The sequence below is a fragment of the Clostridium ihumii AP5 genome, from assembly GCF_000612845.1.
Taxonomy (GTDB): Bacteria; Bacillota; Clostridia; order Clostridiales; family Clostridiaceae; genus Clostridium_J; species Clostridium_J ihumii.
Window position 1 is genome coordinate 1 of record NZ_CCAT010000044.1, and the last position, 57,671, is coordinate 57,671.

The 57,671-nt window shown below is 30.5% G+C and carries 71 protein-coding genes (1 of these 71 running past the window's edge); 69 read left to right on the top strand and 2 right to left on the bottom strand.

The annotated features are described in order from the left end of the window. The first annotated feature begins 443 nt into the window (after positions 1 to 443). The 59 genes from rpsJ to BN346_RS07575 all read left to right on the top strand — a co-directional run bounded on the left by rpsJ (position 444) and on the right by BN346_RS07575 (position 43,020). Positions 444 to 752, top strand: coding sequence for a 30S ribosomal protein S10 (rpsJ, locus tag BN346_RS07285; RefSeq protein WP_040327509.1), 309 nt, complete (start codon positions 444 to 446; stop codon positions 750 to 752). A 106-nt stretch (positions 753 to 858) separates the two neighbouring features. Then, positions 859 to 1,485, top strand: coding sequence for a 50S ribosomal protein L3 (rplC, locus tag BN346_RS07290; RefSeq protein WP_040327510.1), 627 nt, complete (start codon positions 859 to 861; stop codon positions 1,483 to 1,485). Between the two features lie 17 nt (positions 1,486 to 1,502). Further along, on the top strand, positions 1,503 to 2,123 hold the full coding sequence (gene rplD / locus BN346_RS07295; RefSeq protein ID WP_040327511.1) for a 50S ribosomal protein L4: 621 nt from the start codon (positions 1,503 to 1,505) through the stop codon (positions 2,121 to 2,123). Beyond that, the gene (gene rplW / locus BN346_RS07300) at positions 2,123 to 2,419 is read left to right on the top strand and encodes a 50S ribosomal protein L23 (RefSeq protein ID WP_040327512.1); all 297 of its coding nucleotides are present in this window, start codon (positions 2,123 to 2,125) and stop codon (positions 2,417 to 2,419) included. The genes rplD and rplW overlap by 1 nt, the downstream gene beginning before the upstream one ends. Before the next feature lie 56 nt (positions 2,420 to 2,475). Continuing rightward, complete coding sequence (rplB, locus tag BN346_RS07305) at positions 2,476 to 3,309, top strand: 50S ribosomal protein L2 (protein WP_040327513.1); 834 nt, start codon at positions 2,476 to 2,478, stop codon at positions 3,307 to 3,309. Positions 3,310 to 3,374: 65 nt separating this feature from the next. Then, positions 3,375 to 3,656, top strand: a complete 282-nt coding sequence (gene rpsS, locus BN346_RS07310; RefSeq protein ID WP_040327514.1) for a 30S ribosomal protein S19 — start codon at positions 3,375 to 3,377, stop codon at positions 3,654 to 3,656. A gap of 22 nt (positions 3,657 to 3,678) precedes the next feature. Continuing rightward, positions 3,679 to 4,014 (top strand): 50S ribosomal protein L22, encoded by a 336-nt coding sequence (rplV, locus tag BN346_RS07315; RefSeq protein ID WP_040327515.1) that lies wholly within the window; start codon positions 3,679 to 3,681, stop codon positions 4,012 to 4,014. Positions 4,015 to 4,030: 16 nt separating this feature from the next. After that, on the top strand, positions 4,031 to 4,696 hold the full coding sequence (rpsC, locus tag BN346_RS07320) for a 30S ribosomal protein S3 (RefSeq protein WP_040327516.1): 666 nt from the start codon (positions 4,031 to 4,033) through the stop codon (positions 4,694 to 4,696). A 26-nt stretch (positions 4,697 to 4,722) separates the two neighbouring features. Continuing rightward, complete coding sequence (gene rplP / locus BN346_RS07325) at positions 4,723 to 5,166, top strand: 50S ribosomal protein L16 (RefSeq protein ID WP_040327517.1); 444 nt, start codon at positions 4,723 to 4,725, stop codon at positions 5,164 to 5,166. After that, positions 5,156 to 5,368 carry a 50S ribosomal protein L29 gene (gene rpmC / locus BN346_RS07330; RefSeq protein ID WP_040327518.1) on the top strand — a complete coding sequence of 71 codons (213 nt, stop codon included), beginning with the start codon at positions 5,156 to 5,158 and terminating at the stop codon, positions 5,366 to 5,368. The genes rplP and rpmC overlap by 11 nt, the downstream gene beginning before the upstream one ends. 29 nt (positions 5,369 to 5,397) lie before the next feature. After that, positions 5,398 to 5,652: a 30S ribosomal protein S17 gene (gene rpsQ / locus BN346_RS07335; protein WP_040327519.1), complete on the top strand. Its 255-nt coding sequence runs from the start codon at positions 5,398 to 5,400 to the stop codon at positions 5,650 to 5,652. Between the two features lie 23 nt (positions 5,653 to 5,675). Next, positions 5,676 to 6,044 (top strand): 50S ribosomal protein L14, encoded by a 369-nt coding sequence (rplN, locus tag BN346_RS07340; RefSeq protein ID WP_040327520.1) that lies wholly within the window; start codon positions 5,676 to 5,678, stop codon positions 6,042 to 6,044. Between the two features lie 17 nt (positions 6,045 to 6,061). Next, entirely contained in the window at positions 6,062 to 6,376 is a 315-nt protein-coding gene (gene rplX / locus BN346_RS07345) for a 50S ribosomal protein L24 (RefSeq protein ID WP_040327521.1), read from the top strand. A gap of 23 nt (positions 6,377 to 6,399) precedes the next feature. Continuing rightward, positions 6,400 to 6,942 (top strand): 50S ribosomal protein L5, encoded by a 543-nt coding sequence (gene rplE, locus BN346_RS07350; RefSeq protein WP_040327522.1) that lies wholly within the window; start codon positions 6,400 to 6,402, stop codon positions 6,940 to 6,942. A gap of 15 nt (positions 6,943 to 6,957) precedes the next feature. Beyond that, complete coding sequence (locus tag BN346_RS07355) at positions 6,958 to 7,143, top strand: type Z 30S ribosomal protein S14 (RefSeq protein WP_040327523.1); 186 nt, start codon at positions 6,958 to 6,960, stop codon at positions 7,141 to 7,143. Positions 7,144 to 7,175: 32 nt separating this feature from the next. Next, positions 7,176 to 7,574, top strand: a complete 399-nt coding sequence (gene rpsH, locus BN346_RS07360) for a 30S ribosomal protein S8 (protein ID WP_040327524.1) — start codon at positions 7,176 to 7,178, stop codon at positions 7,572 to 7,574. 22 nt (positions 7,575 to 7,596) lie between these two features. Beyond that, positions 7,597 to 8,136, top strand: coding sequence for a 50S ribosomal protein L6 (gene rplF, locus BN346_RS07365; protein WP_040327525.1), 540 nt, complete (start codon positions 7,597 to 7,599; stop codon positions 8,134 to 8,136). A gap of 25 nt (positions 8,137 to 8,161) precedes the next feature. Then, on the top strand, positions 8,162 to 8,524 hold the full coding sequence (gene rplR / locus BN346_RS07370) for a 50S ribosomal protein L18 (RefSeq protein ID WP_040327526.1): 363 nt from the start codon (positions 8,162 to 8,164) through the stop codon (positions 8,522 to 8,524). A gap of 24 nt (positions 8,525 to 8,548) precedes the next feature. Beyond that, on the top strand, positions 8,549 to 9,046 hold the full coding sequence (gene rpsE, locus BN346_RS07375) for a 30S ribosomal protein S5 (RefSeq protein ID WP_040327527.1): 498 nt from the start codon (positions 8,549 to 8,551) through the stop codon (positions 9,044 to 9,046). An 11-nt stretch (positions 9,047 to 9,057) separates the two neighbouring features. Further along, complete coding sequence (gene rpmD, locus BN346_RS07380) at positions 9,058 to 9,237, top strand: 50S ribosomal protein L30 (protein WP_040327528.1); 180 nt, start codon at positions 9,058 to 9,060, stop codon at positions 9,235 to 9,237. A 19-nt stretch (positions 9,238 to 9,256) separates the two neighbouring features. Then, positions 9,257 to 9,700, top strand: coding sequence for a 50S ribosomal protein L15 (gene rplO / locus BN346_RS07385; protein ID WP_040327529.1), 444 nt, complete (start codon positions 9,257 to 9,259; stop codon positions 9,698 to 9,700). Further along, the gene (gene secY / locus BN346_RS07390; protein ID WP_040327530.1) at positions 9,701 to 10,972 is read left to right on the top strand and encodes a preprotein translocase subunit SecY; all 1,272 of its coding nucleotides are present in this window, start codon (positions 9,701 to 9,703) and stop codon (positions 10,970 to 10,972) included. 30 nt (positions 10,973 to 11,002) lie between these two features. Beyond that, the gene (locus tag BN346_RS07395; protein ID WP_040327531.1) at positions 11,003 to 11,665 is read left to right on the top strand and encodes an adenylate kinase; all 663 of its coding nucleotides are present in this window, start codon (positions 11,003 to 11,005) and stop codon (positions 11,663 to 11,665) included. After that, a complete protein-coding gene (gene map / locus BN346_RS07400; RefSeq protein ID WP_040327532.1) occupies positions 11,652 to 12,398 on the top strand; it encodes a type I methionyl aminopeptidase in 747 nt (248 codons plus the stop codon). Before BN346_RS07395 ends, map begins: the two co-directional genes overlap by 14 nt. A gap of 13 nt (positions 12,399 to 12,411) precedes the next feature. Continuing rightward, on the top strand, positions 12,412 to 12,681 hold the full coding sequence (locus BN346_RS07405; protein WP_040327534.1) for a KOW domain-containing protein: 270 nt from the start codon (positions 12,412 to 12,414) through the stop codon (positions 12,679 to 12,681). Positions 12,682 to 12,688: 7 nt separating this feature from the next. Then, the gene (gene infA / locus BN346_RS07410) at positions 12,689 to 12,907 is read left to right on the top strand and encodes a translation initiation factor IF-1 (RefSeq protein WP_040327535.1); all 219 of its coding nucleotides are present in this window, start codon (positions 12,689 to 12,691) and stop codon (positions 12,905 to 12,907) included. A gap of 15 nt (positions 12,908 to 12,922) precedes the next feature. Continuing rightward, positions 12,923 to 13,036, top strand: coding sequence for a 50S ribosomal protein L36 (rpmJ, locus tag BN346_RS07415; RefSeq protein WP_003373491.1), 114 nt, complete (start codon positions 12,923 to 12,925; stop codon positions 13,034 to 13,036). Positions 13,037 to 13,077: 41 nt separating this feature from the next. Then, positions 13,078 to 13,443, top strand: coding sequence for a 30S ribosomal protein S13 (rpsM, locus tag BN346_RS07420; RefSeq protein ID WP_040327541.1), 366 nt, complete (start codon positions 13,078 to 13,080; stop codon positions 13,441 to 13,443). Between the two features lie 15 nt (positions 13,444 to 13,458). Beyond that, positions 13,459 to 13,854 carry a 30S ribosomal protein S11 gene (rpsK, locus tag BN346_RS07425; protein WP_040327543.1) on the top strand — a complete coding sequence of 132 codons (396 nt, stop codon included), beginning with the start codon at positions 13,459 to 13,461 and terminating at the stop codon, positions 13,852 to 13,854. 19 nt (positions 13,855 to 13,873) lie between these two features. Next, the gene (rpsD, locus tag BN346_RS07430) at positions 13,874 to 14,494 is read left to right on the top strand and encodes a 30S ribosomal protein S4 (protein ID WP_040327545.1); all 621 of its coding nucleotides are present in this window, start codon (positions 13,874 to 13,876) and stop codon (positions 14,492 to 14,494) included. A gap of 71 nt (positions 14,495 to 14,565) precedes the next feature. Next, positions 14,566 to 15,513, top strand: a complete 948-nt coding sequence (locus tag BN346_RS07435) for a DNA-directed RNA polymerase subunit alpha (protein WP_040327546.1) — start codon at positions 14,566 to 14,568, stop codon at positions 15,511 to 15,513. Between the two features lie 12 nt (positions 15,514 to 15,525). Continuing rightward, the gene (rplQ, locus tag BN346_RS07440; protein WP_040327548.1) at positions 15,526 to 15,867 is read left to right on the top strand and encodes a 50S ribosomal protein L17; all 342 of its coding nucleotides are present in this window, start codon (positions 15,526 to 15,528) and stop codon (positions 15,865 to 15,867) included. Positions 15,868 to 16,132: 265 nt separating this feature from the next. Continuing rightward, positions 16,133 to 17,026, top strand: coding sequence for an energy-coupling factor transporter ATPase (locus BN346_RS07445; RefSeq protein ID WP_051540150.1), 894 nt, complete (start codon positions 16,133 to 16,135; stop codon positions 17,024 to 17,026). Then, on the top strand, positions 17,011 to 17,862 hold the full coding sequence (locus tag BN346_RS07450) for an energy-coupling factor transporter ATPase (protein WP_040327550.1): 852 nt from the start codon (positions 17,011 to 17,013) through the stop codon (positions 17,860 to 17,862). Before BN346_RS07445 ends, BN346_RS07450 begins: the two co-directional genes overlap by 16 nt. A gap of 36 nt (positions 17,863 to 17,898) precedes the next feature. After that, positions 17,899 to 18,702 carry an energy-coupling factor transporter transmembrane component T family protein gene (locus BN346_RS07455; RefSeq protein ID WP_040327552.1) on the top strand — a complete coding sequence of 268 codons (804 nt, stop codon included), beginning with the start codon at positions 17,899 to 17,901 and terminating at the stop codon, positions 18,700 to 18,702. Between the two features lie 13 nt (positions 18,703 to 18,715). After that, entirely contained in the window at positions 18,716 to 19,450 is a 735-nt protein-coding gene (gene truA / locus BN346_RS07460; RefSeq protein WP_040327554.1) for a tRNA pseudouridine(38-40) synthase TruA, read from the top strand. 188 nt (positions 19,451 to 19,638) lie between these two features. Further along, complete coding sequence (rplM, locus tag BN346_RS07465; protein WP_040327555.1) at positions 19,639 to 20,076, top strand: 50S ribosomal protein L13; 438 nt, start codon at positions 19,639 to 19,641, stop codon at positions 20,074 to 20,076. A 26-nt stretch (positions 20,077 to 20,102) separates the two neighbouring features. Beyond that, positions 20,103 to 20,495, top strand: coding sequence for a 30S ribosomal protein S9 (gene rpsI / locus BN346_RS07470; protein WP_040327556.1), 393 nt, complete (start codon positions 20,103 to 20,105; stop codon positions 20,493 to 20,495). 525 nt (positions 20,496 to 21,020) lie between these two features. Further along, on the top strand, positions 21,021 to 22,649 hold the full coding sequence (locus tag BN346_RS07475; RefSeq protein ID WP_040327557.1) for a Na/Pi cotransporter family protein: 1,629 nt from the start codon (positions 21,021 to 21,023) through the stop codon (positions 22,647 to 22,649). 138 nt (positions 22,650 to 22,787) lie between these two features. Beyond that, the gene (cwlD, locus tag BN346_RS07480; protein WP_040327559.1) at positions 22,788 to 23,507 is read left to right on the top strand and encodes an N-acetylmuramoyl-L-alanine amidase CwlD; all 720 of its coding nucleotides are present in this window, start codon (positions 22,788 to 22,790) and stop codon (positions 23,505 to 23,507) included. Positions 23,508 to 23,776: 269 nt separating this feature from the next. Next, the gene (locus BN346_RS07485; protein WP_040327560.1) at positions 23,777 to 24,757 is read left to right on the top strand and encodes a GntR family transcriptional regulator; all 981 of its coding nucleotides are present in this window, start codon (positions 23,777 to 23,779) and stop codon (positions 24,755 to 24,757) included. A gap of 25 nt (positions 24,758 to 24,782) precedes the next feature. Beyond that, positions 24,783 to 25,196 (top strand): methylaspartate mutase subunit S, encoded by a 414-nt coding sequence (gene glmS, locus BN346_RS07490; protein WP_040327561.1) that lies wholly within the window; start codon positions 24,783 to 24,785, stop codon positions 25,194 to 25,196. Positions 25,197 to 25,214: 18 nt separating this feature from the next. After that, a complete protein-coding gene (glmL, locus tag BN346_RS07495; protein WP_040327563.1) occupies positions 25,215 to 26,609 on the top strand; it encodes a methylaspartate mutase accessory protein GlmL in 1,395 nt (464 codons plus the stop codon). A 20-nt stretch (positions 26,610 to 26,629) separates the two neighbouring features. Then, positions 26,630 to 28,081: a methylaspartate mutase subunit E gene (locus tag BN346_RS07500; protein ID WP_040327565.1), complete on the top strand. Its 1,452-nt coding sequence runs from the start codon at positions 26,630 to 26,632 to the stop codon at positions 28,079 to 28,081. A 140-nt stretch (positions 28,082 to 28,221) separates the two neighbouring features. After that, entirely contained in the window at positions 28,222 to 29,466 is a 1,245-nt protein-coding gene (locus BN346_RS07505; RefSeq protein WP_040327566.1) for a methylaspartate ammonia-lyase, read from the top strand. Positions 29,467 to 29,579: 113 nt separating this feature from the next. Beyond that, positions 29,580 to 30,422: a fumarate hydratase gene (locus tag BN346_RS07510; RefSeq protein ID WP_040327568.1), complete on the top strand. Its 843-nt coding sequence runs from the start codon at positions 29,580 to 29,582 to the stop codon at positions 30,420 to 30,422. A gap of 15 nt (positions 30,423 to 30,437) precedes the next feature. Then, on the top strand, positions 30,438 to 30,995 hold the full coding sequence (locus BN346_RS07515) for a Fe-S-containing hydro-lyase (RefSeq protein ID WP_040327569.1): 558 nt from the start codon (positions 30,438 to 30,440) through the stop codon (positions 30,993 to 30,995). Positions 30,996 to 31,010: 15 nt separating this feature from the next. Then, entirely contained in the window at positions 31,011 to 31,274 is a 264-nt protein-coding gene (gene citD, locus BN346_RS07520; protein ID WP_040327571.1) for a citrate lyase acyl carrier protein, read from the top strand. 14 nt (positions 31,275 to 31,288) lie between these two features. Beyond that, positions 31,289 to 32,161: an HpcH/HpaI aldolase/citrate lyase family protein gene (locus BN346_RS07525; protein ID WP_040327573.1), complete on the top strand. Its 873-nt coding sequence runs from the start codon at positions 31,289 to 31,291 to the stop codon at positions 32,159 to 32,161. A 47-nt stretch (positions 32,162 to 32,208) separates the two neighbouring features. Beyond that, entirely contained in the window at positions 32,209 to 33,747 is a 1,539-nt protein-coding gene (gene citF / locus BN346_RS07530) for a citrate lyase subunit alpha (RefSeq protein WP_040327574.1), read from the top strand. A gap of 219 nt (positions 33,748 to 33,966) precedes the next feature. After that, positions 33,967 to 34,824, top strand: a complete 858-nt coding sequence (locus BN346_RS07535) for a MerR family transcriptional regulator (RefSeq protein ID WP_040327576.1) — start codon at positions 33,967 to 33,969, stop codon at positions 34,822 to 34,824. Positions 34,825 to 35,034: 210 nt separating this feature from the next. Next, positions 35,035 to 36,189, top strand: coding sequence for a trans-sulfuration enzyme family protein (locus tag BN346_RS07540; protein ID WP_040327578.1), 1,155 nt, complete (start codon positions 35,035 to 35,037; stop codon positions 36,187 to 36,189). 33 nt (positions 36,190 to 36,222) lie between these two features. Beyond that, on the top strand, positions 36,223 to 37,461 hold the full coding sequence (locus tag BN346_RS07545) for an MFS transporter (protein ID WP_040327580.1): 1,239 nt from the start codon (positions 36,223 to 36,225) through the stop codon (positions 37,459 to 37,461). Positions 37,462 to 37,618: 157 nt separating this feature from the next. Beyond that, positions 37,619 to 39,025 (top strand): sodium:solute symporter family protein, encoded by a 1,407-nt coding sequence (locus BN346_RS07550; protein ID WP_040327583.1) that lies wholly within the window; start codon positions 37,619 to 37,621, stop codon positions 39,023 to 39,025. Position 39,026: 1 nt separating this feature from the next. Further along, a complete protein-coding gene (locus BN346_RS07555; RefSeq protein ID WP_040327584.1) occupies positions 39,027 to 39,257 on the top strand; it encodes a hypothetical protein in 231 nt (76 codons plus the stop codon). Between the two features lie 29 nt (positions 39,258 to 39,286). Next, a complete protein-coding gene (locus tag BN346_RS07560; protein WP_242838403.1) occupies positions 39,287 to 39,799 on the top strand; it encodes a hypothetical protein in 513 nt (170 codons plus the stop codon). A 311-nt stretch (positions 39,800 to 40,110) separates the two neighbouring features. Continuing rightward, complete coding sequence (locus BN346_RS07565; RefSeq protein ID WP_040327586.1) at positions 40,111 to 40,797, top strand: anthrax toxin lethal factor-related metalloendopeptidase; 687 nt, start codon at positions 40,111 to 40,113, stop codon at positions 40,795 to 40,797. Positions 40,798 to 41,102: 305 nt separating this feature from the next. Beyond that, positions 41,103 to 42,224, top strand: coding sequence for a rod shape-determining protein RodA (rodA, locus tag BN346_RS07570; protein ID WP_040327588.1), 1,122 nt, complete (start codon positions 41,103 to 41,105; stop codon positions 42,222 to 42,224). A gap of 91 nt (positions 42,225 to 42,315) precedes the next feature. Further along, on the top strand, positions 42,316 to 43,020 hold the full coding sequence (locus BN346_RS07575; RefSeq protein WP_040327591.1) for a DUF5714 domain-containing protein: 705 nt from the start codon (positions 42,316 to 42,318) through the stop codon (positions 43,018 to 43,020). A gap of 50 nt (positions 43,021 to 43,070) precedes the next feature. Here BN346_RS07575 and BN346_RS07580 read toward each other — a convergent pair whose 3' ends face one another. Next, positions 43,071 to 44,291 carry an AI-2E family transporter gene (locus BN346_RS07580; protein WP_051540152.1) on the bottom strand — a complete coding sequence of 407 codons (1,221 nt, stop codon included), beginning with the start codon at positions 44,289 to 44,291 and terminating at the stop codon, positions 43,071 to 43,073. A 194-nt stretch (positions 44,292 to 44,485) separates the two neighbouring features. On the opposite strand from BN346_RS07580, the gene BN346_RS07585 reads away from it, so the two are divergent. The 8 genes from BN346_RS07585 (at position 44,486) to BN346_RS07620 (ending at position 54,478) form a co-directional block, all read left to right on the top strand. Then, positions 44,486 to 45,772, top strand: a complete 1,287-nt coding sequence (locus tag BN346_RS07585) for an MFS transporter (RefSeq protein WP_242838404.1) — start codon at positions 44,486 to 44,488, stop codon at positions 45,770 to 45,772. A 575-nt stretch (positions 45,773 to 46,347) separates the two neighbouring features. Continuing rightward, positions 46,348 to 47,430 carry an ABC transporter ATP-binding protein gene (locus tag BN346_RS07590; protein ID WP_040327593.1) on the top strand — a complete coding sequence of 361 codons (1,083 nt, stop codon included), beginning with the start codon at positions 46,348 to 46,350 and terminating at the stop codon, positions 47,428 to 47,430. Then, the gene (locus BN346_RS07595) at positions 47,430 to 48,308 is read left to right on the top strand and encodes an ABC transporter permease (RefSeq protein WP_051540153.1); all 879 of its coding nucleotides are present in this window, start codon (positions 47,430 to 47,432) and stop codon (positions 48,306 to 48,308) included. The genes BN346_RS07590 and BN346_RS07595 overlap by 1 nt, the downstream gene beginning before the upstream one ends. Beyond that, on the top strand, positions 48,308 to 50,152 hold the full coding sequence (locus BN346_RS07600; protein WP_101541688.1) for an extracellular solute-binding protein: 1,845 nt from the start codon (positions 48,308 to 48,310) through the stop codon (positions 50,150 to 50,152). The genes BN346_RS07595 and BN346_RS07600 overlap by 1 nt, the downstream gene beginning before the upstream one ends. Before the next feature lie 448 nt (positions 50,153 to 50,600). After that, positions 50,601 to 51,581: an Rpn family recombination-promoting nuclease/putative transposase gene (locus tag BN346_RS07605; protein ID WP_051540154.1), complete on the top strand. Its 981-nt coding sequence runs from the start codon at positions 50,601 to 50,603 to the stop codon at positions 51,579 to 51,581. Between the two features lie 203 nt (positions 51,582 to 51,784). Further along, the gene (locus BN346_RS07610; protein ID WP_040327596.1) at positions 51,785 to 52,765 is read left to right on the top strand and encodes an NAD(P)/FAD-dependent oxidoreductase; all 981 of its coding nucleotides are present in this window, start codon (positions 51,785 to 51,787) and stop codon (positions 52,763 to 52,765) included. Continuing rightward, positions 52,755 to 53,732 (top strand): tRNA epoxyqueuosine(34) reductase QueG, encoded by a 978-nt coding sequence (gene queG / locus BN346_RS07615; protein WP_040327598.1) that lies wholly within the window; start codon positions 52,755 to 52,757, stop codon positions 53,730 to 53,732. The genes BN346_RS07610 and queG overlap by 11 nt, the downstream gene beginning before the upstream one ends. Before the next feature lie 38 nt (positions 53,733 to 53,770). Then, positions 53,771 to 54,478: a lysophospholipid acyltransferase family protein gene (locus tag BN346_RS07620; RefSeq protein WP_040327599.1), complete on the top strand. Its 708-nt coding sequence runs from the start codon at positions 53,771 to 53,773 to the stop codon at positions 54,476 to 54,478. Between the two features lie 47 nt (positions 54,479 to 54,525). Here BN346_RS07620 and BN346_RS07625 read toward each other — a convergent pair whose 3' ends face one another. Next, entirely contained in the window at positions 54,526 to 55,161 is a 636-nt protein-coding gene (locus tag BN346_RS07625; protein WP_040327600.1) for a 4Fe-4S binding protein, read from the bottom strand. Positions 55,162 to 55,561: 400 nt separating this feature from the next. On the opposite strand from BN346_RS07625, the gene BN346_RS07630 reads away from it, so the two are divergent. Both BN346_RS07630 and BN346_RS07635 read left to right on the top strand, forming a co-directional pair. Further along, entirely contained in the window at positions 55,562 to 56,755 is a 1,194-nt protein-coding gene (locus BN346_RS07630) for a glycine C-acetyltransferase (RefSeq protein ID WP_040327601.1), read from the top strand. A 140-nt stretch (positions 56,756 to 56,895) separates the two neighbouring features. Further along, positions 56,896 to 57,671: the 5' portion of an L-threonine 3-dehydrogenase gene (locus BN346_RS07635; RefSeq protein WP_040327602.1), read on the top strand. Its footprint extends 175 nt past the window's final position; the window shows 776 of its 951 coding nt (coding positions 1–776); its start codon is at positions 56,896 to 56,898; its stop codon lies off the right edge, out of view.

Here is a 57,671-nt window from a genome sequence, read left to right on the forward strand (position 1 = left end):
CAGGAGTTGTTACTTCTATAGTAGAGTAATATAACACCAATAATTTCAAGTCAAAAAAAATTGACTTAAGAGTGTATACATGATAATATAATACCTAGGTTTTAAGGAGAAGGGGACGCCCTTCTCCTTAATTAATAAAAAAAATAATTATTAGTATACTAAAAATTAGTAATAAAAACTATTAAATAAAATTTAAAAAAATACTTGTAAATGCAACTTAAATACGATATAATGTAGAAGTTGCAAAGTGGTAACAGCGATGAGGTAAGAGGTTGCCGGACTTCCGGGGAATTCTTCACCGAGCATGCCTGATCATGAATTGGGCGACGGAGTTTTACTGTTCGAGGCATTGTCTAAAAGACGGTGCAACACCCGGTACAGTTTACAGAACATCCGCTGTTGCGCGTAAGAAGTATAGCGTGCGATGAAAAGGAGGGAAAACAATGTCAAAACAAAAAATAAGAATCAGATTAAAAGCATTTGATCACACAATATTAGATCAATCAGCTGAGAGAATAGTTGAAACTGCTAAATCTACAGGAGCTAAAGTAGCTGGTCCAGTACCACTACCAACTGAAAAAGATGTAATAACAGTATTAAGAGCAGTTCACAAATACAAAGATTCTAGAGAACAGTTCGAAATAAGAACACACAAAAGATTAATCGATATATTAAGCCCATCACCAAAAACTGTTGATGCCTTAATGAGATTAGATTTACCAGCAGGTGTAGACATAGAAATAAAACTATAGTAAAAACGTACATATTGTGAAACACTTTATTTGTACGGGTAATAGATAACTATTACTAACTATTATGATCACTATGTGGTCCGCTAATAAGTAGGAGGTGTATTAAATGAAAAAAGCTATAATGGGTAGAAAATTAGGAATGACTCAAATATTTGATGAAAATAGAAAAGTAGTTCCAGTAACAGTTGTAGAAGCTGGTCCATGCGTAGTAATTCAAAAGAAAACAGTAGAAACTGACGGATATGAAGCAGTTAAGGTTGCTTTTGGAGATATAAGAGAAAAATTAGTTAACAAGCCAACAAAAGGTCAATTTGACAAAGCTGGAGTTGCTGTTAAAAGACATATAAAAGAATTTAAATTAGAAGATTCTAACTTAGAAGTTGGAGCTGAAATAAAAGCTGACGTTTTTGCAGCAGGAGACAAAATAGATGTTTCTGGAGTATCTAAAGGAAAAGGATTCCAAGGCGTAATCAAAAGATGGAACTTCCACAGAGGACCAATGAGCCACGGTTCTAAATTCCACAGAGCAGTAGGTTCAATGGGAGCATCATCAGATCCTTCAAGAACATTCAAAAACAAAAAAATGCCTGGACATATGGGTAGTGTTAACACAACAGTATTAAACTTAGAAGTAGTAAGAGTAATACCTGAGAAAAACATAATCTTAATAAAAGGCGGAATACCAGGACCAAACAAAGGTCTTGTAGTAATAAGAGACGCTGTTAAAGCTTAAGGAAAGGAGGATGCAGAATGCCTACAATAAAAGTTTTTAATAAAGAAGGAAAAGAAGTTGGAGATATCCAATTAAATGAAAGTGTATTTGCTGCTGAAATAAGCGCAGAATCAATGCACCAAGTAGTATTAGCTCAATTAGCTAATAAAAGACAAGGAACTCAAAGCGCTAAAACTAGAGCAGAAGTTAGAGGCGGAGGAATCAAACCTTGGAGACAAAAAGGAACTGGTAGAGCAAGACAAGGTTCAATAAGAGCTCCACAATGGATACATGGTGGTATCGTATTTGCACCAAAACCAAGATCTTACAGAGTATCAATTCCAAAAAGCATGAGAAGAACAGCTATGAAATCAGCTTTATCTTCAAAAGTTGCTGAAAATGAAATGATAGTATTAGAAAGTTTAGCATTTGATGCACCAAAAACTAAAGAGATGATCAAAGTTTTAAATGCATTTGAAGCTAAAAAGACTTTAATAGTAGTAGCTGATACTGAAAACAATGTTTACAAATCAGCTAGAAATATACCAGGGGTAGCTGTGTTACCAGTAAACAACATAAATGTTTATGACATATTAAAATATGAAACATTCATGGTAACTAAAGATGCTGTATCTAAGATTGAGGAGGTGTATGCATAATGAAAATGACTAGCCATGATATAATCAGAAAACCTGTTATAACTGAAAAAAGTATGGCAGCAATGGCTGACAGAAAATACACTTTCATCGTTGACATACACGCTAACAAATTCCAAATCAAAAAAGCTATAGAAGAAGTTTTTGCAGGAGTAAAAGTTGACAATGTAGCTACAATAAGAAACTTAGGAAAAACTAAGAGAGTTGGAGTACATGTTGGTAAGAGAGCTGACTTCAAAAAAGCAATAGTTACACTAGCAGAAGATAGTAAGACTATAGAATTCTTTGAAGGAATGTAATTAAAAGCATTTATTGGTATGATACCAGATAAGCGATAAAAAAGGAGGGAAACCTAATGGCAGTTAAGAAATTTAACCCTACCACTCCTTCAAGAAGAAATATGACAATGTCAACATTTGAAGAAATAACTACAAATGTGCCAGAAAAGTCACTTCTTGTAAGCAAAAAGAAAAACGGTGGTAGAAATGCACAAGGTAAAATAACTGTTCGTCACCACGGTGGTGGAGCAAAACAAAAATACAGATTAATCGACTTTAAAAGAAATAAAGATAATATCCCAGCTAAGGTTTTATCAATTGAGTACGATCCAAACAGAACAGCTTATATAGCATTAGTTGTATATGCAGATGGAGAGAAGAGATACATAATCGCTCCAGTTGGATTAAAAGTTGGAGATACAATAGTATCTGGACCAGAAGCGGATATCAAAGTTGGTAACACTTTACCTATAGCTAACATACCAGTTGGTACAGTAATTCACAACATAGAATTACAAATAGGAAAAGGAGCACAATTAGTAAGATCAGCAGGTTCTTCAGCTCAATTAATGGCTAAAGAAGGCGAATATGCTCAAGTAAGACTTCCAAGTGGAGAAGTTAGATACGTAAGAGTTAACTGCAGAGCTACAATTGGAACAGTTTCTAACTTAACTAACGAAATAGTTAAGATAGGTAAAGCTGGTAGAAAAAGACACATGGGAATCAGACCAACAGTAAGAGGATCTGTAATGAACCCTAACGATCACCCACACGGTGGTGGAGAAGGTAAATGTCCAGTAGGACACGCAAATCCAATGACACCATGGGGTAAACCAGCTCTTGGATATAAAACAAGAAAAACTAAAAAATACTCTGATAAGTTTATTGTTAAGAGAAGAAACGGTAAGTAATAGGGAGAGAATATTTTATTCTCTTCTAAGTTACGAGTATGTTATATGAAGGGAGGACTTTATAAATGGGCAGATCTATTAAAAAAGGACCTTATATAAAAGAGTCATTATTAAAGAAAATTGAAGAAATGAACCAAAACGGAGAAAAGAAAGTTGTTAAAACTTGGTCAAGAAGTTCAACAATCTTCCCTCAAATGATAGGCCACACTATCGCGGTTCATGACGGAAGAAAACATGTTCCAGTATATGTTCAAGAAGATATGGTGGGACACAAATTAGGAGAATTCGCTTTAACTAGAACTTTCAAAGGTCATATTGATAAAACAAAATCAAGTAAAGTAAGATAGTTCGAGAAAGGAGGACACAGAAATGGAAGCTAAAGCTATAGCTAAATATGTAAGAATGTCTCCAATGAAAATTGGAATAGTTCTTGATTTAATAAGAGGAAAAAATGTAAATGAAGCTTTTGCTATATTACAATATACTCCAAAAGATGCTGCTGAAGTTGTATACAAAGTTTTAAAATCAGCAGTAGCAAACGCAGAAAACAATTTAAGTTTAGATAGAAATAGACTATATGTTGCTAATGCTCACACTGGTCAAGGTCCAACTTTAAAAAGATTCAGACCACATGCACAAGGAAGAGCATTTAGAATAAACAAGAAAACTAGCCATATAACTCTAGTAGTTAAAGAAAGAGAATAAGAAGGAGGGATATATAGTGGGACAAAAAGTACATCCACACGGCTTAAGAGTTGGTGTAATCAAAGATTGGAACGCTAAATGGTTCGCTGAAGGAACTAAGTTTGCTGACAATTTAGTTGAAGATAATCAAATAAGAGAATATCTTAAGAAAAAACTTTTTACTGCTGGAATTTCTAAAATAGAAATTGAAAGAGCTGCAAAAAGAGTTAAAATAAATATACATACTGCTAAACCAGGTATGGTTATAGGAAAAGGCGGTCAAGGTATAGAAGAATTAAAAAAAGGACTTAAAAACCTTGTTGTAACAAACAATGTGTTAATCAACATCGTTGAAGTTAAGTCACCAGAATGTAACGCTCAATTAATGGCTGAAAACGTAGCTGCTCAACTAGAAAAGAGAATATCTTTCAGAAGAGCTATGAAACAAACAATTCAAAGAGCTATGAAATTAAATGTTAAGGGAGTTAAAACAGCTTGTTCTGGAAGACTAGGTGGAGCTGATATCGCTAGAACAGAGCAATATCATGAAGGAACAATTCCACTACAAACTTTAAGAGCTGATATCGATTATGGATTTGCTGAAGCAGATACAACATACGGAAAAATCGGAGTTAAAGTTTGGGTTTATAAAGGAGAAGTTCTTCCAACAAAAAAAGTAGAGAAGGAAGAAGTTAACGCTTAATAACGTTCAGGAAGGAGGAATATGACATGTTAATGCCTAAAAGAGTTAAACATCGTAAGGTTCAACGTGGTAGAATGAAGGGAAAAGCTACAAGAGGTAACTTCATTGCTTACGGAGATTATGCTTTACAAGCAACTGAATGTGGTTGGATAACAAGCAATCAAATTGAGTCTGCCAGAATAGCTATCAATAGATACGTAAGAAGAGGAGGAAAGGTTTGGATAAAAATCTTCCCTGACAAACCTGTAACTGAGAAACCTGCTGAAACACGTATGGGTTCTGGTAAAGGATCACCAGAGTACTGGGTAGCAGTAGTAAAACCAGGCAGAGTGTTATTTGAAATAGCTGGAGTTTCTGAAGAGGCTGCAAGAGAAGCAATGAGACTTGCATCACACAAATTACCAGTAAAAACTAAATTTGTAACAAGAAAAGATTTTGAGGAAATGGGTGGTGAAATCAATGAAGGCTAATGAATTAAAAGAGTTGAGACAAAGTACTCCTCAAGATTTACAAGTAAAATTAAATGATTTAAAATCTGAATTATTTAACCTTAGATTTCAGTTAGCTACAGGTCAGTTAGAAAACCCAATGAGAATAAAACAGGTTAAAAAATCTATAGCCCAAATTAAAACCATCCTTAGAGAAGAAGAATTAAGGGCGATCGAACAGTAAAACTGAAAGACTGAAAGGAGGTTTATCTTGTGGAAAGAGGATTAAGAAAAACTAGAATAGGAAAAGTTGTTTCTGATAAAATGGATAAGACTATAGTTGTTGCAGTTGAAACAAAAGTAAGACATCCATTATACGGAAAAACAGTTAATAGAACTACTAAATTTAAAGTTCATGATGAAAATAATGACGCAAGAATTAACGATACAGTACAAATAATGGAAACAAGACCATTATCTAAAGATAAAAGATGGAGACTTGTTCAAATTACTGAGAGAGCTAAATAGTTGACTGAAAGGAGGTATTTTTCATGATACAACAACAAACATTATTAAAAGTAGCAGATAACTCTGGTGCTAAAGAGATAATGTGTATAAGAGTACTAGGTGGATCCAAGAGAAAATGGGGAAACATCGGAGATATAATTGTTGCTAGCGTTAAAAGTGCAACACCAGGTGGAGTTGTTAAAAAAGGTGACGTAGTAAAGGCAGTTATTGTTAGATCAGTTAAAGGTTTAAGAAGAGCAGACGGTTCATATATCAGATTTGATGAAAATGCAGCTGTTATAATAAAAGAAGATAAAAATCCAAGAGGAACTCGTATCTTCGGACCTGTTGCTAGGGAGCTAAGAGATAAAGAATTTAACAAAATTTTATCACTAGCACCTGAAGTTCTATAAGATAGGAGGTAGCTGTAATGAAGGTTCACGTTAGAAAGAAAGACACTGTAATGGTTATTTCTGGTAAAGATAAAGGAAAAACTGGAGAGGTTTTAGCGGTTTATCCTAAAACTGGAAAAGTTGTAGTTAAAGACGTTAACGTTGTAACTAAGCACCAAAAACCAAATAGACAAAACATGCAAGGTGGAATAGTTCACGTTGAAGGAGCTATAAATAGTTCAAAAGTTATGCTATACTGCAACAAATGTAAATCTGTTACTAGAATAAGCAATAAAATATTAGAAGATGGCACTAAAGTAAGAGAGTGCAAAAAGTGCGGAGAAACATTTTAGTTTTTGAAAGGAGGGTTTAACTAATGGTTGCAAGACTACAAGAGAAATATAATAATGAAGTAGTTCAAGCTATGATGGAGAAGTTCGGATACAAAAACATCATGGAAGTACCAAAGCTTGAAAAAATAGTAGTAAACATGGGAGTTGGCGAAGCTAAAGACAATTCTAAAGTTTTAGAATCTGCAGTTTCAGATATGGAATTAGTAACTGGACAAAAAGCAGTTTTAACTAGAGCTAAGAACTCAGTTGCTAACTTTAAAATAAGAGAGAACATGCCTATAGGATGCAAAGTTACATTAAGAAGAGAAAAAATGTATGAGTTTGCTGATAAATTAATCAATATTGCTTTACCTAGAGTTAGAGACTTCAGAGGAGTTCCTTCAAAATCTTTTGATGGAAGAGGTAACTATGCTTTAGGAGTAAAAGAGCAATTAATATTCCCTGAAGTAGAATATGATAAAATTGATAAAGTAAGAGGTATGGATATAATATTCGTTACTAGTGCAAAGACAGACGAGGAAGCAAGAGAATTATTAAGATTCCTTGGAATGCCATTTGCTCAATAATAAGGAGGGAATAAGATGGCACGTAAAGCTTTAATAGAAAAATGGAAACAAGAGCCTAAATATTCAACTAGAGCTTATACTAGATGCAGACTATGTGGAAGACCACACTCTGTATTAAAGAAATTTGGTATATGCCGTATCTGTTTCAGAGAACTTGCATATAAAGGAGAAATTCCTGGATGTAAGAAGGCAAGTTGGTAATATAACACAGTATATGAAAGGAGGCAAATTACATGGTTATGACTGACCCTATCGCAGATTTGCTAACACGTATTAGAAATGCAAATGTTGTTAGACATGAAATATTAGAAGTTCCTTCTTCAAACATAAAGAAGGCAATCGCAAACATAATGCTTCAAGAAGGATATCTTAAAAATATAGAAGAATATCAAGATGGTTCTGTAAAAATGTTAAGACTTACAATGAAATATGGTCAAAACAAAGAAAGAGTAATAACAGGACTTAAGAGAATATCTAAACCTGGTTTAAGAGTTTATTCTAAACAAGAGGATATTCCAAAGGTATTAAATGGATTAGGTGTAGCAATAATATCTACATCAAAAGGAATATTAACAGACAAAGAAGCAAGAAAACAAGGATTAGGTGGAGAAGTAATCTGCTATATCTGGTAGTTTAAGAACAGGAGGTGCAAGTATGTCAAGAGTAGGAAGACTTCCAATAGCTATACCTGCTGGTGTAACAGTTACTGTATCACCAGAGAACGTTGTTGTTGTTAAAGGACCTAAGGGAGAATTAACAAAAGCAGTGTGTAAAGATATGAACATAGCTATCGAAGAAAATTCAATCGTTGTTACAAGACCAAGCGATGTAAAAGAACATAGAGCTCTTCATGGATTAACAAGAGCATTAATAAATAATATGGTAGTAGGAGTAACAGAAGGTTACACTAAAACTCTACAATTAGTTGGTGTTGGATACAGAGCAACATTAAAAGGAAACAAATTAAATCTTAACCTTGGATTCTCACATCCAGTTGAAGTTGAAGCATTAGAAGGAGTAACTTTTGAAACTCCAGATGCTAATACAATCAACGTTAAAGGTATTGATAAAGAAAAAGTTGGAGCAGTTGCCGCTGATATAAGATCATGGAGAAAACCTGAACCTTACAAAGGAAAAGGTATTAAGTATGCTGGTGAAGTTATCAGACGTAAGGAAGGTAAGACTGGTAAATAACATAAACTAGGAAGGAGTGAATACAATGTTCAAAAAGGTTGACAGAAAGCTATCAAGAGAAGCTCGTCACTTAAGAGTTCGTAAGAAAATATCTGGAACAACTGAAAGACCAAGATTAGCGGTTTACAGAAGTTCTAAGAACATATACGCTCAAATAATAGATGACGTAACTGGCAGAACTTTAGTTTCAGCTTCAAGCTTAGATAAAGATTTTGCTTTAAAAGCTGGAAGTAATAAAGATGCTGCTAAAGCAGTTGGAGAAATCGTAGCTAAAAGAGCTTTAGAAAAAGGAATAAAAGAAGTTGTATTTGATAGAGGCGGATACGTATATCACGGAAGAATACAAGTTCTTGCAGAAGGCGCTAGAGAAGCAGGTCTTCAATTCTAATTTAATAAAGAAGGAGGGAAATTCATGAAAATAGATCCTAGCACACTAGATCTTAAAGAAAAAGTTGTTCACATAAACAGAGTTGCTAAGGTTGTTAAAGGTGGAAGAAATTTCAGATTCAGTGCTCTTGTAGTAGTTGGAGATGAGAACGGACACATCGGAGTTGGTACTGGAAAATCAATAGAGATACCAGAAGCAATAAGAAAAGGCATTGAAGATGCTAAAAAACACCTTGTTAAAGTTGAATTAGATGGAACTACAGTTCCTCACACTATAGATGGAAAATTTGGCACTGGATTAGTGCACATAATGCCAGCATCTGAAGGTACAGGAGTTATCGCTGGAGGTCCAGCAAGAGCCGTGCTTGAGCTTGCAGGATTAAAAGACGTTAGAGCCAAATCTTTAGGATCAAATAACCCAAGAAATATGATAAATGCTACTATCAACGGATTAGCTAACTTAAGAACAGCAGAACAAGTTGCGAAGTTAAGAGGCAAAACTGTTGAGGAAATTTTAGGATAGGAGGGATAACCTTGGCTAAAATTAAGATAACATTAACAAAAAGCTTAATAGGAAGAAAAAAAGAGCACATAGCTACTGTTAATGCATTAGGATTAAAGAAAATCGGAAAAACTGTTGAGCACGAGGAAACTCCTCAAATAAAAGGTATGGTAAACAAAGTAAGTTACCTACTAAAAGTTGAAGAAGCTTAATAACAAGGAGGTGTAAACTATGAAACTTCATGAGTTAAGACCTGCAGCAGGAGCTAAAAAATCTTCTAAAAAAAGAGTAGGAAGAGGAACAGGTTCAGGCTGGGGTAAAACAGCTGCAAGAGGACAAAACGGACAAAACTCAAGATCAGGTGGTGGAGTAAGACCAGGATTTGAGGGAGGACAAATGCCTCTATACAGAAGATTACCAAAAAGAGGATTTACAAACATATTTGCTAAGGAGTATGCTTGCATAAATGTTGATAGATTAAATATCTTCGAAAATGGTACAGAAGTAACACCAGAAGTATTAGTTGAAAAAGGAATAGTTAAAAAACTATACGATGGTGTAAAAATATTAGGAAATGGTAGCTTAGAAAAGAGCTTAACAATAAAAGCACACAAAGTTTCTAAAGCTGCAGCAGAAAAAATAGAAGCCGCTGGAGGAAAAGTTGAGGTGATATAGATGTTATCAACCCTACGAAATGCTTGGAAAGTTCCAGAACTTAGAAAGAGAATGCTGTTTACTATATTCATAGTAATAGTATTTAGAATGGGTATATATATACCAGTTCCAGGAGTAGATGCTTCTAAAATAGCAAGCCTTACTGATACTGGAAATCTACTTACTTTCTATGATATGTTGTCAGGTGGTGCATTAAGTCAATTTAGTATATTTGCTTCTGGTGTAACACCTTACATAAATGCATCTATAATAATTCAGCTTCTTACTATAGCAATTCCGCAATTAGAACAACTTTCTAAGGAAGGCCAAGAAGGAAGACAAAAGATACAGAATTACACAAGATTATTGGCTGTTGCATTTGCAGTGCTACAAGGATTTGCCATGTATGCTTTAATAAGTGGAAATTTAACTAGTACTGGATCTAAGGAATTATTTATAATAATTCTAACCACAACAGCAGGAACAACTTTATTAGTTTGGCTTGGAGAACAAATACAAGTTCACGGAATTGGAAATGGTGTATCAATTATAATATTTGTAAATATTATTTCAACATTTCCGACGACTGCATATAAGATTGCTGGATTAAAGAAGGCAGGAGAAGTTAGTTTAGTAGAGGTTATAATATTTGTAGTAATAGCTTTAGCTTTATTATTAGCAGTTATAGTAATAACTTTAGCGGAACGTAGAATACCTGTTCAATATGCAGGAAAAGCTGTTGGAAATAAGGTGTTTAAAGGACAATCAACACATATTCCATTCAGTTTAAATACAGCAGGAGTTATGGCAATAATTTTTGCTATGTCAGTGATGCAATTCCCTGCAACAATAGCAAAAATTTGGCCACAGTCTGCATTCGCAGATTTTGTAACAAAGAGTCCTTGGAGTATATTCAAAAGCGGGACTGTTAGATACATGATTGCGTACGCTATTTTGATACTATTCTTCTCATGGTTCTATACCATAGTTACATTTAAACCTGATGAAATGGCAGAGAATATGCACAAATCAGCAGGATTTATTCCAGGTATAAGACCAGGAAAACCAACTGAGGTTTTCTTAGAGAAAGTTTTGACTAGAATATCTATGCTTGGTGGAGGATTTGTAACTATCATAGCTCTATTCCCAATAGTATTAGAGGGATATACTAAATTTAAAGGAATGTCTGTACAAGGCACGACTTTATTAATTATAGTTGGTGTAGCATTAGACACTATGAAACAATTAGAGTCTCAACTAACTATAAGACATTACCAAGGATTTCTTAAATAGATAAGAAATTTAAATTTGGAGTTGATGCTAGTGAAAATCATCTTATTAGGTCCTCCGGGAGCCGGAAAAGGAACACAAGCGAAATCAATGAGTAACCAATACTCCATACCACATATATCAACAGGAGATATATTTAGAAAGAATATTTCTGAAAAAACTCCTTTAGGAATCGAAGCTAAGAGTTATATTGACAAGGGATTATTAGTTCCTGACAAATTAACCATAGATATAGTACAAGATAGATTACAACAAGAGGACTGTAAAAATGGTTTCTTACTTGATGGTTATCCTAGAACTGTAAGTCAAGCAGAAGCACTAAAAGAATTTTTGAATTCAAAAGGTGAAAAACTTGACACAGCACTATTAATAGATGTTCCAAAAGACTTTATAATTGATAGAATGACAGGAAGAAGAGTTTGTCCAAATTGCGGAGCAAGTTATCATATAAAATTCAATCCAACAAAGGTTGAAGGAAAATGTGACACTTGTGGCTCAGAGGTTATACAAAGAGCTGACGACAATGAATCAACTGTTAAAGATCGTTTAGCAGTATATGAGGCTCAAACTCAACCTCTTATAGATTACTATAAAGAGCAAAGTCTTTTATCAGTAGTTGATGGAACGCAAGCTATTGATGATGTTTTTAAGAATATCAATGGTATCTTAGGAGCGATAAATAGTGATAATAATTAAAAGTGATATGGAAATTGAATTTATGAAAAGTGCGGGCAAGGTAGTTGCTGATACACTTGCAATGATTGAAGCGGTAATAAAGCCAGGAATAACAACTGCAGAAATAGATAAATTAGCTGAAGAGTTTATATTAAAACAGGGTGCAACACCTTCCTTTAAAGGTTACGGTGGATTTCCGGCTTCAATATGCGCATCAATAAATGATGAAGTTATTCATGGAATACCTAGAAATAGAGTATTAAATGAAGGTGACATCATCAGCATAGATTGTGGAGCAATTCTAAATGGATTTCACGGCGATGCTGCTAGAACATTTCCAGTAGGAAATGTATCTAAAGAAGCAGAGCAATTAATTGCAGTTACTAAAGAAAGTTTTTTTCAAGGTGTTGAAAAAGCTTTGGTAGGAAATAGATTAACAGATATTTCTGCTGCGATACAAAAGTATGCAGAAGAATCTGGATATTCTGTGGTTAGGGATTTTGTAGGTCATGGTATTGGTAGATCAATGCATGAAGATCCGCAGGTTCCTAATTACGGTACTGCTGGAAGAGGTCCTAAATTAAATCATGGAATGGTTATAGCAATCGAACCTATGATAAATATTGGTACACATAATGTTAAAGTAAAATCGGACGGTTGGACAGTAGTTACTCGTGATGGAAAATTATCTGCTCACTATGAAAATACTGTTGCAATTTTAGATAATGGTCCTGAAATACTAACTTTAAGCTAATGAGGTGAAATGTGTGGATGATAATAACCTTTTAGGTAAGGTAGTACATTCGAAATCAGGTAGAGACCGTGATAGAGACTTCATAATAATAGGTATAATAAATGCTGATTATGTCTATATTTCAGATGGGGACTTAAGAAAAATTGAGAATCCAAAGAAAAAGAAAATTAAACATTTAATTTTAAAGGATGTAATAGCAGAGGATATCAAAGAATTAATTATGAACGGAAAATGTGTAAGTAATTCTAAGATTAGAAAGTTTTTGCAAGTTGAGGAGGTTTGATTACCTTATGTCAAAAGATGATATAATTGAAATGCAAGGTGTTGTTTTAGAAGCACTGCCAAATGCAATGTTTGAAGTAGAACTTGAGAGTGGACATAAAATATTAGCTCATATCTCAGGTAAGTTAAGAATGAATTTTATTAGAATATTACCAGGCGATAAGGTTACAGTAGAGCTTTCTCCATATGATTTGACGCGTGGGAGAATAACTTGGAGAGATAAGTAATAAGGAGGGTTAGCTATGAAAGTAAGACCATCAGTTAAACCTATATGCGAAAAATGTAAAGTTATAAAAAGAAAAGGAAGAGTAATGGTTATCTGTGAAAATCCTAAACATAAACAAAAACAAGGTTAATGATAGATCAATAAAATATAATCAGGAGGTGTAGATCGTAGATGGCAAGAATAGCAGGTGTTGACCTACCAAGAGAAAAAAGAGTTGAGATAGGTCTAACTTATATATACGGTATAGGACTACCAAAGTCACATGAAATACTAGAAGCTACAGGCGTAAATCCAGATACAAGAATTAAAGATTTAACTGAAGAAGAAGTTAACGCTTTAAGAGAATATATAAAAAACATGTTAGTTGAAGGTGACTTAAGAAGAAAAGTTGCTCTTGACATAAAGAGACTAATGGAAGTTGGATGCTATAGAGGTATCAGACATAGAAGAGGTCTTCCAGTAAGAGGACAAAAAACTAAAACTAATGCTAGAACTAGAAAAGGTCCTAAAAAGACAATAGCTGGTAAGAAGAAATAGTAAGGAGGGAATATAATGGCTCAAAAGAAACTTAAAAGAAGTAGAAGAAGAAAAGAAAGAAAAAATGTTGAGCACGGTGCTGCACATATAAAATCTACTTTCAACAATTCCATCGTTACACTTACTGATGCAGCTGGTAACGCATTATCATGGGCAAGTGCTGGTGGATTAGGATTTAGAGGATCAAGAAAAAGCACACCATTTGCAGCTCAAATGGCAGCAGAAACTGCAGCTAAAGCAGCAATGGAACACGGTTTAAAAAGTGTTGAAGTTTACGTTAAAGGACCAGGAGCAGGTAGAGAAGCTGCTATAAGATCTTTACAAGCTGCTGGATTAGAAGTTACTTTAATTAAAGATGTAACTCCAATTCCACATAACGGATGTAGACCACCAAAAAGAAGAAGAGTTTAGTAAACAGGAGGTGTAATTAATGGCTAGATATACTGGAGCTACTTGCAAACTTTGCAGAAGAGAAGGTTTAAAGCTTAACCTAAAAGGTGACAGATGCTTCACTGAAAAATGTGCATTCGCTAGAAGAAGCTATGCACCAGGACAACACGGTCAAGCTAGAAAGAAAGTTTCAAACTACGGATTACAATTAAGAGAAAAACAAAAAGCTAGAAGAATATACGGAGTTCTTGAGAACCAATTTAGAAGATACTACGATAAAGCTGAAAAACAAAGAGGAATAACAGGTGAAAACTTATTAAGACTTCTTGAATTAAGACTTGATAACGTAGTATATAGATTAGGATATGGTGCTTCTAGAGCAGAAGCTAGACAATTAGTTAACCACGGACATTTCTTAGTTAACGGAAAGAAAGTTGACATTGCATCATACAATGTTTCATTAAATGACGTAATATCAGTTTCTGAAAAAAGCAGAGCTACTGAGAAATTTAAAGTGTTTAACGAAAATCCAAAAACTTTACCAGCTTGGTTAGAAGCTAACTTAGACGCATTTGAAGGAAAAGTTGTTTCTTTACCAACAAGAGAAGATATAGACGTTCCTGTTAACGAAACATTAATCGTTGAGTTATACAGCAAATAGTCAATAATTAAAAGAATCAGTTGCCCTCAAAATAGAACGCCCATTTTTAATAAGAAGGAGGGTTATATAATATGTTAGAAATAGAAAAGCCAAAAATAGAATGTGTAGAAACTGCTGAGAATGGTACATATGGTAAATTTGTCATTGAACCATTAGAAAGAGGTTATGGAATAACTTTAGGTAATGCCTTAAGAAGAATTCTTCTTTCCTCATTACCTGGGGTTGCTGCAAATTCAATTAAAATAGATGGTGTACTTCATGAATTCTCAACTATAAAGGGAGTTAAAGAAGACGTATCTGAGTTAATCTTAAACATAAAAGGATTAGCACTAAAGATGACAGGTGAAGGATCTAAAACAGTTTATATAGATGCTGTTGGACCAGGAGAGGTTACAGGAGCAGATATAAAAACTGATGGAGACGTAGAAGTTATTAACAAAGACATTCATATAGCTACTTTAGATGATGATGGTAAGCTATTTATGGAGCTTAATGTTAGCAAAGGTAGAGGTTATGTTTCTCAAAACAAGAACAAAACTGAAGATAAACCAATAGCTACTATACCTGTAGATTCGATCTATACTCCTGTTAAAAGAGTAAACTTTACAGTTGAAAATACAAGAGTAGGCCAAATAACAGATTATGATAAACTAACAATTGAAATTTGGACTAATGGAACAATTAGACCAGATGAAGCAATAGGTTTATCTGCAAAAATTCTTATAGAACACTTTAAACTATTTATGACATTAACAGATCATGCTGATAATGTTGAAATAATGGTTGAAAAGGAAGAAGATAAGAAAGAAAAAGTTTTAGAAATGACTATAGAAGAACTAGATCTATCTGTTAGAAGCTTTAACTGTTTAAAGAGAGCAGGTATAAATACTGTTCAAGAATTAACAGAAAGATCAATGGATGATATGATGAAGGTTAGAAATTTAGGTAAAAAATCTCTTGAAGAGGTTGAACAAAAATTAGAAGCCTTAGATTTATCATTTAAACCAAGTGAAGAGTAAGGAGGTATAGACATGGCACAACAACGTAAGTTAGGACGTCCAACAGATCAAAGAATGGCAATGCTTAGAAATCTTGTTACTAGTTTCTTAAAGCACGGAAAAATAGAAACTACAGAAACAAGAGCAAAAGAAACTAAGAGACTAGCTGAAAAAATGATAACTCTTGCTAAAAGAGGAGATTTACATGCTAGAAGACAAGTGCTTGCATTTGTAACTGAAGAGGATGTTGTTAAAGATTTATTTGATAATATAGCTCCAAAGTATGCTGAGAGAAACGGTGGATATACTAGAATCATGAAAGTAGGTCCAAGAAGAGGCGACGGAGCAGAAGTAGTTATATTAGAATTAGTATAATATATTCCAGGGGATTAAGTATGCCTAGCTTAGTCCCCATTTTATTATAAATATGTGTTTAAATATTGAAAAAATATTTTAAATTATGTTGTAATAAAATTTTATTTAAACTATTTGAAGTAATTGAATAAGTGAATAATCAAATAAACCATTTGATTAAACAGGGAACCCTTAATGCTATGTTAAATATTTAAGTTTATTTATATTTAATTATATTGTTAAGGGATTATTAAGATTTATTCAGTACAAATGGAGGGATATAAAAATGGAAGATAAAATTAATCCTATAAAAAGTAACCCTCAAACATTAGAGAATGATAGAATTGAAATAAAGAGTGAGAACTTGTTTTTTAAATATGATGCAAATGAAGAACATGAAGGTAAAGTTGCCATAGATGGAGTTGATATAACTATAAATAAAGGAGAATTTGTAGTTATACTAGGACATAATGGTTCTGGAAAATCAACATTTGCAAAACATATAAATGCATTATTAATTCCAACATCAGGAAAAATAACAGTAGGTGGATTAGATTCTTCTATAGAAGATAATTTATGGGAGATAAGAAAAAAGGCTGGAATGGTGTTTCAAAATCCAGATAACCAAATTGTTGCTACAATAGTTGAAGAAGATGTTGCTTTTGGTCCTGAAAATTTAGGAGTAGAACCAGCAGAAATTAGACGAAGAGTAGATGATGCACTTAAAAAAGTAAATATGTATGATTATAAAAAACATGGTCCACATTTATTATCTGGAGGGCAAAAACAAAGAGTCGCTATAGCAGGTATATATGCTATGAGACCAGAGTGTATAGTTTTAGATGAACCTACAGCCATGTTAGACCCATTAGGAAGAAAAGAAGTAATTAATACTATAAAAGAATTAAATAAAGAATATGGAATAACAATAGTTCTTATAACGCACTACATGGAAGAAGCAATTGATGCTGATAAAATATATGTTATGGATTCAGGAAAAGTTATTATAAGTGGAGAACCTAGAAAAGTATTTAAGGAAGTTGAAACTATGAAAAAAATAGGATTAGATGTTCCTCAAATGACAGAGCTTGCTTATGAATTAAATAGAAAAGGGGTTAATATAGCAAAAGACATATTAACTATAGATGAGATGGTGAATGAATTATGTCAATTAAAATAGAAAATTTAACTCATATATATATGGCTAAATCACCTTTTGAAAAAATAGCTTTAGATAATGTTTCTTTAGAAATACAAGATGGTGAATTTTTAGCATTAATAGGTCATACAGGATCCGGAAAATCAACCTTGATTCAGCATATAAATGGTTTATTAAAACCAGCATCGGGGAAAATAATTATAGATGGTGCAGATATAACAGCTAGTAATGTAAAACTTACAGATATAAGAAAAAAAGTAGGTTTAGTATTTCAATATTCAGAGTATCAATTATTTGAAGAAACTATTGAAAAAGACATTGCATTTGGACCTAGAAATCTAGGGCTAAGTGAAGAAGAAATTACTAATAGAGTAAAAAGAGCTATGAATATAGTTGGATTAGATTATGAAGTATATAAGGATAAATCACCATTTGAATTAAGTGGTGGTCAAAAAAGAAGAGTGGCCATAGCAGGTGTTGTTGCTATGGAACCAAAGGTTTTAATTCTAGATGAACCGACTGCTGGATTAGATCCAAAAGGCAGAGACGATATATTAGGAAAAATAGAGTTACTACATAATGAATATAATATGACAATAATTTTAGTATCACACAGTATGGAAGACGTAGCAAAAGTAGCTAATAGAATAATAGTTATGGAGTCTGGAAAATGTATTTTAGATGGAGCTCCAAGTGTTGTTTTTAAAGAAGTAGAAACTTTAGAGAGAGTTGGTCTAGCAGTACCACAGGTTACTTATTTAATAAGGAAACTTAAAGATAAAGGATTTAATATATCAGAAGATGTATTTACATTAGAACAAGCTACAGAGCAGATACTGAAGGCGTTAAAGTCATAATAGTGTAATAGCTATTTATTTTTGGAGGATTTTTGTATGATCAAGGATATTACAATAGGTCAATATATAGTTGGGGACTCTTTTATACACAAACTTGATCCAAGAACAAAAATTTTAATATCTTTATTGTTCATAATTACCTTATTTTTAGTTAAAAATGTAACAGGTTATGTAGTAGTATTTATATTTTTAATGTCATGCATATATATATCAAAAGTTCCATTTAGATATATATACAAAGGCTTAAAACCAATTTTTATATTAATGTTAATAACAGCTGTATTTAATATATTCTTCACTAGAGGAGATGTATTATTATATCAAATAGGCTTTTTAAAGATATATAAAGAAGGTTTAGTACTTGCAGCATTTATGGTTGTAAGATTGACATTTTTAATTGCAGGAACTTCACTATTAACACTTACAACTTCACCAATAGAACTTACAGATGGAATTGAAAAATTGTTAAACCCTTTCAAAAAAATAGGGGTACCGGCTCATGAGCTTGCTATGATGATGACTATAGCATTAAGATTTATTCCAACACTTATGGATGAGACAGACAAGATTATGAAAGCACAAATGGCAAGAGGTGCTGATTTTGAAAGTGGAAATTTAATAAGTAGAGCTAAAAATTTAATTCCATTACTAGTGCCATTATTTATAAGCTCATTTAGAAGAGCAGAAGAACTTGCTATGGCAATGGAAGCAAGAGGTTATAGAGGTGGAGAAGGTAGAACACGTATGAAGGTATTACAAATGACTAATAAAGACACTATAGCATTTATTAGTTTTGTTGTTTTTGTAATATTAATATTTATAACTCGAATTTATTTTTAAAGGTGTTAAAGTTATGAAAAATATAAGACTAAGTTTAGAGTATGATGGCACCAACTACTTTGGATGGCAGAAACAAAAAAATAAAATCACAATCCAAGGTGTATTAGAAAATACTTTATTAGAAATAACAAAGGAAGAAATAGAGGTTATTGGTTGTAGTAGAACAGATAGTAGAGTTCACTCAAGAGGATATATCTGTAATTTTATAACTAATAGTTCAATACCAAGTGAAAAATTTAAAGAAGTATTAAATGTAAAGTTACCTAATGATATAGCGGTATTAAAATCAGAAGAAGTTCCAATGGAATTTCACTCAAGATATAATTGTGTAGGCAAGACATATAGTTATACCATACTTCAAAGAAGTATAAGAGCTGCTATAGATAGAAATATAGTGTATCATTGCAAATATTCTTTAGATGTAGAGAAAATGCAAGAGGCTTGCAAGTATTTCATAGGTAAGCATGATTTTTCAGCACTTAAAAACACTGGAAGTTCTGTAAAAACATCAGTTAGAACAATTAAGGATTTAAGAATTGAAAAAAATAATGATTACATAAAAATATTTGTAAGTGCTGATGGTTTTTTATATAATATGGTTAGAATAATAGTAGGAACTTTAATTGATGTAGGAACTAAAAAAATAGATCCTAAGGATATAGAGACTATTATTAACTCATTAGAGAGAAAAAATGCTGGTAAAACAGTACCACCACAGGGCTTGTGTCTTGAAAAAGTTTATTATTAAATAGCTATAATTTAGCATAAATGCTTGATTTAGGATAGACGTAATAATTTCTAAAATAATTGACACGCGTGGCAAATTGTATTATAATAATTTTGTTTGTTATATTAATATAAATTGTGTATAAGATCCACTAGCCCCGGGTCTTTAGCATATAATTGAAATTGTTAAAAATTCAGGGAGGGAAAGAAATGAAATCATACTTAGCAAAACCAAATGAAGTTCAAAAAAAATGGTATGTAGTAGACGTAGAAGGAATGCCATTAGGAAGAGCAGCTAGCCAAATAGCTTCAATATTAAGAGGAAAAAATAAACCAGAATTTACACCACATGTTGATACAGGAGATTACGTTGTAGTAATAAACGCAGAGAAAATTGTTTTAACAGGAAAGAAATTAGATCAAAAAATGTTAAGACATCACTCTTTATATCCAGGTGGATTAAAAGAAACTCCATATAGAGAAGCATTAGCTAAGAAACCAGAATTCGTATTTGAAGAAGCAGTAAGAAGAATGCTTCCAAGTGGAGTTCTAGGAAGAAAAATGCTTAAAAAATTAACTGTATACAGAGGAGCTGAGCACAAAAACCACGCTCAAAATCCAGAAGTATTAGAGTTAGTAAGAAAATAGTAGAGTGATCGGAAGGAGGAGTTAAAATGGCAAAGGTTCAATATTTTGGAACAGGAAGAAGAAAAAAATCAGTTGCAAGAGTAAGACTTGTACCAGGAGAAGGTAAAGTTATAATAAACAACAGAGATAGCGAAGTTTACTTTGGATTAGAAACTTTAAGAGTTATAGTTAATCAACCATTAGTATTAACTGGAACTAAAGAAAAATTCGACGTTTTAGTTAACGTTCACGGTGGTGGATACACTGGTCAAGCAGGAGCTATCAGACACGGAATATCAAGAGCTTTATTAAAAGCTGATGAAAACTTAAGACCAGAACTTAAAAAAGCTGGATTCTTAACAAGAGACCCAAGAATGAAAGAAAGAAAGAAATACGGTCTTAAAAAAGCAAGAAGAGCTTCTCAGTTCTCAAAAAGATAGTATTTCAACCAAAGTATTTACAAATACCGATATTGGAATACATACAGATGCATATGTCATTTACGACATATGCATCTTTTTTTATAAAAAAGTATAATTAAAGAACTTAAAAGCACTAGTAAAAAATGTTCAAATGGAAAAACATAAGGTGATATGAAATGTTATTAAATTATTGTAGATAGATACTTTAGAATGTAGTTACAATTTAATCCACAGAATGGCTAAAGTATAAGCTTGATAAATTATATATGAAATGCACAAGTAAAAAGGTTTAGAATATAAAGTTAAACTAAAATCATATATTCCAAATCTAGAGTAATATGCAGTCCCCCTAAAATTTAAGAACTAATATTAATTTAATGTATAAAAAAAATAATATAAAGCAACATAAATATATCGTAATATTAAAAGATGGGTTATGTTATTTTTATGTTAAGTTTAGTTAATATATATTAACATAATAAGTATTATATTGTATTATTTATAGGGAATTTATACAAACACATAATACATTGGAGGTATTTTATGGATGCATTCACCACTATAATTAGTTTGTTTGGAGGCTTAGGTTTATTTCTATATGGAATGACCATGATGGGAGATGGACTTGAAAACGTAGCTGGAGATAAACTAAAGAGTATATTTGACAAAATAACATCTAACCCACTTAAGGGCGTTATAACTGGAGCGTTAGTAACAGCAATAATACAAAGTAGTAGTGCAACAACAGTTATGGTAGTTGGTTTTGTTAATGCAGGACTTATGAATTTATATCAAGCCGCAGCAGTTATAATGGGTGCCAATATAGGTACAACAATAACAGCACAACTTATAGCTTTTAAAATGGACTTTTTATCACCACTATGCTTAGCAATTGGAGCAATGATAGTATTATTTTCTAAAAACAAAAAAACTAAGCAAGCAGGAAGCATAGTATTAGGTTTTGGTATATTATTTTTAGGATTGGACTTAATGAAAGATGCAATGTCTCCATTAGCTGATTCGCCAATATTTACAGAGTTAATTTTAAAATTACAAGGTAAATTATTATTAGGTATTTTACTTGGTGCAGTAATGACAGCCGTAATACAAAGTTCATCGGCATCAACAGGAATATTAGTTGCATTAGCAGCAACAGGTGCATTACCTTTAAATGTTGCTATACCAATATTATTAGGTAGCAATATAGGTACATGTGTAACAGCGCTTATATCAAGCATAGGAACATCTAAAACTGCTAAAAAGGCAGCATTAATACATTTACTATTTAATGTGATAGGTACAATTATTTTTATAGGATTTACAGGTCCATTAGCATCAATTGTACAAGATATAACACCAGGTAATGATGCAGAATCTATTAAGAGACAAATAGCCAACGCACATACTATATTTAATGTATTAAATACATTTATTTTAATTTGGTTCATAAAACCATTAGTAGCATTAGTTAATAAATTAATACCTGGAGAAGATGAAAAAGAAGCAATGGGTGTTAAATACATAGATGAAAGATTATTAGAAACGCCAGTAATAGCGTTAGGTCAAACAACAAATGAACTTGTTAGAATGGCTAATAAAGCAAAAGAAAATGTAGAAATTGCTATGGATGCATTTATAAAAAATGATGAAGCAAAACTTAAAAAAGTATATGAAAATGAAAAACTTATAAATATATTAGAACATGATATAACTAAATACTTAGTAAAAATATCAAATACGGAAATTGGGGAAGAGCAAAAGAGTGTAGTTGCAGCAATGTTCCATGTTGTAAATGATATTGAACGTATTGGAGACCATGCTGAAAACATTGCAGATTTAGCTAGTGAAAAAATGGCTAAAAATGTTGACTTCTCAGATGATGGAGTAAAAGAGCTAAGAGGAATGTTTGATTACACAATGCATTCATTAGAAATTAGTATAGAATGTTTTAGAGAATATGATAAAGAAAAAGCAGCAGAAGTTCGTAGAATTGAAGATAGAATAGATAGTTTAGAAAAAGAACTTAGATCTTCACATATAAAGAGACTTAACACAGGAGTATGTAATGCAACTGTAGGTACTATATTCTTAGATGTAGTAAATAACTTTGAAAGAATAGGAGACCATGCTGTAAATATAGCAGAGATAATAACAGAAGCTCAATATAATTAGTATAGAAGGTGATACATTTTGTATCACCTTATTTTTTTAGTAATTTTTATAATAAATAATTAATATCTATGGTTAAGGGATAGAAAATTAAAATTAAATTTTAAATCCTATATATAAAATATATTGGGGGGATTAAACTTGAAAAAACAAAACAATCTTTTAACCATAGCATTAGCGACAATACTTATATGTTTTGCAGCAATACTCACTATTAACTTAAATTCATCAAAATTGACTATGGCATCAAATGATGAGGGTGGAGAGTCTAATACTAAAATAATATTAATAGATCCAGGACATGGAGGAATTGATGGAGGGGCCAGTGCAGCGGATGGAACAGTAGAAAAGAATATCAATTTAAATATTGCACTTGAATTAGCAAAATTATTAAAAGAAAATGGATTTAAAGTATTTTTAACAAGAGATGAAGATAGAGGACTTTATTCTGATAGTGGATCTGTAAAAGAAAAGAAAATACAAGATTTAAATGAACGTTGCAAATTAAAAAAAGATACAAATTGTGATTTATTTATAAGTATACACTTAAATAAATTTAGTGATGCTAGTTGTAAAGGCGCACAAGTTTGGTATTCCAAAAATAGTGAAAGTGAAGAAATAGCTAATATAATACAAAGTAATTTGGTAGCAGACTTGGATAGCAGCAATCATAGAAAACCTAAATTTGCAAAAGATATGTATAAAGTTCTAAGAACTAACGATGATATGCCAGGGGTAATAGTTGAATGTGGATTTTTGTCTAATAATCAAGATTTATCCAATTTGAAAAATGAAAGTTATCAAAAAAAAGTTGCAGACTCATTAAACAAATCTATAAAAAATTACTTTGAAGGGCACTAAAAATGTAAAAAAAAGTCATAAAAAAGGGTAAATATTAAGAAAAGTCAAAATAATTTAAATAAAACTCAAAATTCGACTACAAAATCTATGAAAGCTTAAGAGAATATTCAGTAAAAAGAATTAAAACTTGCTAAAGTTAAAAAATGGGTCAATTTTTTTTACAATTTTAAATAAATTTGTTATTGAATTGGACCTATCCATGTGTTATTATAACACTGTAAATGGATTGGTCCATTAATCCATTAAGCCTAGAGGAGGTATGTAAAAATATGAATATAACGATAGATAGAAAATGTGGTATACCTCTATATATTCAGGTGAAAAAGCAGATAATGGACTTGATTAAAGAAGGTAATCTCAAGGTAGGAACTAAAATGCCAACAGAAAGAGAACTTTCTCAAGAGCTAAATATAAGTAGAAATACTATAAGTACTGCTTATAATCAACTTGAAAATGTAGGAGTATTAAAGTCCATTCAAGGAAAAGGGACTTTTGTAGCAGAAGAAGTTACTTCATGGAAAGATCAAGAAGTAAAAAATAAACTTAAGAAATTTGTTGACTTAGCACTTGAAGAAGCTTTAGAAATTGGTGTTGAGGCTGAAGACTTTTTAGAGATAGTAATAGAAAGAGTTCAAGAAAAAAAAGAATTCATGTCAAAGATTACTGGAGCTTTTGTTGAATGTAATATAGAACAAGCCAAAATGTTTAGTAAGGAACTAACAAACAATAGTAATATGAATATAGTTCCATTAACAGTTTCTGATGTAGAAGAAATGAATGAAGAAACACTTAAAGTTATAGACAAAAGCGAAGTTATAATATCAGCCTTCAATCATGTAAATGAAGTTAAGAATGCAATGAAAGTTAGAGAAATAGAAAAAGAAGTATTTGGTGTTGCAACTAATCCTAAACTAGAATCAATAGTTAAAATAGCAAGACATCCATACGAGACAAGCTTTGCATTTATATGTATATCAGAGGAAATGATATTTAAAATGAAATCAGCACTAAGTGATGCTGGGCTAGGTGATTTAAAAGTAGATTATTTTAATGAACCAGATAGTGAGAAACTTAGCCAAATAGTATCAAAATATAATGTTCTAATTGTTACACCTGGAAGAAAAAAAGATGTTGAAAAGGTAAATAGTCAGAACAAAGAAATAATTGAGTTTTCTTATAAATTAGATGAAAGTTCCGTAAAGGCGCTTAAGTCAAAATTTATTGAAATAAAATATAAGCAAAATAAGTAATTAATATTTTAGGGAGGCTTTTAAAATGGAGAAAAAGACTTTAGTTCTTGGAGTTATAGGAGCAGATTGCCACGCTGTTGGTAATAAAATCTTAGACTATGCTTTAACAGAAGCGGGATTTAATGTTATAAACATAGGAGTTTTATCACCACAAGAAGATTTTATAAATGCTGCTGTAGAAACTAATGCAGACGTTATCATAGTATCTTCACTATATGGTCATGGTGAAATTGACTGTAGAGGATTAAGAGAAAAATGTGATGAAGCAGGATTAAAAGACGTACTACTTTATGTAGGTGGAAATATAGTTGTTGGAAAGCAAAACTGGGAAGATGTTTATAGTAGATTCCAAGCAATGGGATTTGATAGAATTTATCCACCAGGAACAAGCCTTGAAACAACAATTCATGATTTAAAAGAAGATTTAAAACTAGATTAGTAAAGTGGAGTGATTAAAGTGGATGCATACTTACTTTTGGACTTTGGTAGCACTTATACAAAACTAACAGCTGTAGATATTGAAAATGAAGAAATACTAGCAGCAGCAAAAGACATAACAACAATAGAAGATGACATAATGACAGGCTTCAATAATGCTTATGTAGAGCTAGAAAAACAGCTTGATGGCAAGGATGTAAACTTTGTCAAAAAGATTGCTTGTTCTTCAGCAGCAGGTGGTTTAAAGATGGTTGCTTTGGGACTAGTTCCAGAGTTAACAGCAGAAGCAGCAAAGAGAGCAGCATTAGGAGCAGGCGCAAGAGTGTTAAAGGTTTACAGTTATGATATAAATAATGAAGAAGCAGAGGAAATAAAAAATTCTGATGCAGACATAATACTTTTAGCAGGTGGAACTAATGGTGGAAATAAAGAATGCATACTAAGCAATGCAAGAATGATTGTAGAACATAAGATTAATATTCCAATAGTAGTTGCAGGTAATAAAAGTGCAAATGATGAAATCAGAAAGTTATTTGAAGAGGCAGGTTTATACTTTAGCGTAACAGAAAATGTTATGCCAGCATTAAATACTCTAAATGTTGAACCAGCTCGTGAAGAAATAAGAAAAGTATTCATGGAAAAGATAACTGATGCTAAAGGACTTTCAAATGCTGAAAACTTTGTAAATGGAATATTGATGCCAACTCCAGCAGCAGTACTTAAAGCAGCAAGAGTGTTAAGCGAAGGCAGTGATGAGGAAGAAGGAATTGGAGATTTAATAGTTGTTGATATTGGCGGAGCTACAACAGATGTTCACTCAATAGCAGATGGAGAACCAACTAAGGCTGGTGTAAACATGAGAGGTCTTGAAGAACCTTTTGCTAAGAGAACAGTTGAAGGAGACTTAGGAATGAGATATTCCGCGGTTTCACTTTGGGAAGCTTGTGGCACAAGAAAATTAAGACACTATTTAAATGATGAAGATAGAAAAATAAACATAGAAGAATGTTGTCAATATAGATACTCACATATAAAAATGGTACCGGAAACTGAGGAAGAAATAAAATTTGATGAAGCTATGGCAAAAGTAGCAACAGAACTATCATTGGAAAGACATGCAGGACATATAGAAAATGTCTACACACCTATGGGAGTTGTATTCAACCAAATAGGAAAAGATTTAATGAAAGTTAAGTATATGATAGGAACTGGTGGAGTTTTAGTTCATAGTAAAAACCCAGGTGCAATATTGAATGCAGGAACGTTCAGTAAGGATGATCCTACATCATTAAGACCTGAAAATCCAAATTGCTTATTGGATAAAAGCTATATATTATCAGCAATGGGGTTATTAGCACAAGATCATCCAGATAAAGCAGTAAGAATTATGAAAAAATACTTAGTAAATGTGTAATTATCAGGAGGTAATTTAAAGTGGAACTGAAAAATAAAAGATTGACTGAAGAAGAATTTTTCAAAATTAGAGAAGAAGTTTTAGGACAATGGCCTACAGGAAAAGAAGTAGATTTACAAGACGGTATAGATTATAACAAAAAAATTCCAGATCACAAAAACTTTGCAAAAAAACTTGTAAAAGCTAAAGAATCAGGAATAACATTAGCACAACCAAGAGCAGGTGTTGCTTTAATAGATAAACACATAGAATTATTACAATTTCTTCAAGATGTAGGTGGAGCAGATTTACTACCATCAACAATTGATAGTTATACTAGACAAAACAGATATGATGAGTGTGAAGTTGGTATAAAAGAAAGTATAAAAGCTGGAAGATCACTACTAAACGGATTCCCAGGGGTTAACCACGGAATAAAAGGATGTAGAGAAGTATTTGAATCTGTTAATTTACCAATAGAATCAAGACACGGAACTCCAGATGGAAGATTACTTGCTGAAATTACACATGCATCAGGATGGACATCAAACGAAGGTGGTGGTATATCTTACAATATACCATACGCAAAAAGTGTTACATTAGAAAAAACAATAACAGATTGGCAATACTGTGATAGATTAGTTGGATTCTATGAAGAAAACGGAATATCTATAAACAGAGAACCATATGGTCCATTAACTGGAACATTAGTACCACCAAGTATGTCAAACGTAGTAGCTATAATAGAAGCATTACTTGCAGCTGAGCAAGGAGTTAAAAATATAACTGTAGGATACGGACAATGCGGAAACATGGTTCAAGACGTTGCAGCTATAAGATCATTAGAAGAACAATGTAATGAATACTTAAGAGCTAACGGATACAATGATGTTTATGTAACAACTGTATTCCACCAATGGATGGGAGGATTCCCAGCTGACGAAGCTAAAGCTTATGGAGTTATATCTACAGGATCAGCAGCAGCAGCATTAGCAGGAGCTACAAAAGTTATAGTAAAAACTACACACGAAGCAATAGGTATACCAACAAAAGAAGCAAATGCTCAAGGTATAAAAACAACTAAAATGACTTTAAACCTATTAGAAGGTCAAAGAATGCCAATGTCTAAAGAATTAGCTGAAGAAATACAAATAATAAAAGCTGAAACTAAATGTATGTTAGACAAAGTATATGAAGTTGGTAACGGAGATTTAGCAGTAGGAACTGTTAAAGCATTCGAAATGGGAATACTTGATATACCATTCGCACCAAGTAAATACAATGCTGGTAAAATGATGCCTGCAAGAGATAACAATGGTGCAGTTAGATACTTAAAATTAGGAAACATTCCATTCACTAATGATTTAGTAGAGTACAACTACAAAAAACTTCAAGAAAGAGCTAAATTTGAAGGAAGAGAAATCGGATTCCAAATGACAGTTGATGATATATTCGCAGTTGGAAAAGGTAAATTAGTAGGAAGACCAGAATAATATAAAATTTAAATATATATTAAGTAGTATAAAATAAAGCAAAATAAATAAAAAAGCAAAAAAATCAAGATTAATTAATTTGTTAGTAGTATTAAAATAAAAATATAAGCAAACTTAAAGAAAGCAAGGTGTTTTTAATTATGAAAATTATTGACGTAGTATGTTCAGCTGGAAGAACAGGTTTTTACTTTGATGACCAAAGAGCTATTAAAAAAGGTGCAGGACACGATGGATTTACTTATGTAGGAGATCCAGTAACAGATGGATTTACTTCTGTAAGACAAGCAGGAGAATCTATATCAGTAATGTTAGTTTTAGAGGATGGTCAAGTAGCTTGTGGAGATTGTGCTGCAGTTCAATATTCAGGAGCAGGTGGAAGAGATCCATTATTCTTAGCTAAAGACTTTATACCAGTTATAGAAAAAGAAATCGCTCCAAAATTAATAGGAAGAGAATTAACTAACTTCAAAGAGTTAGCTGAAGAATTCGATCATATGACAGTTAACGGAAAAAGATTACATACTGCTATAAGATACGGAGTAACTCAAGCAATACTTGATGGTGTAGCTAAAGCTAAAAAATTAACTATGGCAGAAGTTGTAAGAGATGAATACAACACTGGAGTAGAAATAAAAAGAATTCCTATATTCACTCAATCAGGTGATGATAGATATGACAACTCTGACAAAATGATAATCAAAGGTGCAGACGTAATGCCTCACGCTCTAATCAACCACGTTGAAGATAAATTAGGAGCAAAAGGTGAAAAATTACTTGCATATGTTAAATGGTTAAGCGACAGAGTATTAAAATTAAGAACATCTGAAGACTATAACCCAGTATTCCATATCGACGTTTATGGAACAATTGGAGTAGCTTTCAACTATGATACAAAAGCTATGGCTGACTACATTGCAACTTTAGAAGAAGCTGCAAAACCTTTCAAATTAAGAATTGAAGGACCAATGGATGTTGAACATAGAGAAAGACAAATGGAAGCTTTAAGAGATTTAACAGCTGAACTTGATAACAGAGGAATCAAAGTAGAACTAGTTGCAGATGAATGGTGTAATACTTTTGATGATGTTAAATTCTTTGCTGATAACAAATCAGGACATATGTTACAAATAAAAACTCCAGACCTTGGTGGAGTAAACAACATCATTGATTCTATACTATACTGCAAAAAAATGGGTGTAGGTGCATACTGTGGAGGAACTTGTAACGAAACAAACAGATCTGCAGAAATATGTACTAACATAGCAATCGCTTGTGGAGCAGACCAATGTCTTGCAAAACCAGGAATGGGTGTTGACGAAGGATACATGATCGTTAACAACGAAATGAACAGAGTAATTGCATTAGTTAATAGAAGAAATAAATAATATAAAATATATTCAAGGTAAAAGGCGGTTTATACAAACTGCCTTTTCGCCTATGAAAATTGAGAAAAATATATAATTTATATAACAAGCTGCCAATTTGGGAGGAATTTTTTATGAAAGAAATCAATGTATCAGAAATAGTAAAAAGTGTTAAAGAATCTTGTATAAATGCTAACTATTACTTAGGTGAAGATGTAAAAAATGCATTAATACAATCAAGAGATAATGAAGATTGGGATATTGCAAAAGGAATATTAGATAAAATAATAACTAATGTTGATATAGCAAAAAATGAAAAAATGCCAATGTGCCAAGATACAGGAATGGCATGTGTATTTGTAGAACTTGGACAAGAAGTTCACATTGTAGGCGGAAGCTTAGAAGATGCTATAAATGAAGGTGTTAGACAAGGATATACTGAAGGATATTTAAGAAAATCAGTTGTTAAAGATCCACTAGATAGAGTTAACACTAAAGATAATACACCAGCAGTAATATATTACAATATAGTACCTGGAGATAAATTAAAGATAACTGTAGCACCAAAAGGATTTGGATCAGAAAACATGAGCCAAATAAAAATGTTAAAACCATCTGATGGATTACAAGGTGTTAAGGATTTCATAATTAAAGTTGTTAAAGAAGCAGGTCCAAACCCATGTCCACCAATCGTTGTTGGAGTTGGAATCGGTGGAACTTTTGATAGATCTGCAAACTTAGCTAAAAAAGCATTAATAAGACCATTTGATGAAAGAAATTCAAATCCTTTCTATGCAGAGCTTGAAAATGAATTATTAGAAACAATAAACAGTTTAGGAATTGGACCACAAGGATTTGGTGGAAAAACTACTGCACTTGCTGTAAACATTGAAACATATGCAACACACATAGCAGGACTTCCAGTTGCTGTTAATATAAACTGTCATGCTACAAGACATGCTGAAGTAGAGCTTTAATAGGGGGTATTAGTAATGGAAAAAAGAATAACTATGCCATTAACTGAAGAAAAAGTTAAAGATTTAAAAGCAGGAGATAGTGTATTACTTTCAGGAGTAATCTACACAGGAAGAGATGCTGCACATAAAAGATTTGTTGAACTTTTAGAAAAAGGCGAAAAATTACCTATAGATGTTAAAGATAGTTTAATTTATTATGTTGGACCTACACCAGCAAAACCAGGAATGGCTATAGGATCAGCTGGTCCAACAACAAGTTATAGAATGGATGCTTACACACCAGCACTTTTAGATCAAGGATTAAAAGGAATGGTAGGAAAAGGATTACGTTCAAAAGAAGTTATAGAATCAATGAAAAAAAATAAAGCTGTATATTTTGCAGCAATAGGTGGAGCTGCAGCTCTTATGGCTAAATGTGTAAAAAAAGCTGAAATAGTAACTTACGAAGATTTAGGTGCAGAAGCAGTTAGAAGACTAGAAGTTGAAGATTTACCACTAGTAGTTGTTATAGATAGTGAAGGAAATAATCTTTACGAAATGGGAAAAGAGGCATACTTAAATAGCCGTAAATAATTTGAGGTGAATATTATGGAAATAAAAAAAGTTGCAAAAGCAGGTACTTTAGAATCTAATGATATATATATAATGCTTATGCCAAAAGATGGCGAAGGTATAGAATTAGAACTTGAAAGTATAGTAATGAAACAATTTGGTGATCAAATAGAAAAAACTATTTTAGAAACTTTAAAAGAGCTAGGAGTAACTAGTGTATTAGTGAAAGCACAAGACAAAGGTGCATTAGATTATACTATAAAAGCTAGAGTAGAAACAGCTGTAAAAAGAGCTCAATAATAGAGGTGAATAAAATGAAAAAATTAAGAAGAACTATGCTTTTTATGCCTGGAAATAACCCAGGAATGCTTCAAACAGCAGGAATTTTAGGAGCAGACTCAATAATATTAGATTTAGAGGACGCTGTTTCACTAACTGAAAAAGATAGTGCTAGAATACTAGTAAGAGAAGCAATTAAAAATGTAAGTTATGACAATGTTGAAGTAGTTGTTAGAATTAACCCACTTACAACAGAGTTTTCAAATGAAGATATAGATGTTATAGCAAGAGTAAAACCAGATACAATAATGGTTCCAAAAGCTACAGAAGAAGAATTAGAAGAAGTAGATAGAAGACTTACTAAAATTGAAGAAGAAGAAGGATTTGAAGTAGGATCTATAAAATTATTCCCAATAGCAGAAAGTGCTTATGGTGTTGAAAACATATATTCAATAATAAAATCATCAAAAAGAGTTGTTGGAGTTCTTTTAGGTGGAGAAGATTACACTTCAGATATGGGAATAAAAAGAACAAAAGTTGGAGAAGAAATATTCTATGCTAGAAACAGAGTTGCAATAGCTTGTAAGGCAGCTGGTGTTGATGCAATAGATACTCCATTTACTGACACAAATGATTTAGAAGGATTAATAGTTGATACTAACAAAGCTAAATCATTAGGAATGACAGGTAAAGCATCTATAAACCCAAGACAAATAGATGGAATTCATTCAGTATATGCTCCAACTGCAGCTGAAATAAGACATGCAGAGAGAGTTTTAGAAGCTATGGAAGAAGCTTATAGCGAAGGAAAAGGAGTTTTCTCACTAGACGGAAAAATGGTAGATGCTCCAGTTATAAACAGAGCTAAAACAACAGTAGAATTAGCTAAAATGTTAGGATTGCTTTAAGGCATATTTGATAAGTAAAATTAAAGGTAATTTATTGAGGTGATATCATGAAAAACGTATTAGGACGTGAACTTCCAAGCTTCATAGAAGGATATGGAGAGGTTGTGCCTTTTGAAGGAGTATTTGCTAGAGCTGGAGAAAAGAAAAAAGCTGTAGTTAATGTAAAATCAGTAACTCCAATGGATAAAAAATTAGTAGATAATATAGAAGAAGCTTTAGATAAAGTAGATTTAAAAGATGGAATGACAATATCATTCCACCACCACTTAAGAAATGGTGACTATGTTTTAAACATGGTAGTAGAATCTATAGCTAAAAGAGGAATAAAAGATATAAGAATAGCAGCAAGTTCTATATTCCCAGTACATGCACCACTTGTAGAATACATTGAAAGTGGAGTTGTAACTAGAATATGTGCAAACTATATATCAGGACCAGTAGCTAAAGCTATATCAGAAGGAAAACTACAAAACCCTGCTGTTATGCATACACATGGTGGAAGAGCTAGAGCTATAGAAAGTGGAGATTTACACATAGATGTAGCATTTATAGCAGCACCAGCTTGTGATATGTATGGAAACATAAATGGATTATACGGAAAATCAGCTTGTGGAGCATTAGGATATGCTGTAAGTGATGCAGAATGTGCAGATAAAGTTGTTGCTATAACAGACAACTTAGTTGCTTATCCAAACTGTCCAATAGAAATAGCTCAAATCTACGTTGACTATGTAGTAAAAGTAGATTCAATAGGAGATCCAGCAGGAATAGTTTCAGGAACAACTCAAATAACTAAAGATCCAGTTGGATTAAAAATTGCTAAAATGGCATTAGATTCTATGATAGCATCTGGTCTTGTAAAAGAGGGAATGAGCTTCCAAACAGGTGCAGGTGGAATATCTCTAGCTGTTGCAGCAGAACTTAGAGAATATATGAAAAAAGAAAACATAAAAGGAAGCTTTGCATCAGGTGGAATAACTGGATACATAGTTGATATGTACAGAGAAGGATTATTCAAAAATTTATTTGATGTTCAATGCTTTGACTTAAAAGCAGTAGAATCTTACAGATCATCTCATGAACATATGAGAATGTCTGCATCAATGTATGGTAACCCAGACAATAAAGGTTCTGTTGTAAATAACTTAGATATAGTTATATTAGGAGCTACAGAAATAGATACAAACTTTAATGTTAACGTAACTACTGCTTCTGATGGAACTATAATGGGTGGTTCTGGTGGACACAGTGATACAGCAGCAGGTGCTAAACTTACAATAATAGTTACTAAACTTGTAAAAGCAAGATTACCTATTATAAAAGATAAATTAACAACAATTACTACTCCAGGAGATAGTATTGATGTTATAGTAACTGAAAACGGAATAGCTGTTAATCCAAAGAGAACAGACTTAATAGAAGCATTAGGAAAAACTAACCTACCTGTAATGACTATAGAAGAATTAAAAGCTGTAGCAGAGAAAATGACTGGTACACCAAAAGCAATCGAATTATCTGATGAGGTTGTAGCTGTAGTTGAATACAGAGATGGATCAGTAATTGACGTTATTAAAAAACCACTTTAATAAAGTTAAAGATACAGTTAGTTTATAAATTGAAACTGTCTAAATTTAGAATAATATTCTATACTTTAGACAGTTTCTTTATTTAGTTGAGTTTTGAAATTATTATACATTCTATAAATATAGTAAATACATTTATAGAATATATAATAAAAAATATAGTAAAATATATAAATAACAATAATATGATTAATAAATGTATACTTTGAAGGTGGTAAAAATATGAGCAAGTATTTTTCAATAGGTGAAATGGCAAAATTACATAAAATAAGTATCCAAACACTAAGATATTATGATCAGATAGATTTATTTAAGCCTATTTATGTGGATAAAGAAAGCAATTATAGATATTATTCAATAGATCAATTTTCACAATTGGATATTATAAAATACTTAAAATATTTGGGCGTTCCATTAAAGGAAATAAAAAGTAAATTAAATGAAGATAATGAAGAAAAATTACAACTTCTAAATAAAAAAATTGATGTAGTTAATGATAAAATAAAAGAGTTACAACTAATAAAAAAGGTTATAGAAACTAAAAAAGAAATAGTGGAAAAGGGATTAAATGCTGATGATATTGGCAAAATACATAAAAAATATATTGCAAAACGAAGTATACTATCTATGATATATGAAGATGGGTTAACTCCAAAAGAGACACTAGAATTATCTAGAAGGTACATAGCAAATATATTAGAAGAAAATATATCTGTATTTTATGGTGGTGTAAGTGGATTAGCTTCAATGAAAAAAATTATAGAAAAAGGTATTGTTGTATATGAAAAAAGTTTTGTTGCAGTTGAAAGGGATCTTTTTAATAAAGGTGCACAGAAAAACATAACAGAAATACCAGCAGGGGATTTTATATGTATGACATACAAGGGGTCATATAATGATAACTATAAACATTTTAAGAAAATTATTGATTATATTGAAAGTAATAATATTCAGGTGGAGGATTATATGTACGAAATACCAATAATTGATCCACTATCAACTAATAATGAAGAAGAATTTATAACAGAAATTCAAGTATTAATTAAGAAAAGAGAAATAGATTTTAGGTGTTTAGTTTAAAATATCAGTACATACTATGTATTGGTATTTTTTTTATTTAAATAAAATTAAGAAAATTAAAATTTATAGTAAAAAAATATTGACTCTCTAGTAACTATAGACTTTATAATCATTAATGTAAAGAAAATTTCAAAAACATTAAATTTAAAATTGCAATTTATAAATTTTTAAATCTTTGAGAAATTAATTCAGATTTTGGAGGCAAATAAATTGAGTAATAATTTAAATCACGATTTAGAAACTAAAATAATTCATTGTGGACATAATGCAGATTCATCTACTGGAGCATTAGCAAGTCCAATATATCAAACGGCAACATTTGCAGCAAAGTCAGTGGAACATTTTGAAGAGTTATGTAGAGATTTTGGTTATGTTTACACAAGGGAGTGTAATCCAAACCTAACTGAATTAGAACTTAAACTTGCTATGCTAGAAAATGCAGAGAGTGCTATTGTTAGTACATCTGGTATGGGAGCTATAACATCAACTATTTTAGCATTAGTAAAAAGTGGTGACCACATAGTTAGTTCTGATGGAATATTTTCACACACTAAGCTATTTATGAATGAGTTATTAGGTAAGTTTGGAGTTGAAGTTACATTTGTAGATGCAACTAATTATATAAATGTTAAGAATGCACTTAAAAATAATACAAAGTTAGTATATATTGAAAGTCCACTAAACCCAACATTAGATTTAGTAGATATAAAATCTATATCAGAAGTTGCTCATGAAAATAAGAGTTTAGTTATAGTAGATAGTACATTTGGAACACCAATAATACAAAAACCTATAGATTTAGGAGCAGATATAGTAGTTCATAGTTTAACTAAATTTATAAATGGACATGGAGATACTTTAGGTGGTGCAGCTATAGGATCAAAGGAAATCATAGATTTAATAAAATGGCCTAGTCTACCATGTTTTACAGGCGCATCTCTTCCACCAATGAGTGCATGGATGATAATGCGTGGAATGAAAACGTTAGATATGAGAATGAAAAAACATTGTGAAAATGCATTAACTGTAGCTGAATATTTAAGTAATAGAGATGATATTGAAATAGTTAAATATCCAGCATTAAAATCACATCCACAATATGATTTATGCCAAAGGCAGATGAATGGGTTTGGTGGCGGAATGGTTTCATTTAAATTAAAAAATGAAATCAATGGATTAACTAGAGATGAAGCAAGTAGAAAGATGATAAATGGATTAAAGTTATGTACTATTGCTACAAGTTTAGGAGAAGAGCATACTTTGGTTCAAATGAATGGAGAAAATCTTATAAGATTAGCCATAGGATTAGAGTCTGCAAAAGATATAATAAATGATTTAGAACAAGCATTAGAAAATTTAGTTTAAGTGTTAAAAGTCTAAATATAGGGAGAATTAAAAATGGAAAAAAGCAAAAATATAAAGAGGTTTTTGATAATATTCATATTAGCATTTGGTACTACTGCAATGTATAGCTTACCTTATATGAAATCATCATTTTATGATCCTATGCAACAAGCATTAGCATTATCTCATACTCAAATAGGTAATTTATTAAGCTTATATGGAGTAGTTGGTATGGTTTCATATTTTGTTGGTGGATGGTTTGCAGATAAATTTTCTGTAAAGAAATTAATATCATTTTCTTTAATAGCATCAGGAGCTATAGGATTTTACTTTTCCACATTTCCATCTTACAAGGGATTAATTTTAACATTTGTATTATGGGGAATAACAACAATAATGACATTCTTCGCAGCATCAGTAAAAGTTGTAAGAATGCAAGGAAGTGAATCAGAACAAGGTAGAATATTTGGATTTTATGAAGGGTTATCTGGAATATCAGGAACGTTAATATCTTTTATAGGACTATATTTATTTGGTAAATTTGCAGAAATAACTGTAGGATTCAAGTATGTTGTATGGTTATATTCAATAGCATCAATAATATGTGGAATATTACTATTTGTGTTAATTGAAGATAAAAAAGAAGATAATGAAAAAAGTGAAAACACTAGTTTTAAATCTATCATTAAAGTTGTTACTATGCCTAAGGCGTGGTTAATAGGAATTATAATATTTTCAACTTATTTAGTATTTTCAAGTTTAACGTATTTAAGTCCATATTTATCAGATGTATACGTTATGCCAATGACTTTAGTATCTGCTATTTCTATAGTAAGAACTTATGTTATAAAAATGGGAGCATCTCCAGCGGCAGGAATAATAACTGATAAAGTAGGATCATCAATAAAAGTTATGTTTGTAGGATTCATATTAATGGCTTTAAGTACATCAGCATATTTAATAATACCTAAAGATCAGAGTTTTATATGGATAGCTATTATAAATATGATAATACTAAGTGCAATATTATTTGGATTTAGAGGAATATACTTTGCGTCAGTTTCAGAATCTAATATACCACTAGAAAGTACAGGAGCAGTAGTTGGATTTGCATCATTTATAGGATTTTCACCAGATGCATTCTACTATACTCTTGCTGGAAATTGGCTAGATAAGTATGGACAAGCAGGGTATACATACATATTTGTTCTTTCAGTAATTTGTGCAGTATTAGGTATATTTGCAACATTTATGTTAGCTAAAATAAATAAAAAAGAAAAAATGAAGGCTTAGTATAAATAGAGTATATACAACAAATAATTATTTAATAAGAAGTAAAGCTCTACCTAAATCTAGATTTAGGTAGAGTTATTCCAATTTTAGTTTCAAATTTTAACTTTAAATTTAAGAAAATTTAGGAAATAATATATTGAGTCTATGGAGGAAAATTATGCTTACATTATGGGAAAATGGGATTATAGTAATATTTGCGCTGATATTATTAGCTATAGGATATTATTTCTCTAAAAATGTAAAAAGTATGGAAAGTTACTATTTAGGAAATAGAAGTTTACCTTGGTCATTAATAGTTGGAACATTAGTGGCATCATGGTATGGAGGGGTAGGAACTGTTGGAAGTGTTGAATATGCAGCTATATATGGGTTGTCAGCATGGGCTGTGTGGTCAATAGCTGCACATATAGGTAGAATGCCATTGGCATTGTGGGTTGGTCCCAAAATTCATATAAGAACTAATATAACAGTGCCAGATTTATTAGAAAGCTTTTATGGAAAGCATGTAGCCATACTGGGTGCAATACTTATGTTTGTATATTGTGCACAACTTGGTGAAATAACAGCCATGGGAACAATTGGTCAAGTAGCATGGGGGTTAGAAAAAGAAACAATAGGATTTATATTAGTATTTATAGTTGTAATAATAACTGTGCTTGGCGGATTTATGGGAGTGGCAATAACTGATATGATACTATTTTTTTGTATGGTTATTGGACTAACAATGGTTATGCCAGGACAATTTGAAAATATAGGCGGTTTTGCTGGAATTACAGAAGCATTAAAAAGCTCGCCAGAACTTATGCATCCAACCAAGGGAATGTCTACAATGAAAGCTTTAATGCTGATAGTATATTCTTTTGGAGCATACTCGGACCCAACTTTTTATCAAAGGTTTTCGGCAGCAGATTCACCAAAGGTTGGTAGAAGAGCATTATTAACTTGTTTTTCATTGTGGATATGTTTTGATTTAGTATTAGTTATTACAGGGCTTATAGTTAGGGCAACATATCCAGAAATGGCTCCAGCTGCTGGATACATAACTTTAGTTTTAAATACATTACCTAAAGGAATAAGAGTAATATTTATAATTGGTATATTAGGATCTATAATTTCTACATTAGATAGTTACTATCTTGCTGCAGGAGCTACACTAGCAAATGATATATATGCAAGAATAACAAAAAAAGAATTAACTCAGATGCAATTAGTTAAGTTTACAAGAATAGGTGTTATTTTAGCAGCTGTAATGGGATTAAGTGTTGCATTTAAATTTGAAAATGTATATGATGCTTGTATTTTTGTAGGGAGTATTTGGATGGGATCAGCATTTATACCGATAGTTGGTGGATTACTAGGTAATGGTAGGCGAACAGCTTTAGGTGGTATGTTGTCTATGATTGTAGGTGGTTGTACATTTGGATATTTAAAAATGTTTCCAATAAAAGCAATAGAAATAGAGCCACTTGTTATAGCTATTCCACTTTCATTTATAGCATGGCTTATAGGAAATAGAATAGGTAAAAATTTAAATGATAATGAACTCAAAATAGAGGAGAATTAATATGGCTAAATTAGTATCTAAGGTTAAAAAAGATTTAGAAATAAAATGGATTGGAATAGATGGTTTTTTAGTATTGTTATATTTTTTTATAACAGCATTTATATTTTATGGAATTGCAACAAAAAATGATTTTATAATAGGAAAATTAATTCCATATGGAGTTATGTTTGTGGTAACAATTATATTTTGTGATTATTTAAAACAAATATATAAAATGATAAAAAATAGATAGTTATAAAAATGAGAAAAAAGGTGTTAAATGTGGCAAAAATAAATGTATTAGAAATAAAGATTAGTGAAGAAGAAGCTATAGATAGCGCTAAATTGAAATGTAAATCTATTTTTTATAGAATACTCTTGAGGGCGAAAAAGATAGAGGAAGTAAGACTTCACTATATAGAGTTTAAATTAGTTACTGTACAGATATACAACAAGAGGCAAGATAAAGAGGACACAATAAAAATATTGGTAAATGGATCTACGGGTGGTGGAAGTATAATTCAAGACATTCCAAAAGATTTAAGCAATAAAGAAATAGATGATGATATAGTTCAATATTCAGATAAAGATAATGCTAGAATAAGGTCAAAGGCTATGAATATGGCAATGAGAATAAGTCACAAATTTATGGGTGGAACACCTGAAATAAAGATTAAGAATATAGAAAGTATTTTTAGACCGTACTGGGTTGTATTTTTTGATAAGGTTCAACAAAATAAAAGAGTAATATATATACCAATAGAAGCTGATGGGTTTAAAATTAGTAGAAATTAAATTAATTAGTCACATTATTTCCAGAGAAATAAATACTAAAAAGAAGAATAATTATATTTAATGTAAAATAAATTTATAAATAAGTACATTTTTAAAATAAAAGTAATATTATAGATAGTAGATAAATTTTAAATATAAAATTTATCTAAATGGAAAATTGAATATATATAATCTATAGGGCAATTAAATTTAAATAGAAAATTAGAACCCTATAAAGTAGATTTATAAGTTTTATATTTATATATTAAGACTTAAAATATATAAGTTCATATAAGACTTTATCTATATTATATTGATATAGGAGTGATAACATGAAAAAAGATGAGAAACTAAAGCTATTTCTAGTGTTATTGCCATTTTGTAATGATATAGATTTGGAGCAGAATAGAAGTAATGAACTTAAGATTAAATTTAATAGAAAAAGATTTTATATAAACAATATTTTATATAAAGAAAGAAATGTTCCTGAATTTATAATGGATTCATATAAAGAAGAGTTAGAAGTACTACCTGAGTATATTTTGAAGTATTATGTTTATCATGGAGTAAAAATGTATGTAACTAATAGAAAATTAAGGTTTTTAATAAGAAATGAAATAGGATATGATTTAGGTCCTGCTGAAATAGGTGGAGTTTTCATTAATTTGCCAGACAAATTAAAAGGATACGTTTCATCTAATTATTATAGTTATCATTATGTGTTACTTCATGAGTTAGGACATGGAATAGACATAGTAGAGAAATTTTATGGTATAGGCTTTGAACCATCAGCAACTAATGAATTTAGACAAATTTATTTTGAAGAAGCACAAAGAGTATTTAATAGACAAGGAATGGTATATGCAAATTCACCAAAAGAATACTGGGCTCAATGTTTTGCATTATATAATTTAGATCAAGAAACACTAAAAAATAAAGCCCCTAAAACATTTGCATATATGGCTTTAATACTATTAAATATAAAGATGCGTATAGAAACTTACAGAATAGCTATGTAAGTTTTATAAAAAAACAAGTTAAAAAAGGAAGCACGAATTTAATTATTCGTGCTTCCTTTTTTATGGATTAGAGAATTAAAAACTAGAAATGTTGTCATAAAGAAGAGTTTATATATAAAGCTATTATATTAATTCATATAATAAGAATTGAAAAGTAATTAAACTTACAATATATAAAAAAAATGAAAAAAGATGTATAATAAGCTTTGGGAATTTACAAATAAGCAAGTTTAAATTTAAGAACACTTTAAATGTGAAAATGGATTTATCAGGATGATATAAAATATTTAAGGGTGGGAGGATATATGCTAAAAAAAATTAAAATTAATAAGAAACTTTTGAAACAATTAGATTTTATTACTATATTAACAGTTATAATTTTAGGTATTTTTGGTTCAATAAATATTTATAGTGCCACTCATTTAAATTGTGGAAATTATTACTTAAAATCCCAGTTAATAGGGATTGCAGCAGGTATGGTCATTATATACCTTGTATTGATACCTGATTATGCAATTGTTAAAAGATATGCCAATATAATATATTCATTTGGGGTATTTTTACTTATTCTTAATTGCCTTCCTATGTTTAAGTCTACAGTTAATGGAGCTTCTTCATGGATAAAGATAGGACCAGTTTCAATGCAACCATCAGAATTTGCAAAAGTTGGTATAATAATAATGCTTGCAAAAGAATTAGATGATATGGAAGGTAACATAAATAATCTAAAAAATTTTATGAAACTAACAGCATATGCAGCATTACCAATGATACTTATAGTTACACAACCAGATATGGGAATGATGATGGTTTGTTTTTTTATTGTACTAGGAATATATATTGTTGCTGGATTAGACTTTAAAATAATAGGCGGAGGACTTGCAATACTAACAGGGCTAATTTGTATAGTATGGAATTCACCTATTATGCAGACATATTGGAAGACTAGGCTATTGTCATTTTTAGATCCAGATGCAGATCCGTTAGGAGCTGGATTTCAGCTTTCACAATCAAAACTTGCTATAGGCTCTGGTGGTATTTTAGGAAAGGGCTTTTTAAAAGGGAGTCTAACAACTGGTGGATTTATACCAGAAGCTCATACAGATTTTATATTTTCAGTTATAGGTGAAGAATGGGGCCTGATTGGAGCACTGTTTGCATTAATGTTATATGCAATAATCATTTACAGACTTATAAAAATAGCAAAAAATTCTAAAGATATATTTGGAACAATCGTTTCAGTAGGATTAATAGCTACTATGTTATTTTCTATATTACAAAATATAGGTATGACTATTGGAATAATGCCTATAACTGGCATTACATTACCATTTTTAAGTTATGGTCGTAGTTCAATGCTTACAGCATTTATGAGCATTGGAATAGTTTTAAATATAGGTATGAGACGTAAGAAAATCAGCTTCTAAATTTAAATAATAAATTATATTAATTTGTATTTTATTTATATGTTTAATTTAGTATATTATATTTAAATAAGTAATGAATGGGGTGTTAAATTTGACGAACAGATATAATTGTTTAATATGTGGAGACGAACTTGAATATTTTGATGAAAGTAAGGAAATGGAATGTTATTTCTGTAAGAAGAAGTTTATGTCTAATGCTAGTTGTAAGTCTGGACATTATGTATGTGATAGTTGTCATAGTTTAGGGGCATTTGAAATAATAAAAGAGTATTGTTTAAATGCTAATAGTGTTAATCCAATGGAGATGGCAATAGATATTATGAAGCATCCAGCTATAAAGATGCATGGACCTGAACATCATTATTTAGTACCAGCAGTTTTAGTTACAGCATATATAAATAAAACTGGAGAAAATGAAAAATTAGAAAGACTTTTAAATGAGGCAGCTAAGAGAGCAAAAAATGTATTAGGTGGTTTTTGTGGATTTTATGGTGCATGTGGTGCCGCTGTTGGAACAGGAATATACATAAGCTTAGTATTAGGAGCTAGTCCATTATCTGAAGAAAAATGGGGACTTACAAACTTAATGACAAGTAGAAGTTTAGAAAAAATAGCATCATTTGGTGGACCGAGATGCTGTAAAAGAGATACATGCTTAGCAATAGAAACTGCAATAGAATTTACTAAAAACAATTTAAAAGTAGAACTTGATAATATAAACAACTTGAAATGTTCATTTAATAAAATGAATGATCAATGTCTAAAAGATAAATGTAAGTTTTACAGTAAAGTATAATTAAGGCGTAAACAAAAAACTAGCAATTATGCTAGTTTTTTTAGTTAGATTTATTCATCATTTTCTTTATTATTAGGTTTATCTTCAGTGGGATGGTTTCCCATAAAAGAACTTTTTATAGATTTAGGATTACTAAGTTTTAACTCTGTTATATCAACTTCATAATTATCAATTAGCTCCATTATTTCAGGATGATTATTATTATATTTTTTAAAGAATTTATCATAGTATATTTTTATTACACCTGCAATAGGAACTGCAAGAAGCATTCCAAACATACCGTAGAGTTTACCACCAACAGTAATAGCAAATAAACAAGCTATAGGATTAATACCAACACTGTTAGATGACATTTTAGGACCAAGCCAGTTTCCATCTATTTGTTGCAATATAAATAAGTAAATTAAAATTATAAAGGCTTTCATAGGACTAATAAATAAATTTAATATAGTTCCGAAAACAATTCCTATAAATGGTCCAAAATAAGGAATCATATTAGTTACACCAAATACAATAGAAATTAACACTATATATTTAGAATGTATGAATATAAGACCTATGAAGCAGGCAATTGCAACAATAGTAGATTCGACAGCCCTAACCCATAAGTAAGTGCTTAACATATAGTGTACGGAATGAATGAATGTTAAAAATTTCTTTCCTAAATTCTCTCTAAAAACAAAGAATATAAATTTACGAGATGATTTTAAAAGCATTTCTTTGTAATACAAATAATAAGCTGCGATTATAAGTGCAAAAATCCAATTAAAAACTGAAAGTGTAAAAGTCACCAAAGAAGAAAGGGCCGTATTAAATAATTTTGTAGACCATTCACCAATATTTTGAATTAAATTTAGTTTCTTTGCTAATTTATTGGCAAGGTCAATACTTAAATTGTTTTGAAGCCAGTTGTCAGCAATAGTAACCATATCTGGTATGGAATTAACAAGTGCTTTAATATTTGAAATAACTTCAGGAAGAACATATACAATACAAAATGCAACAATTAGAGAAACCACAATGAATGTAATAAGAAGACTTATACCACGAGAAAGATTACATTTAGTTTCTAAAAATCGCATTAATGGATTTAAAATATATGCAATGATAAATGCAAGAAGGAATGGCCATAGCAGATTTAAAGTAAAATTATATAATGTGGCAAGTAAATTAGCATTGTCAATAAGTTTTATACCGATATATGCTAATAAAATTATCAATATTATATAGAAATTGGATTTAATTTTTTCTTTTAGCTTGTCCAAATTCATTCTTAAAAACCCCCTTTTCAGATTGGTATATTATGATTATAAACAAAATAATTATAAATTATAACCATTATACTGGAAAATAAATGATTTAAATAAAATAAATGGTTATAAAAACAAAACTAGTATTGTAAATATTGTGAAAATTCATTAAAATTAAAATATAGTTGAATGTAGGAATGAAAACCCTACAACAAATGGAGATGATTATAAAGATGGGAAATGTAACCCAATCGCTTAAAAGAATAAGAATGAAAGGAAGTGAAGTTTTTCCAGCACTTAAACATAAAAATTTTAGGTATTTTTGGCTTGGTCAATGTGTATCACTTATAGGAAGTTGGATGCAAAGCACTACTCAAGGATGGTTAGTTCAAGAAATAACAGTCAATAATTCAGCATTTTTATTAGGTCTTTTAAATGCACTTCAATTTACACCTATGATGATATTTTCACTTTTTGCTGGTGTATTTATAGAAAGATTTTCAAAACGGAAAATTCTTTTGTTTACACAAATAGGATTAATGGCAATGGCTATTATACAAGGAGTACTTGTTTTAACAGGAACAATAAAATATTGGCATCTGCTTGTAATAGCAGTTATAAATGGAATTATTAATACGATAGATATGCCAACAAGACAATCTTTTGTAATTGAATTAGTTGGAAAAGAGGATTTAATGAATGGTATTGCATTAAATTCATCAGTATTTAATGCAGCTAGAATGCTTGGACCAGCTGTGGCTGGAATAATAATTGCATATGTAGGAATAGCAGGATGTTATTTAATAAATGCAGTTTCATTTATACCTGTTATATATGGAATATCTAAAATAAGAACAGTATATAAGAAAAAAGAAAGTAAAGATATAAATGTAATTAAGGATATAAAAGATGGATTAATTTATATAAAAGGCAATAAGGTTCTTGTAAAAAGTTTTGCTTTAATAACTGTTATGGGTATATTTGCATACAACTACAATGTAATAATACCATTGTTTGCAGTTGAAACATTAGGACTTTCAAGTAAAGGATATGGATTTTTAATGTCTGCACTAGGGTCAGGTTCACTTATAGGTGCACTTTTAATGGCAACAAGAAGTAAAGGCGGTCCTAAATCTAAAGTTATAGTTGGAGCATCTTATATAATGGGGGTATTACTTATAATTTTAGGAATAAATAGAAATCAATATATGATGGCTGGTCTTTTAGCTTTTGTTGGAATATTTAATATAACTTTTTCAACAAATTCAAATTCAACAGTTCAGCTAAATTCAAAGGATGAATATAGAGGCAGAGTTATGAGTGTTTACAGTTTGCTTTTTGCAGGGGTTACTCCTATAGGAAGTTTATTTACAGGCACTATATCTAATGAATTTGGACCTTCTAATGCATTTGTTTTTAGTGGAATTATATCTATGATATTTGTTACTATAGTGTTAGTATTTGGATCATCTAAAAAGAGAAAAAAAGTTAGTAATGTGTAGGATATGGTATGAAAATAAAATAAAATGTAGAAATTTATATTTTTCTTTGATATAATTAGATTTAATGGCTAAAAAATAGATAATAAGCCAGTATAATTAAGAATATTAAAGTAAAAAAGGATAGCTGCGTATATAAGAAACAACATTATAATATACAAATAGCTATGAATTTTTAATAAAGTTAAAACATATTTTATTATAGCAGTGTAATATTAAGTTGCTTTAAATATGTTTGAAGGATTAAGTTTTATTTTTGCTAATATGGGTTTTATATTTAACTGAATTAGTAAAAATAAATAATGTAGAGGGGTTAATAAAATGAAGACGACAAGCTAAGATATGTCAGTTAACACTTTGGACTTATTCTAAATTTATTGATTAGTTCATAAATCATATAAGGCAGCTTGATTTTAGTATTTTGACCAATATTACCCCTTGCAATTTTTTATGCAAGGGGTTTTTTATTGATTAAAATTAAACACTCAATACATAGTATAAAATAAAAATTTAAATAAAATCAAAAAACATTAATAAATAATGTAAAAAAACAAAATAATAAAGTAGGGGTGATTTTCTTGATTGATGTAATGGTTCAATTAAAAGGAGTTAGTAAAGCATTTATAGGAAGCGATGGATTGGCGGTTAATAATATATCACTGGATATAAATAAAGGTGAATTTTTAACTATTTTAGGTCCAAGTGGATGTGGTAAAACAACAACACTAAGAATGATAGCTGGGTTTGAAAATCCAACAGAAGGACAAATTCTAATAGATGGAGAAAGTGTTTCTAATGTACCAGCATATAAAAGATGTGTAAATACTGTGTTTCAAAGTTATGCATTATTTCCACATATGAATATTTTTGATAATATAGCATTTGGTTTAAAGGTAAAAAATAAAAAAGATAGTGAAATAAAAGAAAAAGTTAGTGAAATGTTAAAGATGGTTCAATTAGAAGGGTATGAAAAAAGAATGCCTAGTGAACTATCAGGTGGTCAAAAACAAAGAGTTGCTATAGCAAGGGCGGTTATAAACAACCCTAAAGTTTTGCTATTAGATGAACCATTAGGAGCATTAGATTTAAAACTTAGAAAGCAAATGCAACTAGAATTAAAGCAACTTCAAAGAAGACTTGGAATAACATTTATATATGTAACACATGATCAAGAAGAGGCATTAACAATGTCTGATAGAATAGTTGTTATGAACAAAGGTGTTATAGAGCATGTTGGAACTCCAGCAGAAATATATGAAAAACCAAAAACAAAATTTGTTGCAAACTTTATAGGCGAAACAAATTTATTTGAAGGCACTGTATTAGAAAAAGGTGAAGTTTTATATCTAGTTGATAATGAAATAGGTGAAGACATCTTTATTGGAGAAAAAGAAAATACTCTAACAGAGGAAATTTGTCTAGCCGTTAGACCAGAAAGAATAAAATTATCAAATAATATAGATGATGGTATGGCAGGAGTAAAAGTAAACATAAAAGAGAGAATTTATAATGGTGCTGTTATAAAAACTGTTGTTGTAACTAAAAATGGAATGGAGTTTGTTGTATCTGAGCCAATAAGTGATGTTTATTCACTAGATAATGACATGAAACCTTCATTGTTTGCTACTTGGAATCCTAAGCATGCAGTGGTGGTTCAGTAATGAATAAAACAGAAAATAGAAAGAATAGTAAGCTTAAATCTATACTAAGCACCGTAGGACCAGTTGGATTATGGCTTATAACATTTTTTGTTGTACCACTGATATTAGTATTTATATTTAGCTTCTTATCAAGAGGAGAGTACGGAAATATACAATTACCTTTTACGTTGGACAATTATAAAAGATTAATGACACCTATGTATTTTGAAATACTATGGAAAACTGTACTTATTGGAATATTAACTACAGTAGGATGTTTAATAATAGGATATCCATTTGCATATTTTATTGGAAGAGCGAAGAAAAAACATAGAACATTATTATTATTGTTAGTAATATTACCATTTTGGACTAATTCATTAGTTAGAACGTATGCATGGATAATACTTTTAAGAACAGAGGGAGTTATAAATGCAATATTATTGAAAATAGGACTTATATCAGCACCGCTTGAAATGTTGTATACAGATGCTGCGGTGTTTATAGGAATGCTTTATATAATGTTACCATTTATGATACTTCCAATATATACTTCAATAGAAAAATTAGATATGAGTTATATAGAAGCGGCAAATGATTTAGGAGCCTCACCATATAAAACATTTAGAGAAATAACACTTCCACTTACTAAACCGGGAATTATTGCCGGTTGTATGTTGGTGTTTATACCAACTCTTGGATATTTCTTTATTTCAGATTTAATGGGTGGAAGTAAAACTATGCTTATATCAAATTTAATAAAAAATCAATTTTTAACAGCAAGAGATTGGCCTTTTGGGTCTAGCATAGCTGTAGTTTTAATAATATTAATGTTAATTGCAATTGGAATATATTTTAAAGCTACGCAAAATAAAGAAGGCACAAAGGAGGTAGTATAATGAAAAATAAAAAAAGTGTATTTCCAAAAATATATGCAACATTAGTTTATTTATTTTTATACTTACCTATATTTGTGCTTGTAGTATTTTCGTTTAATAAGTCTAAATTAAATGCTACATGGACAGGATTTACATTAGACTGGTATAAAAAGCTTTTGACTAATCAACAGATTTTAGTTGCATTAAAAAATAGCTTGTTAATTGCATTTGTAAGTACAATATTTGCAGTTATAATAGGAACGCTTGCATCAATAGGTATGTATAGATACAAGTTTAAAGGAAAAAAGGCAATTGAAGGACTTTTATATGTTCCAGTTGTTATACCAGAGATAGTTATGGGTATATCAATGCTTGTATTCTTTTCAATGATTAATTTGGAAGCTGGACTTACAACATTAATACTTGCACATATAACATTTTGCATAGGTTATGTTGTAATAGTTGTAAGAGCAAGGCTAGAAGGATTTGATGGTTCAATAGAGGAAGCGGCACTTGATTTAGGAGCAACACCTTGGCAAACACTAACAAAAGTAACGCTACCTATAATATCACCAGGAATTTTAGCTGGTGCCATGCTTGCATTTACTTTATCTTTGGATGATGTAATAATTAGTTTCTTTACAGCAGGACCGCAAAGTAACACATTGCCACTTAAAATATTTTCAATGGTTAAATTTGGAGTAACTCCAGAGATAAATGCGTTATCAACACTTATGATGATATTTACTTTAACTATTGTTTTAATTGCAGAAGGAATAAGAAGAAATGCATTAAAAAATAAAAAGTTAAAGAAATTTTTAAGTGTAATAGCTTTAGCTATGGTTGTATTTTTGGGTGGATTTACAATGTTTAATGGAGTTGGAACAGCAGAAAAAGAAACACTTAATATATTTACGTGGTCAGAATTCCTTCCAGAAAAAGTAGTTCAAGAATTTGAGAGAGAATATAATGTAAAAGTAAATTATATGACATTCTCATCAAATGAAGAGATGCTTGCAAAGTTAATGGGTGGAAATGTTCCATATGACTTAATTATAACAAGCGATTATGCTATTGAAGTTATGATTAAACAAGAGTTATTACAAGAAATAGAGAAAAATAATATACCAAATATAAAGAATATAGATGATAATGTATTAGACTTAGAGTTTGATAAAGGAAATAAATATAGTTTTCCATATATGTGGGGTGGAAACTATATAGTAGTTGATAGAAGTAAAGTAGACAAAGAGTTTACAAGTTTTGAGGATTTATGGGATCCGAAGTTTAAAAACTCACTAGTAGTTTTAGATGATTCTAGGGTTATGATAGGACTTGCCCTTCAAAAGAATGGATATTCAATAAACACTACAAATATTGATGAATTAAATAAAGCAAAAGAGGATTTAATAAAATTAATGCCAAATATAAAAGCATTTGATAGTGAATCACCAAAAACATTACTTATAAATGGTGAAGCAGTAGCAGGATATGTTTGGGGAACTGAAGCATACCTAGCAAAACTTGAAAATCCAAACTTAGAAACTATTTTAACTAAAGAAGGAGCGATTCCACAATATGATAACTTTGTTGTGCCCAAAACAGCGAAGAATAAGGCACTTGCAGAAAAGTTTATAAACTATATATATGAGCCAGAAGTAAGTTTTCAAGTTTCAGAGGAGTTTCCATATGCTAACCCAAACAAGGAAGCTCAAAAATTAATGCCAAAAGAAAAATTAGAAGATATAGCAGTATATCCTCCAAGAGAAGCAGTTGAACATAATGAGCTTATAAAAGACGTAGGAGAAGCTACTAAACTATATGATGACATATGGACACAAGTAAAAAATTCTAAAGGAAAATAGAAAAAGTTTTTTATGTGTATTTGTATGTATAATTAAAACTAATCTACACATAATACTATTGTAAAACAAAACTGAATGTAGGAGGGAACAAAGATGAATAATCCAAGTAACCAAAGCATTCATACTGATGAGGCTAAAATGGCTAATACAGCTGAGGATGGTCCAATTGAAAGGTAAGTCCTATAGATTATGTTAACTTAAAAGAATTTAAAAAGTTTTATTAAATTGATAAATCTATAGGACGGTAAAGTTTTACAAAATAGAAGGAACTTATTTATTATTCATGTAAAAGTGAAGAATAAATAAGTTCTTTTTCTTTAATTAATTGGTATTTCTAAGAGGGAAAGATAAAATAAAGCAAGGTTATAAATATTGACCACTTAATGTATAATTTTAGGTTTTGAGGGTACAACTTAAGATAAATGAAAAGATAAAGGAATGATATTAGTTGGATAAAAAAATTAAAAAGGATATATATCATATTCATGATAAATCCTATAAAGATTTGTATTCAAAAAAGGAAATAGCACTTGATTTATTAAAGAATTTTGTAAATAAGGAGTTTACGAAGGGGTTAAGTGCAGAAGATTTAACACTAGTTAACAAGTCTTACATAGCTTCTGATTATGAAGAATCTGAATCAGATATAGTATATAAAGCAAAAATAGGAGATAGTGAAGCAATATTTTATATACTTTTAGAATTTCAATCAAGAGTTGACTACACAATGCCAATAAGGCTTTTATTTTATATTTGTGAAATACTTAGAGAGTATTGTAAAAATGCAAAACATGATAAAAATGATAAGAATATAAAAATACCAGCAGTAGTTCCAATTGTTTTATATAATGGAACAAAGGTTTGGGATGCACCAAATGAATTTAGAAAAATGTTCTATAATGAAGATAAATTTCACAATGGAATTTTAAATTTTACATATGATATAATTGATATAAACAACGGATTTACAAAAGAAAAATTGGTGGAAAATAAAAATGTAACATCAGCTATATTTTTATTAGATCAAAAAATAACACCAATAGAGTTTTTAGAAAGAGTTAAAACAATAGCATTATTCTTTGATAAACTTACAAAGGAAGAATTAAAAGCTATAAAACATTGGATAAAAAATACAACCGAGGATAGACTAGCTGAAAAGGCAAGGGAAGTTTTAGACGCAAGTAAAGAGGAGGTTAAGAATATGGTAGCTAACAATGCATTTATAATAAAAGAAATGGAAGAAAAAGCAGAGAAGAAAGGAATAGAAAAAGGAATAGAAAAAGGAATAGAAAAAGGAAGAGAAGAAGAAAAATTAGAGCTAACTAGAAATTTATTAGATATTTTAGATGATGAAACTATAGCATTAAAAGTAGGACTTAACATAGAAGTAGTTAAAAAAATAAGAAAAGAAACTGAGGCAGGTGGATAACCTGCTTTTTTATGTTTGAAAATAATAATTAAATAGTAACAGTTAGTATAAAAAATAAAAGTTAGTAATGATACGCAAAATGTATGAAGAAGAAAAAGAAGATTGTAGAAGGATTACAAAACATAAGATATATATTATAATAAGTATTGAGAAATAAAGAGTTAATTTAAAAGTGTATGTGTATAAAACCTTGGAGGTATATAATGAAAATGTATGATTTAATTGTAATTGGTGGAGGGGTCAGTGGAATGATAGCCGCAATTACAGCTAAAGAATATGGAGCAGAGAGAGTTCTTGTATTAGAAAGAGAGTTTGAACTTGGTGGAACATTAAATTATTGTGTTCATAATGGGTTCAAAAGTAAATATACAAGTGGTGATTTAACAGCTCCAGAGTATATATATAGTTTGGTAGAAAAATTAAAAGAATGTAATATAGAATATAAAACTTTAGCAAATGTTATAAGTATTGATAAGGATAAAAAAATTACAGCTGTAAGTGAGGAAGGAATATTAACACTTAAGGCAAATGCAATAATAATGGCAATGGGAACAAGAGAACGTCCTTTAGGATATAAAAATATTTTAAGTCATAGATGTGCTGGAATAGTTAGTGCAATGTCTACGTTGAAGTTAATAAATAAAAGGGCTACTTTGCCAGGAAAAAATGTATTTATATTAGGTTCGGAAGATACAGCTATATTTGCTGCTAGAAGTTTGATTTTAGAGGGAGCAAATGTAAAAGGAATAATAGAAACTACAGATAAGATTAAAGCTAAGAGTCCTAAATCTAAGCAATTTGTTGAAGAGTTTAATTTAAATGTTATGACAAACTCAAGAGTTACAAAAGTTTTTGGAGAAGGAAGAGTAACAGGAGTAAACATAAGTAAGCTTGATAAAAATAAGAGAATTATAGAAGGCTCTAAACAGTATATGGATTGTGATACATTAGTATTATCCATATATATGAAGGCTGAATCAGGAGTTGCAGAAGAATTAGGAATAATTGTTGATAAATATGGAAAGATTTTAGTTAAAGAAGATATGCAAACGTCAATCACTGGTATATTTAGTTGTGGAACAATAGTTTCAGGATACGAAACTGCAGATAAAATCACAGAAGAAAGTGAAAAGGCAGCAATAGAGGCTGTGAAATATTTAGGAACAATAAAAAATGAAAAATAAAGAAAAAATAATTAAGTTTGCAAATTCAATAGGAATTGATACTATAGGGTTTACAAAGTGCAGGAAATTTGAAGAATTAATATCAGAATATGAATATAGGAATTTAAATAAACTTAAAGTTGAATTCGAAGAAGAAGAAATTGAAAAAAGAATCAATCCATTTTTAATAATGGAAGAAGGAAAAAGTATTATATCAATAGCAATTCCTTATTTTCATGAGGATAACAAAAAAGTAAATAATTTTTCAAAATACACAGTTGGTGAAGATTATCACCTAGTTGTAAAAAAGTATCTACAGCTTATCTGTGGATATATAGGAGAATTAGGTGGAAGAGCAGAAGCTTTTGTGGATAATAATCCATTGCCAGAAAGATATATAGCATATTTATGTGGAATTGGATTTGTTGGGAAAAATAATACATTTATAACTGAAAAATATGGTTCATATATTTTTTTAGGTGAGATTATAACTTCTTTGAACTTAGAAAGTGATGAACCAATAGATAAAGATTGTGGTCAGTGTAATATGTGTATAAAAGCATGTCCTCAAGGTTTATTAAAAGAAAATAAAATTGAAAATAATTTTAATAAATGTTTATCGTATATAACTCAAAAAAAGGAACTTTCAGATGATGAAATTAAAAGTATAAATGGAAGGATTTTTGGGTGTGACATATGCCAAGATGTATGTCCATTAAATAAAAATGCAATAGAATCAAACTTTAGTGAATTTAATGCATTGCCATTTATGATAGAAGATGAAATCGAAAATATAATTGCTATAAATAATAGTGATTTTAAAAATAAATATAAAAAATGTAGTTGTGGATGGCGAGGAAAAAATATTTTAATAAGAAATGCATTAATTAAGTATAAACATAAGAATAAAATGGACGTAGATAATATAGAAAAAAATATTAATTCTCCATACATAAAAGATTATTATAATAGATTATTTAAAAGATAATTTTAAATAGGATTAATAAATGAGAAGGGTGATTATATATGGATTTAAAGCATCAATTAGCTCTTGTAGAAGAGTTACCAAAGGATATGAGAGAAAAAGTACTTAGAAGTAAAATAGAAGAGTGTTGCAAGACATACGGACATTTAAAAATTAATGGTGAGGAAAACTTAAAAGGTATAGAAGGACCTATAATTTTCATATCAAACCATTTAAGCAATTCTGATGGAATGTTTTTAGATATAGCATTAAAAGAATACAAGCCAGTATTTGTAGCAGGAGAAAAACTTAGTAAAAATCATTTTACAAACTTAGTTTTAGATTTAGTTGAACGTGTTATTATAAAACCAAATTCAGCAGATAAAGATGCTATAGCAGCAGTTATAAATACGTTAAAATCAGGAAGAAACATAATGATATTCCCAGAAGGAACAAGAAGTAGAACTTGTGAAATGATAGAGGCTAAAAAAGGAATAATTTTAATTGCAAAACTTTCTAAGGCAACAATTGTTCCAGTTGGAATTACAGGAACAGAAAAGTTTATGCCAATAAATAAGAATGAAATGGAATCAGAAGAAATATGTGAAGCTAATGTAGAATTAAATGTAGGAAAACCATTTAAGTTACCAGCTAAGGAAAAAGATGAAGATAGAAATGAATATCATGAAAGAGCACTGTGGGAGATAATGACATCAGTTTCAACATTATTACCAGAAGAGTATCAAGGATTTTATAAGATAAATAAATAAAAAAAAGGAGATATGCGAAGTTAGTATATCTCCTTTTGTATTTTAATTTAGAAATTTTTCTGAATGCTATTTTTAGGGCATGCATTTAAACATTCGTTGCAGTGTATGCAATCAGAGTTTAATACATATCCATTTTTATAATCTTTAGGTGATATGCCCATAGGACATGTTTTAGTGCAAATATTACAATTTATGCAGGTACTACTTACCTTAAGAGATATTTTTTTACCTCTAATTTTCGTGATTAATGAGGCAATTGAACCCATGGGACAGAAATTACACCAGGTTCTGTGTGATATGAATAAACCAAGTACAATTCCAACAATTGATGTTCCGACAATTATACGATAAAAAACTAGGCCTATTCCAAATAAATTACCCCAATTTTTACTCACTCCATTGGCAAACATATATATTATAAAAAGTACCATAAACGCTCTAAGAAAAATACTTCTAAAAAATCTTGGTACTTTAATTTTAGGTGATACATAAGACAAAATGTTATCAAAAAAACTACCACGAGGACAAAAGTTTCCACACCAATATCTGCCTTTACCAAATAATGAGATAATTATGGGAGCAACCATACAAATTATAGCAATAAGTGCAAATCTCATATCAAAAAGAGATGCAATTAAAAATACTAGAAAGATTATATAACCATATTTCTTAAAAAAGTTCATAACAATATCTCCCTTATGTTTAATTGGATTTTATAGTTAATTGTATGATTTAATATTTATTTTATGATTAAATGAGTATTTATAAAATTATTAAGATAAACACATAAATTAAATATTTTAAAATATATTTATACAGGAAATATAAAGAAAAATTTTTAAAGAACATAAAGATAAACTATATAAAAAGTCTGAATTGTTAACAAAAAGTTAATATTAAAAATATTTGTAAAATTTTAGAGGGAATTTAAGAACTATGTAGAAAACAAATAGATAGGTGAATATGTATTTAAAAATTAACTAGTTGTTAAAAGTTAACAAACTATTAAGCATTTACAATTAACCAACAATATTATTGCAAATTAGTTCTTTATTCGATATGAAAAAATAGGAGGAGTGTAAAATGGGAAGTAATGCATTAAAAAATTTTCTAACAACTAATTTGGAAGATTTAAAAAGTAAAGGATTATATAACAAGATAGATGTTATATGTGGTTCAAATGGTCCAGTTATAAATATTGATGGAAAAGAACTTATAAATCTTTCATCTAATAACTATTTAGGACTTGCTACAAATCCTAGAATGATAGAAGCAACAGTTAAAGCAACAGAAAAATATGGTGCTGGAGCTGGAGCTGTTAGAACTATCAACGGAACATTAGATATACACATAGAGCTTGAAAAAAAATTAGCAGAGTTTAAACATACAGAAGCTGCAATTGCATTCCAATCAGGATTCAATTGTAATATGGCAGCGATATCTGCTGTTATGAATAAGAAAGATGCTATATTATCAGATGCATTAAATCACGCATCTATAATAGATGGTTGCAGATTATCTGGTGCAAAAATAATAAGAGTAAATCACTCAGATATGGAAGATTTAAGAGCTAAGGCTAAAGAAGCTAAAGAATCAGGCTTATATGAAAAAATAATGGTTATAACTGATGGTGTATTCTCAATGGATGGAGACATAGCTAAGCTTCCAGAAATAGTTGAGATTGCAGAAGAGTTTGACTTAATAACATATGTTGATGATGCGCATGGTTCAGGAGTACTTGGTGATGGTGCAGGAACAGTTAAACATTTCGGATTATCTGATAAAGTTGATTTCCAAATAGGAACATTATCTAAAGCAATAGGAGTTGTTGGAGGATATGTTGCTGGTTCTAAAGATTTGATAGATTGGTTAAAAGTAAGGGGTAGACCATTCCTATTTTCAACTTCTTTAACTCCAGGAGCAGCTGGTGCTTGTATTGAAGCTTTAAATATATTAACAGAAAGTACAGAACTTAACAAAAAACTATGGGCTAATGGGGATTATTTAAAGAAAGGTCTAAAAGAACTTGGATTTAATATAGGAAATAGTGAAACACCAATCACTCCATGCATTATAGGTGAAGCTGATAAAGCTCAAGAATTTAGTAGAAGACTATATGAAGAAGGCGTATATGCAAAATCTATAGTATTCCCAACAGTACCAATGGGAACAGCAAGAGTTAGAAATATGCCAACAGCAGCACATACAAAAGAAATGCTTGATAAAGCAATAGCTATATATGCAAAAGTTGGTAAGGAAATGGGGATTATTAAATAGTGAGTAAGAGGCACTTATTTATATATAAAATTAAATTATTTAAAATTAATAAAAATATAAAATGGAGGATAAGGCCTTCATAATTTAAAAATAGGACATTAGGACATTTATATTATTTAATGGAAGTGGGGCATAAGTTTATGAAAAAGATATTAGTTACGGGTTGTTTAGGACAAATAGGTAGTGAGTTAGTTACAGAATTAAGAAGAAGATATGGAAATGAAAATGTAGTAGGAACAGACATAAGAAAACCAGAAGATAATCCTGTAGTTACTGGAGGTCCATTTGAAATAGTTGATGTTACAGACAGAGCAAGACTTTTAGAGGTTGCAAAAGAGCATAAAGTTGATACAATAATGCATTTAGCAGCATTACTTTCAGCAGTTGCAGAAGCAAAACCACAATTAGCTTGGAATATAAATATGGGTGGACTTGTTAATGCACTAGAAGTTGCAAGAGAACTTAAATGTCAGTTCTTTACACCAAGTTCTATAGGAGCATTTGGTCCAGATACACCAAAAGAAAATACACCACAAGATACTATACAAAGACCTAAAACTATGTATGGTGTAACAAAAGTATCAGGAGAATTATTATGTGATTACTATCACACTAAATTTGGTGTAGATACAAGAGGGGTAAGATTCCCAGGACTTATATCATATGTAGCTCTTCCAGGTGGTGGAACAACAGATTATGCTGTTGATATTTATTATGAAGCACTAAAAAATGGAAAATACACTTCATATATAGATAAAGGAACTTATATGGATATGATGTATATGCCAGATGCTATAAATGCAATAATTACTTTAATGGAAGCTGATGAATCTAAATTAAAGCATAGAAATGCATTTAATATAGCTGCTATGAGTTTTGAACCAACACAAATTGCTGCAGAAATCAAAAAACATAT

Bases quoted from the DNA above. Each gene is read 5' to 3' on its own strand.
- BN346_RS07510 (WP_040327568.1), top strand. From the start codon at position 29,580: ATGAAAGAAATCAATGTATCAGAAATAGTAAAAAGTGTTAAAGAATCT.
- rplE (WP_040327522.1), top strand. From the start codon at position 6,400: ATGGTTGCAAGACTACAAGAGAAATATAATAATGAAGTAGTTCAAGCT.
- BN346_RS07535 (WP_040327576.1), top strand. From the start codon at position 33,967: ATGAGCAAGTATTTTTCAATAGGTGAAATGGCAAAATTACATAAAATA.
- rplW (WP_040327512.1), top strand. From the start codon at position 2,123: ATGAAAATGACTAGCCATGATATAATCAGAAAACCTGTTATAACTGAA.
- glmS (WP_040327561.1), top strand. From the start codon at position 24,783: ATGGAGAAAAAGACTTTAGTTCTTGGAGTTATAGGAGCAGATTGCCAC.
- rpsE (WP_040327527.1), top strand. From the start codon at position 8,549: ATGAAAATAGATCCTAGCACACTAGATCTTAAAGAAAAAGTTGTTCAC.
- rpmJ (WP_003373491.1), top strand. From the start codon at position 12,923: ATGAAAGTAAGACCATCAGTTAAACCTATATGCGAAAAATGTAAAGTT.
- rplM (WP_040327555.1), top strand. From the start codon at position 19,639: ATGAAATCATACTTAGCAAAACCAAATGAAGTTCAAAAAAAATGGTAT.
- rplD (WP_040327511.1), top strand. From the start codon at position 1,503: ATGCCTACAATAAAAGTTTTTAATAAAGAAGGAAAAGAAGTTGGAGAT.
- rpmC (WP_040327518.1), top strand. From the start codon at position 5,156: ATGAAGGCTAATGAATTAAAAGAGTTGAGACAAAGTACTCCTCAAGAT.
- BN346_RS07565 (WP_040327586.1), top strand. From the start codon at position 40,111: ATGAAAAAAGATGAGAAACTAAAGCTATTTCTAGTGTTATTGCCATTT.
- rplP (WP_040327517.1), top strand. From the start codon at position 4,723: ATGTTAATGCCTAAAAGAGTTAAACATCGTAAGGTTCAACGTGGTAGA.
- BN346_RS07585 (WP_242838404.1), top strand. From the start codon at position 44,486: ATGGAGATGATTATAAAGATGGGAAATGTAACCCAATCGCTTAAAAGA.
- rplB (WP_040327513.1), top strand. From the start codon at position 2,476: ATGGCAGTTAAGAAATTTAACCCTACCACTCCTTCAAGAAGAAATATG.
- BN346_RS07580 (WP_051540152.1), bottom strand. From the start codon at position 44,291: ATGAATTTGGACAAGCTAAAAGAAAAAATTAAATCCAATTTCTATATA.
- BN346_RS07455 (WP_040327552.1), top strand. From the start codon at position 17,899: ATGATCAAGGATATTACAATAGGTCAATATATAGTTGGGGACTCTTTT.
- BN346_RS07620 (WP_040327599.1), top strand. From the start codon at position 53,771: ATGGATTTAAAGCATCAATTAGCTCTTGTAGAAGAGTTACCAAAGGAT.
- secY (WP_040327530.1), top strand. From the start codon at position 9,701: ATGTTATCAACCCTACGAAATGCTTGGAAAGTTCCAGAACTTAGAAAG.
- BN346_RS07475 (WP_040327557.1), top strand. From the start codon at position 21,021: ATGGATGCATTCACCACTATAATTAGTTTGTTTGGAGGCTTAGGTTTA.
- rplN (WP_040327520.1), top strand. From the start codon at position 5,676: ATGATACAACAACAAACATTATTAAAAGTAGCAGATAACTCTGGTGCT.
- BN346_RS07435 (WP_040327546.1), top strand. From the start codon at position 14,566: ATGTTAGAAATAGAAAAGCCAAAAATAGAATGTGTAGAAACTGCTGAG.
- BN346_RS07485 (WP_040327560.1), top strand. From the start codon at position 23,777: ATGAATATAACGATAGATAGAAAATGTGGTATACCTCTATATATTCAG.
- BN346_RS07515 (WP_040327569.1), top strand. From the start codon at position 30,438: ATGGAAAAAAGAATAACTATGCCATTAACTGAAGAAAAAGTTAAAGAT.
- BN346_RS07445 (WP_051540150.1), top strand. From the start codon at position 16,133: ATGGAAGATAAAATTAATCCTATAAAAAGTAACCCTCAAACATTAGAG.
- rplX (WP_040327521.1), top strand. From the start codon at position 6,062: ATGAAGGTTCACGTTAGAAAGAAAGACACTGTAATGGTTATTTCTGGT.
- rpsS (WP_040327514.1), top strand. From the start codon at position 3,375: ATGGGCAGATCTATTAAAAAAGGACCTTATATAAAAGAGTCATTATTA.
- rpsJ (WP_040327509.1), top strand. From the start codon at position 444: ATGTCAAAACAAAAAATAAGAATCAGATTAAAAGCATTTGATCACACA.
- rpsK (WP_040327543.1), top strand. From the start codon at position 13,459: ATGGCTCAAAAGAAACTTAAAAGAAGTAGAAGAAGAAAAGAAAGAAAA.
- BN346_RS07450 (WP_040327550.1), top strand. From the start codon at position 17,011: ATGTCAATTAAAATAGAAAATTTAACTCATATATATATGGCTAAATCA.
- rpsI (WP_040327556.1), top strand. From the start codon at position 20,103: ATGGCAAAGGTTCAATATTTTGGAACAGGAAGAAGAAAAAAATCAGTT.
- rodA (WP_040327588.1), top strand. From the start codon at position 41,103: ATGCTAAAAAAAATTAAAATTAATAAGAAACTTTTGAAACAATTAGAT.
- rplF (WP_040327525.1), top strand. From the start codon at position 7,597: ATGTCAAGAGTAGGAAGACTTCCAATAGCTATACCTGCTGGTGTAACA.
- citF (WP_040327574.1), top strand. From the start codon at position 32,209: ATGAAAAACGTATTAGGACGTGAACTTCCAAGCTTCATAGAAGGATAT.
- rpsM (WP_040327541.1), top strand. From the start codon at position 13,078: ATGGCAAGAATAGCAGGTGTTGACCTACCAAGAGAAAAAAGAGTTGAG.
- rplC (WP_040327510.1), top strand. From the start codon at position 859: ATGAAAAAAGCTATAATGGGTAGAAAATTAGGAATGACTCAAATATTT.
- BN346_RS07355 (WP_040327523.1), top strand. From the start codon at position 6,958: ATGGCACGTAAAGCTTTAATAGAAAAATGGAAACAAGAGCCTAAATAT.
- truA (WP_040327554.1), top strand. From the start codon at position 18,716: ATGAAAAATATAAGACTAAGTTTAGAGTATGATGGCACCAACTACTTT.
- rplO (WP_040327529.1), top strand. From the start codon at position 9,257: ATGAAACTTCATGAGTTAAGACCTGCAGCAGGAGCTAAAAAATCTTCT.
- BN346_RS07595 (WP_051540153.1), top strand. From the start codon at position 47,430: ATGAATAAAACAGAAAATAGAAAGAATAGTAAGCTTAAATCTATACTA.
- rplR (WP_040327526.1), top strand. From the start codon at position 8,162: ATGTTCAAAAAGGTTGACAGAAAGCTATCAAGAGAAGCTCGTCACTTA.
- BN346_RS07630 (WP_040327601.1), top strand. From the start codon at position 55,562: ATGGGAAGTAATGCATTAAAAAATTTTCTAACAACTAATTTGGAAGAT.
- rpsH (WP_040327524.1), top strand. From the start codon at position 7,176: ATGGTTATGACTGACCCTATCGCAGATTTGCTAACACGTATTAGAAAT.
- BN346_RS07555 (WP_040327584.1), top strand. From the start codon at position 39,027: ATGGCTAAATTAGTATCTAAGGTTAAAAAAGATTTAGAAATAAAATGG.
- BN346_RS07505 (WP_040327566.1), top strand. From the start codon at position 28,222: ATGAAAATTATTGACGTAGTATGTTCAGCTGGAAGAACAGGTTTTTAC.
- infA (WP_040327535.1), top strand. From the start codon at position 12,689: ATGTCAAAAGATGATATAATTGAAATGCAAGGTGTTGTTTTAGAAGCA.
- queG (WP_040327598.1), top strand. From the start codon at position 52,755: ATGAAAAATAAAGAAAAAATAATTAAGTTTGCAAATTCAATAGGAATT.
- BN346_RS07525 (WP_040327573.1), top strand. From the start codon at position 31,289: ATGAAAAAATTAAGAAGAACTATGCTTTTTATGCCTGGAAATAACCCA.
- rpsD (WP_040327545.1), top strand. From the start codon at position 13,874: ATGGCTAGATATACTGGAGCTACTTGCAAACTTTGCAGAAGAGAAGGT.
- citD (WP_040327571.1), top strand. From the start codon at position 31,011: ATGGAAATAAAAAAAGTTGCAAAAGCAGGTACTTTAGAATCTAATGAT.
- rplV (WP_040327515.1), top strand. From the start codon at position 3,679: ATGGAAGCTAAAGCTATAGCTAAATATGTAAGAATGTCTCCAATGAAA.
- BN346_RS07600 (WP_101541688.1), top strand. From the start codon at position 48,308: ATGAAAAATAAAAAAAGTGTATTTCCAAAAATATATGCAACATTAGTT.
- BN346_RS07545 (WP_040327580.1), top strand. From the start codon at position 36,223: ATGGAAAAAAGCAAAAATATAAAGAGGTTTTTGATAATATTCATATTA.
- BN346_RS07610 (WP_040327596.1), top strand. From the start codon at position 51,785: ATGAAAATGTATGATTTAATTGTAATTGGTGGAGGGGTCAGTGGAATG.
- rplQ (WP_040327548.1), top strand. From the start codon at position 15,526: ATGGCACAACAACGTAAGTTAGGACGTCCAACAGATCAAAGAATGGCA.
- BN346_RS07625 (WP_040327600.1), bottom strand. From the start codon at position 55,161: ATGAACTTTTTTAAGAAATATGGTTATATAATCTTTCTAGTATTTTTA.
- BN346_RS07550 (WP_040327583.1), top strand. From the start codon at position 37,619: ATGCTTACATTATGGGAAAATGGGATTATAGTAATATTTGCGCTGATA.